At 41.2% G+C, this 57,671-nt stretch carries 42 protein-coding genes and 4 pseudogenes (1 of these 46 running past the window's edge); 17 read left to right on the forward strand and 29 right to left on the reverse strand.

Going from position 1 to position 57,671, the window contains the following annotated elements:
• Positions 1-278: 278 nt before the first annotated feature.
• Together V7K48_RS08745 and V7K48_RS08750 are read right to left on the reverse strand one after the other, a co-directional pair.
• Positions 279-1,070, reverse strand: coding sequence for a ferritin-like domain-containing protein (locus V7K48_RS08745; RefSeq protein ID WP_335071498.1), 792 nt, complete (start codon positions 1,068-1,070; stop codon positions 279-281).
• A gap of 19 nt (positions 1,071-1,089) precedes the next feature.
• On the reverse strand, positions 1,090-1,812 hold the full coding sequence (locus V7K48_RS08750; protein ID WP_335071501.1) for a ferritin-like domain-containing protein: 723 nt from the start codon (positions 1,810-1,812) through the stop codon (positions 1,090-1,092).
• An 870-nt stretch (positions 1,813-2,682) separates the two neighbouring features.
• Between V7K48_RS08750 and V7K48_RS08755 the strand changes: the two genes are divergently transcribed.
• On the forward strand, positions 2,683-2,811 hold the full coding sequence (locus tag V7K48_RS08755) for a hypothetical protein (protein WP_335071503.1): 129 nt from the start codon (positions 2,683-2,685) through the stop codon (positions 2,809-2,811).
• A gap of 215 nt (positions 2,812-3,026) precedes the next feature.
• Here the strand turns inward: V7K48_RS08755 and V7K48_RS08760 are convergent, their stop codons facing one another.
• Positions 3,027-4,427, reverse strand: a complete 1,401-nt coding sequence (locus V7K48_RS08760) for an amidohydrolase (RefSeq protein ID WP_335071505.1) — start codon at positions 4,425-4,427, stop codon at positions 3,027-3,029.
• A gap of 81 nt (positions 4,428-4,508) precedes the next feature.
• Between V7K48_RS08760 and V7K48_RS08765 the strand changes: the two genes are divergently transcribed.
• The gene (locus V7K48_RS08765; RefSeq protein WP_335071507.1) at positions 4,509-5,273 is read left to right on the forward strand and encodes a cysteine hydrolase family protein; all 765 of its coding nucleotides are present in this window, start codon (positions 4,509-4,511) and stop codon (positions 5,271-5,273) included.
• A 283-nt stretch (positions 5,274-5,556) separates the two neighbouring features.
• Positions 5,557-6,012, forward strand: a complete 456-nt coding sequence (locus tag V7K48_RS08770; RefSeq protein WP_335071509.1) for a cupin domain-containing protein — start codon at positions 5,557-5,559, stop codon at positions 6,010-6,012.
• Positions 6,013-6,594: 582 nt separating this feature from the next.
• Here the strand turns inward: V7K48_RS08770 and V7K48_RS08775 are convergent.
• The 7 genes and pseudogenes from V7K48_RS08775 to V7K48_RS08805 all read right to left on the reverse strand — a co-directional run.
• A pseudogene (locus tag V7K48_RS08775) lies at positions 6,595-8,439 on the reverse strand (NACHT domain-containing protein); the annotation flags it as partial.
• A 79-nt stretch (positions 8,440-8,518) separates the two neighbouring features.
• Positions 8,519-8,905 (reverse strand): endonuclease domain-containing protein, encoded by a 387-nt coding sequence (locus tag V7K48_RS08780; RefSeq protein ID WP_335071511.1) that lies wholly within the window; start codon positions 8,903-8,905, stop codon positions 8,519-8,521.
• 179 nt (positions 8,906-9,084) lie between these two features.
• The gene (locus V7K48_RS08785) at positions 9,085-9,561 is read right to left on the reverse strand and encodes a hypothetical protein (RefSeq protein WP_335071596.1); all 477 of its coding nucleotides are present in this window, start codon (positions 9,559-9,561) and stop codon (positions 9,085-9,087) included.
• 327 nt (positions 9,562-9,888) lie between these two features.
• Positions 9,889-10,962, reverse strand: coding sequence for a 2-aminoethylphosphonate aminotransferase (locus tag V7K48_RS08790; protein WP_335071513.1), 1,074 nt, complete (start codon positions 10,960-10,962; stop codon positions 9,889-9,891).
• 75 nt (positions 10,963-11,037) lie between these two features.
• Entirely contained in the window at positions 11,038-12,204 is a 1,167-nt protein-coding gene (aepY, locus tag V7K48_RS08795; RefSeq protein WP_335071515.1) for a phosphonopyruvate decarboxylase, read from the reverse strand.
• Positions 12,205-12,422: 218 nt separating this feature from the next.
• Positions 12,423-14,078, reverse strand: a complete 1,656-nt coding sequence (gene aepX / locus V7K48_RS08800; protein ID WP_335071517.1) for a phosphoenolpyruvate mutase — start codon at positions 14,076-14,078, stop codon at positions 12,423-12,425.
• A gap of 465 nt (positions 14,079-14,543) precedes the next feature.
• Positions 14,544-15,299, reverse strand: coding sequence for a phosphocholine cytidylyltransferase family protein (locus V7K48_RS08805; RefSeq protein ID WP_335071519.1), 756 nt, complete (start codon positions 15,297-15,299; stop codon positions 14,544-14,546).
• A 106-nt stretch (positions 15,300-15,405) separates the two neighbouring features.
• Here V7K48_RS08805 and V7K48_RS08810 point away from each other — a divergent pair, with 106 nt between their 5' ends.
• Positions 15,406-15,750 (forward strand): hypothetical protein, encoded by a 345-nt coding sequence (locus V7K48_RS08810; RefSeq protein WP_335071522.1) that lies wholly within the window; start codon positions 15,406-15,408, stop codon positions 15,748-15,750.
• A gap of 26 nt (positions 15,751-15,776) precedes the next feature.
• Here the strand turns inward: V7K48_RS08810 and V7K48_RS08815 are convergent, their stop codons facing one another.
• The 4 genes and pseudogenes from V7K48_RS08815 to V7K48_RS08830 form a co-directional block, all read right to left on the reverse strand.
• Positions 15,777-16,490: a 2OG-Fe(II) oxygenase gene (locus V7K48_RS08815; RefSeq protein WP_335071525.1), complete on the reverse strand. Its 714-nt coding sequence runs from the start codon at positions 16,488-16,490 to the stop codon at positions 15,777-15,779.
• A 150-nt stretch (positions 16,491-16,640) separates the two neighbouring features.
• Positions 16,641-16,845 (reverse strand): annotated as a pseudogene (locus tag V7K48_RS08820) (hypothetical protein); the annotation flags it as partial.
• Between the two features lie 91 nt (positions 16,846-16,936).
• Positions 16,937-17,797, reverse strand: coding sequence for an alpha/beta fold hydrolase (locus V7K48_RS08825; protein ID WP_335071528.1), 861 nt, complete (start codon positions 17,795-17,797; stop codon positions 16,937-16,939).
• A gap of 106 nt (positions 17,798-17,903) precedes the next feature.
• A complete protein-coding gene (locus tag V7K48_RS08830; RefSeq protein WP_335071598.1) occupies positions 17,904-18,290 on the reverse strand; it encodes a helix-turn-helix domain-containing protein in 387 nt (128 codons plus the stop codon).
• Between the two features lie 253 nt (positions 18,291-18,543).
• On the opposite strand from V7K48_RS08830, the gene V7K48_RS08835 reads away from it, so the two are divergent.
• Positions 18,544-19,875 carry a hypothetical protein gene (locus tag V7K48_RS08835; protein ID WP_335071530.1) on the forward strand — a complete coding sequence of 444 codons (1,332 nt, stop codon included), beginning with the start codon at positions 18,544-18,546 and terminating at the stop codon, positions 19,873-19,875.
• Here the strand turns inward: V7K48_RS08835 and V7K48_RS08840 are convergent.
• A pseudogene (locus V7K48_RS08840) lies at positions 19,849-20,130 on the reverse strand (DUF433 domain-containing protein). The gene V7K48_RS08835 and the pseudogene V7K48_RS08840 overlap by 27 nt on opposite strands.
• Positions 20,131-20,188: 58 nt before the next feature.
• Between V7K48_RS08840 and V7K48_RS08845 the strand changes: the two are divergent.
• Together V7K48_RS08845 and V7K48_RS08850 are read left to right on the forward strand one after the other, a co-directional pair.
• Positions 20,189-21,892: an RluA family pseudouridine synthase gene (locus V7K48_RS08845; protein WP_335071532.1), complete on the forward strand. Its 1,704-nt coding sequence runs from the start codon at positions 20,189-20,191 to the stop codon at positions 21,890-21,892.
• A gap of 290 nt (positions 21,893-22,182) precedes the next feature.
• Positions 22,183-22,695 carry a hypothetical protein gene (locus V7K48_RS08850; RefSeq protein WP_335071534.1) on the forward strand — a complete coding sequence of 171 codons (513 nt, stop codon included), beginning with the start codon at positions 22,183-22,185 and terminating at the stop codon, positions 22,693-22,695.
• Between the two features lie 154 nt (positions 22,696-22,849).
• Here the strand turns inward: V7K48_RS08850 and V7K48_RS08855 are convergent, their stop codons facing one another.
• Complete coding sequence (locus V7K48_RS08855) at positions 22,850-25,954, reverse strand: TIM-barrel domain-containing protein (protein ID WP_335071536.1); 3,105 nt, start codon at positions 25,952-25,954, stop codon at positions 22,850-22,852.
• Positions 25,955-26,270: 316 nt separating this feature from the next.
• On the opposite strand from V7K48_RS08855, the gene V7K48_RS08860 reads away from it, so the two are divergent.
• From V7K48_RS08860 to V7K48_RS08880, 5 genes are all read left to right on the forward strand, one after another.
• On the forward strand, positions 26,271-26,606 hold the full coding sequence (locus V7K48_RS08860; protein WP_335071538.1) for a hypothetical protein: 336 nt from the start codon (positions 26,271-26,273) through the stop codon (positions 26,604-26,606).
• Between the two features lie 64 nt (positions 26,607-26,670).
• Positions 26,671-28,017, forward strand: coding sequence for a DUF58 domain-containing protein (locus V7K48_RS08865; protein WP_335071540.1), 1,347 nt, complete (start codon positions 26,671-26,673; stop codon positions 28,015-28,017).
• Between the two features lie 647 nt (positions 28,018-28,664).
• Complete coding sequence (locus tag V7K48_RS08870) at positions 28,665-31,289, forward strand: PD-(D/E)XK nuclease family protein (protein WP_335071542.1); 2,625 nt, start codon at positions 28,665-28,667, stop codon at positions 31,287-31,289.
• The gene (locus V7K48_RS08875; RefSeq protein ID WP_335071544.1) at positions 31,286-34,564 is read left to right on the forward strand and encodes a UvrD-helicase domain-containing protein; all 3,279 of its coding nucleotides are present in this window, start codon (positions 31,286-31,288) and stop codon (positions 34,562-34,564) included. The genes V7K48_RS08870 and V7K48_RS08875 overlap by 4 nt, the downstream gene beginning before the upstream one ends.
• A gap of 18 nt (positions 34,565-34,582) precedes the next feature.
• Positions 34,583-34,948: a hypothetical protein gene (locus tag V7K48_RS08880; RefSeq protein WP_335071546.1), complete on the forward strand. Its 366-nt coding sequence runs from the start codon at positions 34,583-34,585 to the stop codon at positions 34,946-34,948.
• On the opposite strand, the gene V7K48_RS08885 is transcribed toward V7K48_RS08880, so the two are convergent.
• From V7K48_RS08885 to V7K48_RS08895, 3 genes are all read right to left on the reverse strand, one after another.
• Positions 34,869-36,038, reverse strand: coding sequence for a glycosyltransferase family 9 protein (locus V7K48_RS08885; protein ID WP_335071548.1), 1,170 nt, complete (start codon positions 36,036-36,038; stop codon positions 34,869-34,871). The genes V7K48_RS08880 and V7K48_RS08885 overlap by 80 nt on opposite strands.
• 80 nt (positions 36,039-36,118) lie before the next feature.
• Entirely contained in the window at positions 36,119-37,081 is a 963-nt protein-coding gene (locus V7K48_RS08890) for a glycosyltransferase family 9 protein (RefSeq protein ID WP_335071550.1), read from the reverse strand.
• A gap of 26 nt (positions 37,082-37,107) precedes the next feature.
• Positions 37,108-37,551 (reverse strand): hypothetical protein, encoded by a 444-nt coding sequence (locus V7K48_RS08895; RefSeq protein ID WP_335071604.1) that lies wholly within the window; start codon positions 37,549-37,551, stop codon positions 37,108-37,110.
• Here V7K48_RS08895 and V7K48_RS08900 point away from each other — a divergent pair.
• A pseudogene (locus V7K48_RS08900) lies at positions 37,529-37,642 on the forward strand (transposase); the annotation flags it as partial. The gene V7K48_RS08895 and the pseudogene V7K48_RS08900 overlap by 23 nt on opposite strands.
• A 23-nt stretch (positions 37,643-37,665) precedes the next feature.
• On the opposite strand, the gene V7K48_RS08905 reads toward V7K48_RS08900, so the two are convergent.
• The 8 genes from V7K48_RS08905 to V7K48_RS08940 form a co-directional block, all read right to left on the reverse strand.
• Positions 37,666-38,961 carry a glycosyltransferase family 4 protein gene (locus V7K48_RS08905; RefSeq protein ID WP_335071552.1) on the reverse strand — a complete coding sequence of 432 codons (1,296 nt, stop codon included), beginning with the start codon at positions 38,959-38,961 and terminating at the stop codon, positions 37,666-37,668.
• A complete protein-coding gene (locus tag V7K48_RS08910; protein ID WP_335071554.1) occupies positions 38,951-39,211 on the reverse strand; it encodes a hypothetical protein in 261 nt (86 codons plus the stop codon). Before V7K48_RS08910 ends, V7K48_RS08905 begins: the two co-directional genes overlap by 11 nt.
• A 165-nt stretch (positions 39,212-39,376) precedes the next feature.
• On the reverse strand, positions 39,377-40,633 hold the full coding sequence (locus V7K48_RS08915; protein ID WP_335071555.1) for a glycosyltransferase: 1,257 nt from the start codon (positions 40,631-40,633) through the stop codon (positions 39,377-39,379).
• A gap of 22 nt (positions 40,634-40,655) precedes the next feature.
• Positions 40,656-41,450: a thioesterase domain-containing protein gene (locus V7K48_RS08920; protein WP_335071557.1), complete on the reverse strand. Its 795-nt coding sequence runs from the start codon at positions 41,448-41,450 to the stop codon at positions 40,656-40,658.
• Between the two features lie 83 nt (positions 41,451-41,533).
• Positions 41,534-43,363, reverse strand: a complete 1,830-nt coding sequence (locus tag V7K48_RS08925) for a condensation domain-containing protein (protein ID WP_335071559.1) — start codon at positions 43,361-43,363, stop codon at positions 41,534-41,536.
• The gene (locus V7K48_RS08930) at positions 43,360-45,294 is read right to left on the reverse strand and encodes a non-ribosomal peptide synthetase (RefSeq protein ID WP_335071561.1); all 1,935 of its coding nucleotides are present in this window, start codon (positions 45,292-45,294) and stop codon (positions 43,360-43,362) included. The genes V7K48_RS08925 and V7K48_RS08930 overlap by 4 nt, the downstream gene beginning before the upstream one ends.
• 41 nt (positions 45,295-45,335) lie before the next feature.
• Positions 45,336-46,325, reverse strand: a complete 990-nt coding sequence (locus tag V7K48_RS08935; RefSeq protein ID WP_335071562.1) for an aspartate/glutamate racemase family protein — start codon at positions 46,323-46,325, stop codon at positions 45,336-45,338.
• Positions 46,294-47,148: a hypothetical protein gene (locus V7K48_RS08940; protein ID WP_335071564.1), complete on the reverse strand. Its 855-nt coding sequence runs from the start codon at positions 47,146-47,148 to the stop codon at positions 46,294-46,296. The genes V7K48_RS08935 and V7K48_RS08940 overlap by 32 nt, the downstream gene beginning before the upstream one ends.
• Before the next feature lie 547 nt (positions 47,149-47,695).
• Between V7K48_RS08940 and V7K48_RS08945 the strand changes: the two genes are divergently transcribed.
• The 3 genes from V7K48_RS08945 (at position 47,696) to V7K48_RS08955 (ending at position 54,334) form a co-directional block, all read left to right on the forward strand.
• Positions 47,696-48,619 carry a pentapeptide repeat-containing protein gene (locus tag V7K48_RS08945; RefSeq protein WP_300418668.1) on the forward strand — a complete coding sequence of 308 codons (924 nt, stop codon included), beginning with the start codon at positions 47,696-47,698 and terminating at the stop codon, positions 48,617-48,619.
• A 302-nt stretch (positions 48,620-48,921) separates the two neighbouring features.
• A complete protein-coding gene (locus V7K48_RS08950) occupies positions 48,922-50,106 on the forward strand; it encodes an AAA-like domain-containing protein (RefSeq protein WP_335071567.1) in 1,185 nt (394 codons plus the stop codon).
• A gap of 76 nt (positions 50,107-50,182) precedes the next feature.
• Complete coding sequence (locus tag V7K48_RS08955; RefSeq protein ID WP_335071569.1) at positions 50,183-54,334, forward strand: two-partner secretion domain-containing protein; 4,152 nt, start codon at positions 50,183-50,185, stop codon at positions 54,332-54,334.
• A 243-nt stretch (positions 54,335-54,577) separates the two neighbouring features.
• Here V7K48_RS08955 and V7K48_RS08960 read toward each other — a convergent pair whose 3' ends face one another.
• Complete coding sequence (locus tag V7K48_RS08960; protein WP_335071570.1) at positions 54,578-55,363, reverse strand: hypothetical protein; 786 nt, start codon at positions 55,361-55,363, stop codon at positions 54,578-54,580.
• Between the two features lie 51 nt (positions 55,364-55,414).
• On the reverse strand, positions 55,415-55,876 hold the full coding sequence (locus tag V7K48_RS08965; protein ID WP_335071572.1) for an SET domain-containing protein: 462 nt from the start codon (positions 55,874-55,876) through the stop codon (positions 55,415-55,417).
• Positions 55,877-56,764: 888 nt separating this feature from the next.
• On the opposite strand from V7K48_RS08965, the gene V7K48_RS08970 reads away from it, so the two are divergent.
• Positions 56,765-57,671: the beginning of a CHAT domain-containing protein gene (locus V7K48_RS08970; RefSeq protein ID WP_335071574.1), read on the forward strand. The gene runs 1,625 nt beyond the window's last position; the window shows 907 of its 2,532 coding nt (coding positions 1-907); the start codon lies at positions 56,765-56,767; its stop codon lies beyond the right edge, outside the window.

Below are 57,671 nucleotides of genomic sequence, written 5' to 3' on the forward strand. Positions count from 1 at the left end.
AAACGCTCTAAATTGGTTTAATCATTGTGGTCTATTTTTTGAGCCTATTCGATAGTTATTTTTGTGGTTTTTTTGATCGCAAACTGCTGTAAGTGCAAATCCCTTTAAAACCTCGTTTCCAGCCTCTGGCTGGAAATGCAAATCAATTGCGGCTCTGCCGCTAGTCTTGAGGCAAAGCCTCACATTAGGCATTCCCAGTCGGAGGCTGGGAACGAGACAATGTATGAAGGGTCTATCTAGACAGGCTTTTACGTTAAGTTGACACGTAAATACTGAATTTACTTCTCAGTTAATATAGGACCCACTAGCGCTAAGACTTCATCCTTTGTAGCAAAGCCATCGAAAGCTTCACTAGCGAACGGAATTGGACTACCAAGACGATTTTCATTGTAGATTACTTCATTTACATTTCTAATCCACGGTCGTACGTTTACATTGTAAAAAGTCTGTCGCAGGTATCGTATTCCAGCAGCATGTCGTGCTTCTACTGTGTGGATTGCTAGGGCGGCGGCTAGCACCGTTTTGCCAGATGAACCGGCAGCAAGCAAGTTTTGTACCTGTCCCTTATAAGCTGCTACTCCTGTGTCTTCAACGAACTGTAGGGCAAGTAAAAAGTCTTCCGGTTTAGCAAATGGGTTGCGTTGAAGTATGGCATCGTAGTTGGGATTAGCTGGGATAGTAATTCCATTTGGATTACCTCCTAAAGATTTCAATACAGCTGATAGATCAGTAACGTGTTGAGCTTCATCCTTTCCATAAGAGATGAGGGCGTTTTTGGCTACCTTTGGCAGACTGTTCAATCCGCCACTTTGGGTTGCAGTAATTGCACGGCGATAAAAATCAGCTTCCAGTTTTTCCAACGTTAGGGCATATTCAACAACTTCTTTAGGCTTCAGCACTGTCCCGTGAGCATAGGCTGGTGTTGCTGGAATTAACAACAGAGACACAAAGGTGATTAGAGGCAGGATAAGAACTATACCCCAAACTCTTGCTACCAGACAGCGGAATAGTCCACTGAAAGTACTGAGGTTTGCAACTATTTGTGTCGCCAAATCTAAAAGGGTTTTCATCTTCGAGTAACTCCTTAAGTTAGGCGACGAGAGCGCCATTGATTGGGTTGTTCAATAAATTCAGAGAGCAAACAATCGCCACAATCTGTTTAGGCGTGTATAACTCGTCGTAAGCATTTCCCTTGACTGGATTTAGTGCAGGAATTAAGTTAGCATCATTCACTGCACGCTCTATATCTAACTCAGTGGTGGATCGCTTTAAAAGAGCACGTACACCTGCTGTATGACGTGCTTCTACAGACACAATAGAACCAGCGGCAAGCAAGTATGTGGGGTTTTTCAGGCTGGTTCCTGCACCATTGTAAGCATGAACACCCGTGTCTTCCAAGGACACTGCTGTATTCAAGATGGTGTTGCGGTCTTTGAGAACAGCATTTAATCCAGCTTGATTAAAGCTGAGGTCTTTCGTTTTAAATTTCGCATTTGCACCTAGCACCTGGCGGAGAAAAGTTACGTGCGAGGCTTCATGAGAGCCTATGGCTTGGAGATAGTCAAACTCTTTTTTGTCTTTAATTTTGCCAGATCTAAGAGCAAATAAATAGAATGCTGCTTCTAGCTCCTCCAATAAGAGAGCAAAGTTAAGGATGCCAACATCATTAGCATTAAATGTCAGAGTTTTGGTTGAACTAATAGTGTGTGCCGTTAGCTTTTTAGGTAATATTGTTAGGGCTGCTGCACCAAAACTACAAAGACCCCATTTTAATAAGGCACGTCGCGAGGTGGAAGATAACTTCCTATTCATGTTATTGTCTCCTAAAAAAGTCAGTCTTTATTTACCTACTCGTTAGTAGTTAAGGATAATTACACATATCTCTATTAATTACTGCGCCTATCTGTAGCAGAGCAGAAATGAACACCCAAGCGACATTTACGCCCAGTTTATTATTAGAAACACTGTTAACTTACGCTTTCTTGCTTTTTTTCTTTCTCAACAGAGCAGCTGTAGATAAAAAATTTGAAGCAATCAATGCTGACATTGCTGTCCCCTATACAAATCTGTTCATTACGTATAAATTAGTTCCAGCATTTAAGTCTAAATGGTTACTTACGTACCTCAGCATCGCGCTTGTGAAGCTCACTGTCCAGTCCAAAAAGTAATTATTTATTGCTCATTTATTGCTCATTTGTTGCTAAAATTCCCTAGCCGAGGGAGCAATTCCCCAAAGTTAGATCGGGGCTGAATTCTCAGTTAAATAGCTATATTCTCAATAAAAACAGCTATTTTGCTGCGATGCCTATGGCAGGCTACGCCTACACACTATTAAATAGGTGATTTATACCCCTAATTTTTAGCACCTCACAAAATCAGGACTCTCAAACACAAATAAATCTGTGAGATCCGCAGCAGTGAGCTTAATGGCAAGAAAAATTGTGTCTTGATGAGCTGAAGCCAAAACTTTAGGGGTTGCATAGATTAGGATTAGGAGCAAAATAGCAACAAATGCCACTATCGGACGAAAAAAACGACTAGCTCCAGTTCAAGATAGCGATCGCTTGATCGGAAAAAATGCCATATTTTGAACTGCTTTATGCTTTCTCTAGGGGAACCTACCTTCAGTTGGTATAGGTGCTGTAAGGGACTTCCAAATCAAAAAAAATCCAACCATCTTTTGTGGGGTGGACATCTTATGCCCAGTTGTTACTGGCGCTCGTGTCGCCCACCCCAGAAGATTGGATAATTTATTTGTTGGAGTTCTGTAAAGAAGGATTTAGCGATCGCAAGAGAATATCCAATAGTTAGAACACTCTCTTATCTCCAGAAAAGATTTAGTTATCTTAAATTTACATCAGATATCACGTAAATTAAGCCTCTCTCTGCTTCAGTGAGAGGTTTGGAGAGGGGTCTTAATTGATTTTCAGAGATGTCTACTTCATAGCTGGTCGTAGTCCATTGCAGTGCTTGTCCCTTTGCAATTTCTTGTTTAGCTCGTTTGGCAGCAGCAATAAGTTTTAGTTTTACAAACCCATGACTGTGCGATAATGTCCTTCAATTTGCGCCACAGTTTGAGACTTGCGTTTTCTCTCCCATTGACTGCGATTAAATAATTCTTGCCGCAATTCATCAACGTTAATTGTTGTCACTTTACCGTCAGCAACAACTTGCTTACCATTCACCCAAGCACTATCGACAACATTACTAGGACGCCCTAAAACTAGCAAACCGATGGGATCTGTGCGGGGTAACAATGATAAATTTGTAAGGTCATAAAGTACTAAATCTGCTTGTTTCCCTACTGTAAGCGAACCGAGTTTGTCTGCCAAATTCAGTCCTTTTGCGCCTCCCAAAGATGCCATTTCTACAGCTTGTCGAGGTATAATCCAGTGTTGGTAATCGGAGTATGTGACATTATGTAGGATAGAACCAATTTTGATTGCTTCAAGCAAATCTTGAGAGTCATTACTCGAAGCACCATCGCAACCAAAAGTCACATTTACTCCAGCTTGGCGATATTTTAAAATGGGGGCGATGCCACTGCCTAAACGCAGATTACTTAAGGGATTATGAACAACTGTAGATTGAGTTTCGGCCAAAATAGCGATATCAGCATCATTTAACCAGACACAATGGGCTAGAGTTGTCCGATCGCTCAAAAAACCGATTTTTTCTAAATGTTCCACAGCAGTACAACCGTACTTTTGTTGAGCGATTTTTTCCTGTGCCCTAGTTTCCAGTAAATGGGAGTGACGACAAAGATTATAGCGATCGCTTAACTCGATACATCCCGCAAATAAAGCATCAGTACATAATTGTATCCCTGTTGGTGCGACCAAAATACTTACACCCTCATCCGGGCGATGAAATTGTCGCACTGCCTCTTCGATGATTTCCAATGTTGCCACAGTTGAGCGAAAATAAGGCTCATGAGTTTGGGCTGATTCCCCGGATGGTATACCTGCGCTAAGGGATTCATCTTGAATTAAGGGGGCGATAAAGGTGCGAATTCCAACTTCTTTGTAAGCGCGAGTTGCAATGGCGATCGTTTCTAACTCAAGTCCGGGAATTAACACCAGATGATCTACCACACTCGTCCCGCCAGAAAGTAAGGTTTCCACCGCAGTACCCAAGGCGCTGAGATAAACCTGTTCGGGATCAAGAGGGGTAAAATCATACAGTTCTGCTAACCATAATTCTAAAGGGAAGACTGACATGATTCCTCGCTGCCACATCTCTGATGAGTGGGTGTGGGCGTTGAAAAAGCCAGGTAGCAGTAGCTTATTTTTGCCATCAATGGCAGTGCCGATTACCTGTAGATTCGGTGCAATCGCAGCGATCGCACCATCTACAACCTGTACATCTACCGTTGCATAATCATCACGGAAGGCAATCAATACATTCTGGATGGTGAAACTTACCATATTTAACCTTGATTAAGTAATCGTATTTTCAACTAAATTTCAAGTTACAAAATAGAAAATGGTCTTGGGTATTGCAATTTTATGAATTTACCATTACGGACATTGGGAGTTGCGCCAAATGCGTGGACAGTGAATGATGCGATCGCAGACATCACTCGTCCTCAAAAGACCCCACAACCCGTTATTTTATCAACAGAAACTAAAACCCTGCATTTAGACTTGGCAAAAGCTGCTATCCTCGTCATTGATATGCAAAACGACTTCTGTCACCCTGATGGCTGGTTAGCGCATATAGGCGTGGACGTAACTCCGGCGCGTCAGCCTATTGAACCTTTGAACAACTTACTTCCAGAACTGCGTGAGGCTGGTGTTCCAGTCATTTGGGTAAATTGGGGGAATCGTCCCGACTTGCTCAATATTAGTGCTGCTTCGCGTCACGTCTATAATCCCACAGGGGAGGGTGTGGGATTGGGCGATCCACTGCCAGGTAATGGTGCTAGAGTACTCATGGCAGGTAGTTGGGCAGCAGCAATAGTAGACGAACTAGAACAGATTCCGGAAGATATTCATGTGGATAAATACCGCATGAGTGGTTTTTGGGATACACCTTTAGATAGTATCTTGCGGAATCTGGGAAGGACTACATTATTTTTTGCTGGTGTTAATGCTGATCAATGTGTGCTAGCAACCTTATGTGATGCCAACTTCTTAGGATATGACTGCGTGTTAGTTAAAGACTGTACCGCTACTACTTCTCCTGAATATTGTTGGCTGGCGACATTGTACAATGTCAAACAATGCTTCGGTTTTGTCACTGACTCGCAAGCAATTTTAACAGCGCTGTAAAAGAGTGAGGAGTAATTTGATTTGAGATTTGAGATTGATTTCATGCATGAATGCTCTTTATTTGCTCAATAATTTGAGATTTTAGATTTGTTCTTGCGTTTAAATTCGCTTGATATCAAACCTTTTTAAATTTTGGATTTTGAATTACTTAATCCCAAATTCCAAAATTTAAAATCTCAAATCTCAAATTGGGTGATTTAGACATACAACTAACAACTCAATATTCAGGAATTGGATTTTAGGAATTTTCATACCCAACAATCACTTCCGAGGGAGTAAATAAATGTACGCTACTAGTTGTGCAATTCCGGTTATCAAATCTACCAAAGATTACCAAGTATATCGCCTTAGTCCCAACGACTCTAATCGATTAGCAATTATCTTCGATTCGACAAGTGCTAATACTTCCTTGACTTGCTGCATTGAGATTTTTGATGTTGGTGGACAAACACCGCCACATCGTCATCAGTGGGCGGTGGAAATGTTTTTCATCCTCAAAGGGGAAGCGATCGCTATGTGTGACGGCAAGACTACCACAATCAAAACTGGAGATAGTTTATTGGTGCCTCCCACTGGGACTCATTTGATTAAAAATACTGGTTCTACTCGCTTGTACACGTTGACTGTTATGGTTCCTAATGAAAACTTTTCAGAATTGATTCGCAGTGGTATTCCGACGGAGTTAGATGCTGAAGATATGGCAGTACTGGGGAGATTAGATGCTTTGATACCCTGTTAAAGATATTTGAAACCTCACTTCTAAATTAGGACTTACGCACTGTACAAAAGAGTCATGTTGTGTATACAAGGTAAATACGTCGTTTCAGGTTTTCGTTAATCATTCTTTGATGGTAAATAGACCCACGCTGTAGGGGCACAGCATTGCTCATTGGTGTCAACTTAACGTGAAAGTCTAGTCTGATAAGAAGAGTGAAAATTTTTCGATGTACCACCTAGATTTTAGATCCCCCCTAACCCCCCTTAAAAAGGGGGGAACTAGAATCGAGTGCCCCCTTTTTAAGGGGGTTGGGGGATTTAAAACGAGGAAAAAGAGAGTGTTTGGGCTTAAGTTGACACCAATGAGCATTGCTGTGCCCCTACGACAGATGTGTATTTTTCAAGTCACCCATAATTTGGTCTTTCCTGTCAATGCGTAATTCCTAATTTATTTTTTGGAGTTCCCTAAATTCCAAGTCTGATAGCCGAAGCCCACGCTTAGTGGACTAAATGATTTTCACTTTTTTATCTTTACATGGTTTAGAACCTGATGGCTAATCTCCCGAAGCTCATGTAGGGCTTAGTTTCTAGCCAACGAAGCCCACTATCTAGTCCGCAACAATTGCACGAAAGTATTACTCACCGTATTGTCTTTGGTGTCGGCGGCGTATTGAATCAACTCTTCCCGCAGTTCTTTGGCTGCATCTATCTCAAGTAAGGTTGCTAGCAAGAAATAAACGCCACGAAAACGCGGATCGCCCATTCTATCAACTAATAGTCCTTCGGCGGCATCACTTTCGCCCAGAAAGTTTTGCACTAAAAAGAAATCCATAATTTTATCGTGGCGGAAGTACCATTCTTTCTTGGCTTCGCCTTTTTCATCTTGCCACTGACGGCTGACTACCATCTTGTATTTTTCATCTGACAAAGACATCGCAACTTGGTGAAATTCATCGGCGGGTAAGGCTTGTTTGTCTTCGAGTCGCATTTGGTAGACGGCGGCGGAAAATTTCTTTAAGGGAAATTCTTGATTCCATTCTTTCAGGTATTCTGCCGCCATTAAATTGTATTGCTGTTCTTGCAGGCGAAACAAGTTTGGATATTTACCTTGTGATAACATCAGCGCTACCACAGTTAAATCCATTGGATTGGAAAGAGTTCGTTGGGCAGCGTTTAACTCTTCTTTGGCTTGCTGGTTATTCAGGACTTCTGTTAAATAGTTGGTGCAGGCTTTGGCGTAATCATCGCCTTGAACTTTGGCATCTTTGGGGAGTCGCGGCTGACGGGATATCAAAAACTCTTGAATTTGTTGTTGTTCAAGGGGTTGCAAGTAGTATGTTTTTGCTGTTGAGGGCGGTATCCATTCTAGGGGCTGAGTAGTCATTATAATGTTGCCCCGGAAATAGCTTTCGACAAACTGGCAGATTTTTGCCCGTGTATCGGCGGTGACTTCGTTGAGTCCGTCGATGCAGATGTCAATTGCACCACTGTAAATCAGGTTTTTTAGGAAGTCGGCATCTTTGGCTTGGCCGTGTAGCTTATCTTGAATTGCCTCAATTACGCCTTTATGACATTTCTGCGCGGGTAGATAAACGACAATGCGCTGGGAGTTTTTCAAAAGATGACGGAGAAACATCGACTTGCCTAAGCCGGAATCTCCTTCTAAGATAATTTGTCCTTGAATACTGGGTAATGCTTTGGTAATTGGCAGGATGTCTCCTGAAGTGGGAACTTTGATTTGAGATTCTGGGAAGTATGTTTGGTCATTAAAATTATCTAAGCCGGCATCGGCTAATAGGGAAGGTTTGAATGGTTCAAATAATTTGCGCCGGAAGGGGGGAAACCAGGTGAGAAGAAAACCGACATAGCCGACGCCGAAAATGCGGCGTACCCAAGGGTTCCAGAAGAAGATGGCTTGGACTTGGGGAAATTTGGGGTAGGCAAAGATGAGGATAAGCCAAAAGGCAGCATGAATAAGGATGGTGTTTCTGGCTTTGAAAAACCACTGCCAACCCTCAAGGTTATTTATCTGTGACTGCACTGCAAAAGCTTTAGTAGGGTAGGAAGTTTTGAGGTTGTTGTAGTGGTGCTGTAGCAAACTAATATCTTGCCATTGCCAATGAACTTTTTTGTTCTCGGCAACTATTGAAATCTGTTCTGCTAAATCTTCTCTTAATCTATCCAGCCCCTCACTAGGTTTCCAGGCTTTGAGAAAACACCTCCAGCGTTTTCTTGCCTTCATCGTAGGTAAGTTTCTCAGGAATTGTTTTTGTTTGAGGTCTGCCCAGCCATGTGAGCAGTCTTTTTACCTCATTATTGCCGCCACTGAGGAAATAAGCCAAAATTCAAACTCTCCCCTCTCTGACCCAAATATTCCCTGGTTTGGCTCATAGATATAATTCAGAACTATAACAACTTCTTCCAACTTGAGTTGTTTTATCTTCCCCAACCCCCCTTCTTAAGGGGGGTTGGGGGGATCAAAAGCCTGTGGCACAACCCTAAAAGACTTATGTGTACACCGTAGCTTTTTAAACGGTGCTAGTGGGGATCAGACGCTGTATCTGCTCACACACACTATCAAAGTGATTTAAAACTTGACTATTTGTAAACCTAATTATCTTCAAATCATAGCCTTCCAAAATGTTTGTTCTCTCCAGATCATAATCTTGGCCTTCATCTGTAAAATGGCTATCCCCATCAACTTCAATCACTGTTTTTAAAGTAGGACAGTAGAAATCAACTATGAAATGATTAATCGGTCGTTGTCTTAAAACCCGAAATGGAAAATTTCTCAAATATTTATACCACAGCTTTTTTTCTGCTGGGGTCATATTTTTACGAAGTTCTTTCGCTCTTTCTACAAGCTTTGGATTGTAAGGTAAATGGTGATTGCTGCTATTGAGTTTATTTGTCATATTTTCTAGTATTTATACTCCTTACCCAATACTGCGTAGGTTAAGGTGCATAGTCATTCGAGATCCCCCCTAACCCCCCTTAAAAAAGGGGGGAACTAGATCAAAGTCCCCCTTTTTAAGGGGGATTTAGGGGGATCTAAAAGGTTTTACTACATCACTAAAGGCTTTTAAAAAATCCTTTAAGAATCGACAGCAGCTTTAGCAGGTTTACTTTTTATAGCTTTAAACCGTTCACCTAATTGTTCAGCAAGAGTTTTTAACCCTGGAGTTTTCTTAGCAGCTGTCTTTACGTAATCATAAACTGTCAAACTGCTGCCCATTGCTTCACTGCCAACTGCCATTAAGGTATCATCTACTTGTTCTGTCAGTTGTCGTAATCCAATCAAAAGTTCGGTAAGCGTCGCTGCTAATTGATAATCTCGTACAAACTCATCTACATCAAAGCTGGCTGGTAAAATGTCTCGGTTAGACTGGGCAGCAATCAGGCTAGTGTTGACAAAAGATAGTCTTTTATCGCCCATCTTAAATAAGCTGCGTCGTTCTTCTGCACTCAGGGTTACGAGAAAAGGCATCTTTGCTTGGATTGTCACAAAGGCTGCTTTAATTTCTTGGATATCTGCTGGGGAAAGGGAAGCGGTGATGTTTTGGTAAGCCATTGGATATTTACCGTAGTGAATCTGTTTGTTATGATTCCCACTGGTAAATGCGATCGCACATCTCAACGTCAACCTGACTTTTCACGGTATTTAACGCGATTAGGACTTACGCACAAGCAACGGAAAATCGAACCACAGAGGACGCAGAGGACACGGAGGAATTTGAGTTTGAGAGGTTTTTTGGTAAGTCATAGCGATGTACAACTTATTATTCTTGAAACCCCACTTCCATTCCTCTCCCCGAAAGGTTGAGAGGCTTTGATTGTTGCTCCCCTTCCCTTGCTCTTAAAGGGCTGGGGGTTAGGTTTCTGAAGTGAAATAGTTAGTTTACCGAATAATTTCTTTAACAACACTAATAAAGCGTTCCATATCAGTGTGGGTAATAGCTCCCATTGTCGATACTCGGAAGATAGATTGAGCGAAATTTCCCTGTCCAGAATAAATGATATAATCTTGTGCTTTCAGTTGGTCGTGAAATTCCTCATAGCTGAAACCGTCTGGCAAATAGTAGGCATTCAAGACAACGGATGAACTGCCAAGAGGAAGTAGGGGTTTAATTCCGATTGAGGCTAACCCGTCTCTAACTAGGCTGGCAAGTTGGTTGTAATGGCTGTGTCTGGCACGCCAACCCCCTGCTTCTGCCATTTCTTGCAAAGCTTCTGTTAAAGCATAAAATGTCTGTACTGATTGCGTAAAAGGTGTGCCACCTCGGTCTTGCTGCTGGCAATAGGTTCCTAAATCTAAATATAAGGTGCGGGGGATTGTGTCTACTGAGGGCAGTGCATCCCGTCGCAGGATGACAAAGGAGGTTCCAGGGACACCATGCAGACATTTATTGGCTGTCGCAGCGCAAGCGGTGATTCCCCAATCTGCAAAATTCAGTTCCTCGGCACCAAAGCTGCTGACTCCATCCACTAAAAGTTTGATGCGGCGTTCTTGACAAATTGGGGCAAGTTCCAGCAAATTATTTAGGCGACCGGTAGTAGTTTCGTGATGGACGACTGCAAGGTGGGTGATGTCGGTGTTTTCATCCAGGAGTTTGACTAAACCGTTGATATCTATTTCGGCATTCCAGGGATGGGAAAGTGTGATGTAATTAATGCCGTGGATTTTGGCGATTTTGGATAGTCGTTCACCATATACACCGTTTTCAATTACTAGTAATTTCCCATCTTTGGGTACTAGACTGCTGATCATCGCTTCCATCGCTGCGGTACCAGAACCCGTGAGGAGAACTGCTACCCAGCGAGCGCCTCCAAGATCATAAACTTGAAGTAATTGTTCGCGGATTCTGCTTTGAAGTTGGGAAAATTCTACTTCACGATGACACAAATCGGGACGCAACAGGGCGTTTCTGACGCGATCGCTCAAATTGACGGGGCCGGGATTTAATAAAATCATTACAAAGAGACGCAATTCATCGCGTCTGTACAGGAGTTAGTAGTAGAGACGCGATTCATCGCGTCTGTTAGGATTTTATTGCCAGTTGGAACCGATATATTTCATGAAGCGTTGCAAAACTGCTTCTGGGGTGAGGTTGGGTCGGGGTAGCTTTTCTAAAGTTCCGGGACGGATTTTCAGATGAGCGAATTTAGGTCTAGTGTTGCTATCTGCGGTAAATAAGGTATCTAAAAGGGTGGGGTCGTCTCCAGCTAATGTAACGCCGTAACCACACGCTTCGGCAATCTTGGCAAAGGAGATACCCGCAGAAACAGTGGCTTGTGCGCCTGTGGAATCGTGGACTTCATTATCTAAGAGAATATGGATCAAGTTAGCACCGCCATAAGTGCCGATGGTCGCAAAATTACCCATTCGCATCAGTGCTGCCCCATCGCCATCAATCACTACTACCTTCAGGTCTGGACGTGCTAAGGATAGTCCCAATCCCATTGAGGAAGCGCAACCCATCGACCCGACCATATAAAGATGATTGGCGCTGTCTTTACTGGCGAAGAGTTCGCGTCCCGTATATCCAGTGGTGGCAATTACTACAGTGTTTTCGGCATCAGTATGTTCCACAATCCGAGCCAATGCTTCGCTGCGAGAAACGCGTTGTTTTTTGTGATCCCGAAAAAAGCTTTGTTGAATATGAGCGCTACTACTATTTTCTCGTTCAGGGATAGAAGAACGGGTGAGTGCATGGGGTGCAATTGCTCCTTTACGCATAATTAGAGCATAAGGACAGCGTTCTTGTTGCATGTAGGCTGTGGCTTTTTGCAGAACGGGTTCTATGTTTGCTGCGTCTGTGGGGAAAAATTCCCAAGGTAGAGTTATCGTTTCCAATAATTTATCTGTGATTTGCCCCATTAATTGATGTTGTGGTTCATCTTGCAACAAGCGATCGCCTCGCAAGGTACAAATCAGCAGCAGTGGAATCCGAAAGATATAATTTAGGGAGGTTAGCGGGTTAACTGCATTTCCCAAACCAGAGTTTTGCATCATCACCACTCCTGGTTTACCAGCAATTGCTGCTCCCGATGCGATCGCTACAGCATCTCCCTCATTGGCTGAGGAGATATATCTAAGTTCAACGTCATTGATCACGTAGTTAATAAAAGGCGTCAGAAAAGAACAGGGTACGCCAGTGTACCACTCAAAGCCAAGATTACGCGCAGCTTCTACAAATTCCTCTGCCTGAATCATAATTAAAAATTTACAGCAATTTTCAGGTATTTAGACAATTGAGATGGGGAGCAGAGAGTTGGGAGTTGGGAGGAAAGATTATTACTTCGACCTTTGAACTCGGAACTTTAACTTCACAATACAAAACGTCAAGCTTAGAACTCCTAACTTTTGTAGAGACGCGATTAATCGCGTCTCTACTTCTAACTTTTGTACAGACGCGATTAATCGCGTCTCCCCTATTGCTTTAATTGAAAAGCAAGGTCAAGATCATCTAAAGAATTAACATCTAACCAGTTACCACGAATATAAAGCACCTTGATCGGTTTGCCTTGCTCGATTAAATAATTGCATAATTCTGGCAAACCCAAACTGTTGAATTCTGGTCGTTTTTGCAACTCATTGAGTGCTTCACTCACCCACTCTCTACCTTGACTCCGCAGGCGCAGCATCCCAATCCAGCGGCCGCTAGATTTCCCCAATTGCGTTTGTGTTGTTTTAGAAATGTCCAACAAGTTGACATCCTGTCCAAAGAGAGAAAGATCATCTGGAATTGAGCAATAGGCGTAGTCAGGTGAACCACTAACAGACTTGCTGTTGGCCACAGAATCAACCACAGCCACAATTTCTCCGGGACATTCTAATAAATCCCGCAGGATGTAGCTTCTAAATAGTAAATCGCCGTAAAGCACCAGCATTTCGTCGCTGAAGCTGGTTTGAGCGCAGGTTAAAGATGCTAATTCTCCCGTTGTTTCATAATCTGGGTTGCGGATGACTTTAGTCCCCGGAACATTGATAGTTTCTGCTTTGTAACCTGCGACAACGGTAATATCGTTGATGGCAAGTTTTTTGAATTTGTCCACCAACAACCTAAGTAAGGGTTTACCTCCAAGGGGTAACATTACTTTTGGTTTATCTTGCGTCAATCCTGCTAATTCTTGGCCTCTACTAGCAGCCAGAACGATCGCTTGGGTATCGTGGCGTCCGTTGTTGAAGTAGCGTTTTTCAGCTTCTATGAGTTCATCCGCCCCCTGTAGCCGGAAAATTTCCTTCACAGGCGCAATCTCATCTTCAATGTTAATTAAAGTTTCGCTGGCTTTCACTTCGTAGGCGATCGCTTGCATACTAGCAACAGCAGCTCGAATCAGATGATTTGCCCAGATGACCAAATTCACTTCAGCTTTACGAAAGACATCGGTGGGGGTGCTGTAATATTTGGTTGGTATTATAACTAACGGGGAACGACCCGCCCACTCTTTAGCAAAGGCTAGCACTTGGTCAGGACGCGATGATTTACTGTGAATCAGGATGGCGTTGGCTCCGGCTGCGTGGTAAGCTTCAGCTCGGCGCAGTGCCTCCGAAAGATCCCATCCGGCAATCAAAGCTTCGAGGCGGGCGACGATGCAAAAATCTGGGTCTGTCTGACTATCTTTGCCTGCCTTAATTTTGCCGCAGAATTCATCAATATCAGCTAAAGCTTGGCGACTCCCATTGATGAAACTGTTAGTTTTGGGAAAAAGCTTATCTTCAATACAGACTCCAGCAATACCTCGCTGTTCTAACTTCTTAACTAAGCGACGCATATTATTAAAGTTACCATAACCTGTATCCCCATCTAACAAAATGGGGATGCTGGTGACATCAGACATGAACTCCAGCATTTCCACAACTTGAGTCCAACTGGCTTCATTATTATCTCGAACGCCATATTGAGCAGAGAGGGCGAGTCCACTGCCCCAAATTCCTTTAAATCCAGCCTCTTCCACAATGCGGGCGCTAATCCCATTGTGAGCTTCCATAATGAAGTCGAGTTGAGGCGATTCTAGTAATACCCGCAGTTGGGCACACTTACTTAATTGTGCAGCGGTTTCAGTGGGTGCAAGTATTTGATGCATCTATTCTGCTTTTTTCAAACTATATAATATAGCGGTTCTCAATTGCATGGAATACAGACCTAACAAGAACAGCCCCTTCCCTACAAGGGAAGCTACCGTGTATACACAAGTCTCAAGTAGTTGATAAATCTCGGTTTTACCCCACCCTAACCCTCCCCTTATAAAGGGGAGCCACTGCGTTGGGCGGCTTTGCCGACTTAAAGCAAGTGCGTGAGGGAATAAGATTTCTTATTTCCCCCCTTTATAAGGGGGGATTATAAGATTTCTTATTTCCCCCCAATATATCGGGGGGATTAAGGGGGGTAATTCGACTTGTGTATACACGGTAGGCAAGGGAAGGGGGGTAAGATTCAAAGCCTTTCTCCTTTTAGGAGAGAGGTTTGGAGAGAGGTCAGACTGTAATGCATCCATAGACGCGTAGCGGCTTCCCGCAGGGTACGATAACCCCTGTAAATGAAGATATTTTCAGACATTTTCTGCGACTTCTATCTGAGGTAAAATATCGTTTTGGGCACGTTGAATATCTTGTGGAAAATCGATTTCCAGCCAAGGTAAACCAGTGATGTCTTCGTAGCCAAATGTTTCTGGAGTTTCTAACAGCAGATCCCGAATTACTTCTTCATAAGGTTGATCATGTCGTCCGTCTGCAACATATTGTTCTATGCGAGTAGCAATCCGGTGAGTAGCAGCACTCCCAAAACGAAAGAATCCCACTGACTCGCCAATCAAATCATAAGCCAAACCAAGAACTACTTGTTTGCGAAACTCCACTAAATAATTATCTCTGACGCAAAGCTTCACGGGTTCATCTCCCGGTTCAAAATCCTGATCTAGCAAGAAGCAGTTGGGGATATTTGTCTTTACTAGTCGTTCGATGATGCGGCGATCGCATAACACATCTGCATCCATTAATAATATGTCATCGCCAGCAACTAGCTGTTGACGTAAAGTCCAAAGGCTGATTACACTACCTTTAGTGTAGTCAGGATTATAAACTGTACTGACCCAATTTTCGGCTCCCAATGCTTTGATTTCCTCCTGAATTCTTTGTGCTTGGTAACCCACAGCAATCACTACTTCGTCAATCTGGTAATGACGGAGATAGTTCAAATGGCGCTCTAATAGAGATTTGCCGTTAAATTTTAGTAAGCATTTGGGTTGGATTTGCCCGTCTTTACCTAAGCGTCGTCCAACGCCAGCAGCTAATATAATTGCCTTCATTGTCAAGTCACCAACAAAGCTAAGATACCAGGAAATCTAGAAATTTTCCCGTATTTTATAATGACTGTTTTTGGCTCAAGACAATATTTGTTAATTAATTCTTAACATGGAAGAAAGATTAACTCTGTATCGCCCCACTGGACCAAAAGAGCTAGAACTGGTTAAACAAAGCGACTACACCAAATGGCCGCCAAGACTACCGGAACAGCCAATTTTTTACCCCGTTACAAACGAGCAGTATGCCCAGGAAATTGCGACTAAATGGAATATTAGGGACAGTGGCGTGGGTTATGTTACACGGTTTGAGGTTAAGAAAGTTTTCATGGATAAGTATGAAGTTCATCAAGTTGGGGCTTCATATCATACAGAATGGTGGATTCCAGCCGAAGAACTGGAAGAGTTAAACAGCAACATTGTGGGTAAAATCGAGGTGATTGGAGAATATAGGTAGAAGGCTGAAGGCAGGTACTAGTTATCTTAACTGCGAAACACCTGGCGAAAACCAAAATAAGCGATCGCATCTTTCATATTCGAGACAAAACGTCTTAGCATACCCATGTGAGTGTCGGTGACGTACTCCAAAGTTAAGACAATGCGCTGCTCATTTTCACCCAAAGGAGTAACTCTGTGGTAAAGCTTGTCACCATTGAATAACATTAGACTACCAGGAGTTAAGGAGAGCGATCGCGTTTGGGTCTCCTGTTCAGGAATATCCTTGTAGAGTTGATATTCCAGCTTACTGGATGAATTATCAACCAAACTAAGCAATACTGTATAGCGTTTCCCGCGATAGTAAGAGGTATCGTAATGATACTGGATGTGATCTCCAGGCTCAGTGTAGTAGTACAACGCGTAAGTATGGGGATCAGTATCAGGACAGGGAAGGAGTTTTTCTGCCGTAATTTTGTCGAGGAACTCGAAAAAGGCCCTGAGTTGATAAAACTCTCCGAAAATTGGAGCAAGGCTGTCTAAGCTATAGCGGCTGATACTACCGCCCTTTTTATGATTGGGAATATAGTTGCGGTTGATAGCAGGTTGTAAAGATGGCAACAGCGCCAAGAACTGCTCGATGATGGAGTTAGGGAGAAAGTTCTCCACCACCAACAATTCATTCTGAGCTTGAAACTCAGCTTGAAGTTTTTGGTAATCAACAGCTGCTATAGCGTTGTAAATTTCAGTTTGAAGCTCCATTGATAATTTGATACTAATACAGGATTGCAAAAGTAAACATAGCATTCTTTAAAGATATAGGACTCCTATTTGATTGCGTGAAAAAACTCCGTACAACTCGAAAGGGCTGATTCCCTACTCCCTACTCCCTGGCAAATCTGACTTTTCCCGTTAAGTCTCTTTTGCAAGCTTCCAACCCTCTCTAAGAGACGCTACGCGAACACAAAGATCATGCAATTTTAACCAGCCTCGCCATAAAACTTGGATGCCAATGGATGTTTTGCTTCGATGTTCGAGGTAGCCGCCTTTCTGGAGCAACAGCTTCAACAGTCCAACTAACTGTTAACACTTTGGGCAGTTTGGGAGATTTAGCTTGCCCCAATGTTTGTGCAACGTGATAACCAAATGACTGGGCTAATTGATTATTTTCTAACTTTCCTTATTTTCATGTGTCTGGTGAACGAGCGCTATTGCTTATATACCAAGAAACCAGCGATCGCATCTCGGAGAGCTTCCGGCTCGTCAACCCGAATCGAATGACTGCTGTTTTCAAAGATTCTCAGGTCGGCATTGGGGATTTTACTAGCTATTTCTTCAGAGAATTCCGGCGGACAAATCCAGTCATGTCGTCCTACAATTACTAAGGTGGGTGATGTAATTTTATGTAACTCCTCCAGCACGCTGTAAGAGCGCAGAAAACCACCAAAGGCAACATTGATAGCATCAGGAGAGAGAATCATTGGGTTCGATGCTGGCTGAAGTGAGTTGGGATCGTAGGTGAATGAGTACAGGGGCATCATCACCTGGAAGAACTCGCGCAGTTGTTCCTCGTTCTCAAATGTGCCGTCCCAGAGTCGTTGGGCGATCGCCTTTTGTTCTTCAGTTCCCCGCTCTGCGAGAATCTCTTGTGCTCGCGTTAGAAAGCGGGAATCCGCTACGGTAGAGATGAGAACTAGATGAGAGACATTTTGGGGATAGCGAATCGCGTAGGAAAGAGCAACCATGCCGCCGTAGGAACTGCCAAGCACTACAATTTTGTCCAAGCCCAGATATTGGCGTAGCGCCTCCATGTCTTCAACATTATTGTCCAAGGTATAGGTTTCCTTTACTCCCCGCGCTGAACGTCCTTGTCCTCGATGGTCAAAATAGACGAGTTGCAGCTTGTGGCTGAGTAAAGAGAAGGTCGGTTTGTCAAGTGTGTGATCAGCACCGGGACCACCGTGAATGATCAAAGCGACTGGCTGCGATCGCAATCGCGCTCCATCCACCACTAATCCCGCGCCTACAACATCAAAGTAAATCTCTGTATCACGTATCTTTGCTCGCATCGGTTAATCCTCTTTTTTCAGTTGTGGTTTTCTTGACAAAGATGAATGAAAGTCATTTTCGCTCCTGATTCAACCATGTGAGTTCACTAGTACAGCACGGCGGAAATTAAATACCGATTAAACAGCCAAAGCCTTGTTTTTGTACGGCAAGTTCTGTTCCCATCCAATGGCTGATAGGTCGTCCATAATCGACAGGTTCTGAACACGCCAAGGCAAATAAATCGACTACTTGCTCCATACTATATTTTGTTGGTGTACCACTACGTTCTGAGTCTTGCAATCTCTCAATTACTGATAAAGAGCGATCGCTTAAATCTAACCATCGATTACGCCATCTTTGCACCATGTATCGACTGATGTTGAGTGAGCGTTCAATTTCACGATTATTCTTGCCTTTGTCTGCCAGTAATATTATTTTGGCTCTCAGTGCTATTTGCTGTGGTACGACAAAGCTACAACTCTTGGAGAGGCTGCGCCTTAAGCGTTGGCGCAGCCTCTCGTAGAGAAGCTATACCGCAGGCTTTACGACTGCGCTTAGTACAAGTCAGTGACCGTCGCAGGCATCTGTTAGCGCAGCCTCTTCGACTATGCGTAGCGTCACTTTTCAAGACAGGCACTGCCCCTTTCTCTTCATTCTCTCTGTTTAGCGGAGGTATTGTTTTTTAGACAAGTTTTTTAATACACGGAATGACTAAAGTATGGTTACACTACCGACATAGTAATCACTGTTGGTGAAATATCGAACGATGTATAAAAATGTTAAAAAATTTACTGCTATTTTTCTGCTGGTTTTTCTGTTGATTGTTTCTATCAACTTTGCAGTAATTGCTCAAGATAGTTCAGATGTCCCTTCTGTGAATTTTGCATCGCCTCAGGTATGTTCAGTGCCTCCTAATCTCAGAACTCAACAAGTCATTACCGATAATGGTCGGAACCAAGTTACAATGGGCGATCGCATCCTGGTGAAAGTTGAAAATTTATCACAGGAGACCAGCAAGGCAACGACTAATGGCAATTCATTTGATCCTCGACAATTAGTGTTATACCTGAATGGCTATGAACTAGAGAATATCCGCGGAGAACCAGTCATAGTCATGGTTACGGATAAAAATAAAAGAAAAATTGTTGATGATAATTGGTTAGCCTTTCGACTTGAACGTGCCGGCTCGTCTCAAGCTGCATGGAATACGCTTCTTGGTAAAGCAAGCAAATACAGTATTAACGTGATTGCAGGAGTAGGCTGTCCCAAGAAACTGGCGATTCCGGTGAGCAATCAATTATCACCTCCTCAATTCCAAATAGTTCTGTTATCGTGGCGATTTTGGCTGTGCCTGCTTCTAGTTCTGGCTATTGTATTAATATTTATTAGGTATTGCCGAAATACCCTCCGTAGCCCTGGAATAGAAGGGGTTTACTCTCAAGAAGAGGTGATCGGTGGTGAAGAACTGTTGATTACAAAAAAGGCTGATCTTGAGAAAGATAATCGGAAAAACAAAATTGCTCAATTTTTTCTTGGCAGAAAAAAATTAAATAGAAACCCGTTCAGTCTATCGATATCTCAACTTGCTTTTTGGACATTTCTAATTTTTAGTTCTTACCTAATTATCTACGGCATAACAGGAGATTATACCAATGTTTTGACCAAACAATCACTAATATTATTGGGAATCAATTCTATAACTGTGTTTGGTACTTCGTTAATTGATGGACAGGGTGATGAGAAAAAGAGAAAAGGTAGTCAACGCGTTTCTGAAGGTTTTTTCTACGATATATTATCGGATATTAATGGAGTCAACTTTCATCGGTTCCAAACATTTATTTGGACAGTTGCGATCGGACTATTCTTTGTTTGGGAGGTGATTAAAAATCTGGCAATGCCGGAATTTGATGAAACACTTCTTACCCTACAAGGAATCAGTGCCGCAACATATCTTGGACTTAGAGGGCAAGAGCAGCATGGTATGACAAAAGATCCGGAATCTTCATCTAAAGAAGACAATTTATCTGAACCACCGCTTCCACCAAAACAAGACAATCCATCGGAGAGCGATTCATCGATTCCTGCTGCTAAATCCTAGAGAGAAATTCGTGATTAGACGTTGAATCTTTGGCTGCATTGGCGTACCCACCCAATCTAGGCGATTTGCGGCAAAAGTAAGGCAAGCTTTGATATCTTCGGAGGTGAGTTCAGAAAAGTCTTCCTAAATCTCTGCTTCTGTCATGCTGCTAGCAAGATATTCCAAAATGTCATACACCGTAATTCCCATTCCTCGAATGCAGGGTTTACCACTGCGTTTGCCAAGTTCGATTGTGATGAGTTGATGGTAGTTCATGAGTCAGTGGAGATTGTTACCTTACGTCAATAATAGTGAGAGAACAGGTCTATATTTTATGGAGATTATGCATTCGCTTTCAAATTTCATCGACTGCGATTTTGCGATCAGCGGCTCATCTTGTAGCTATTGGTACGAAGGGCGTTATCCTCAAAGTGGCGTGGGCATAGCCCGTCGTAGACATCACCTGAAATTACCCCGTACTTCAATGTCCGAAGCGATCGCTCACGGACTAATGCAACGGCTTGCCAACAATGACTGTTATTCTCGTGAAGGCAAGATGTATGGAATACTATTGGTTGAACTGCCTAATGGCGAACAACGGGTACTCAAAGCCTTCTCTGGTCTTTTGAATGGTTGCACTGTTGTTGAGGGCTGGGTGCCGCCAATTCCAGGAAGAGACGAGGTTGCTTTAGAGGAAGCCCGCACTTTGGCCCAGTTGGACGCGATTAAGCAAGAAATTCTTACCTTGAAGCAACTGACCGAACGCCAGCAGTACCAAACCCTGTTTGATGAGTTTGAGCAGCAATTGCAAGCAATGAGCGATCGCCATCGCCATTGCAAACATCAGCGACAGGAAAAACGTCAGCAAATCTACAATTTACTTACTCCAGAAGCCCTGACTATTGCCCTTGAACAACTCGACGAAGAGAGTCGTCAACAGGGAATTGAGCGACGACAACTTAAACGCCAGCAAAATGCAGTGTTACAGCCCCTTCAACAGTTAATTGCAGCGACGGATGCGCGAATTAGCGAACTCAAACAACAGCGTAAAACACTGTCGCGTCAATTACAAGCTCAGATGCACGCTACCTACAGCCTGACCAATTTTTCCGGGCGATCGCGATCATTGCAACAATTGATGCCAGGAGGCTTCCCCACTGGCACAGGAGACTGTTGTGCCCCAAAGCTGCTCCATTATGCGGCAACACATAATCTCAAACCATTGGCAATGGCAGAATTTTGGTGGGGTGGGTCTTGTCTAAATCAGGATAAAATTCAGGGAGAGTTTTACGGAGCATGTGCCGAGCGATGTCAGCCATTAATGGGGTTTTTGCTCTCAGGCTTGAAACCTATTTCAATCCCTAATAGGAATATACACACAACTAGCCCAATTTCCCCTACCAAAGGAGAGATCCCGATTATTTATGAAGATGAATGGCTGATTGCTGTAAACAAACCTGCTGGGCTACTTTCGGTACCTGGTCGTTATCGCGATCGCCAAGATAGTGTCTTGAGTCGCTTACGTCATCTGTTACCGGATGGCATGGCACTTGCATCTGTGCATCGCCTAGATCAGGAAACATCTGGGATTTTGTTGTTGGCACGCGATCGTCAAACCCATCGGCAACTTAGCCAGCAGTTTCAGCAACGCCAGGTTCACAAGGTTTATGAAGCCATCCTTTGCGGTGCTGTGAGAGTTGAGCAAGGTGTGATTGACCTGCCACTGTGGGGAGATCCTGAAAATCGCCCTGAGCAAAAAGTTGATTGGCAGCACGGTAAACCCAGCTTAACACACTTCCAGGTGATGGCGAGACAAGGAGACTACACCCGCGTAGAATTTACGCCGCTAACAGGACGCACTCATCAGTTGAGAGTTCATGCAGCTGATGTGCGAGGACTTGGGGTAACTATTTTAGGCGATCGCCTTTATGGATGCTGTGCTGTTACCAGTCGGTTACATTTGCACGCTAGAGAACTTCGCTTCGAGCATCCGCAGTTAAAAAAAAGCCTACATTTACAAGCAATTACGCCCTTTTGACAATATTAAAATAACCAGCAACTGCTCTCTTAATTCACAAAGGATAAAGTAACTAGTTTTAAACTAAATAGACATCTCCGGAAAAGATTTAGTTACCTTAAATTTACATCCAAATATCACGGAAATTAAGCCTCTCTCCGCTTTCAGGAAAAAATATATTTGCAACTTCAATTCAAGTATAAATACATAAAAAATTCACCTAAAAAACGCTGTTAGTTCACGTCCATAATCAAAAATACCAACGGTCATGGTATTTAATAAATTATGTACTTCTAAGCGAATGTTTTAGAATGAAAACTCGTAATGCTTTAGTCACGTTAACGATTTGTCTACTGTTGGTACTCACAACTACTTTCTTTGTGAATATCCACAAAGTCTCAGCTGAACCCATAAGCGATTGTCATAAACTTGTGACAGGCACGTATCTGACGCCATTATCTGATGATCGGGGTCAGTTTTATGGGATTACAACGTTCACTCAAGATGGCAACTTTGTGAGCAGTGCCTCAACCCAAACTGGTAATCCCTCTTTTCAACCCTTTAGTAATGTGCAGGGCAGTTGGGAGTGTACTTCAGATAGAGAGATTACTGCCATAGGACTCGACTTCAATTACCCAACAGCGACATTACCAGGCTCAATTACCAGAACCGATTTTCGTGCGACATTTGATCCGAAAGCTGGGATAGTGCAAGCAACAGCAAAACTGAGGTCGTTCTCACTAAACGCAAATCCGCTTAGTGATGATGCTCCAGTAACAGCAACGTTAACTTTCACGGGGCAGCGTGTTAAAGCTGGACAATAAAGTGAAGGCGACTAGTACCGCAAGGCGGAAGTCAAAAATCAAAAGTCAAAAGTGTGTTGAAACCTATGCTAGCAATTGACTTGAAAAAGCGATTTAGGGCGATCGCGAGCGAATACAATGTTCATTTGCCTTCCTAATATATGCTTCATTGTTGTCAAAAACTTCCAAGACTTTGCCCTGCGTACCCTGATTCACTAGTTCTAAATTTGTTAACTCCAGATTGCCAAGTCACAGTTCCTGTCCCATTTTCAGGACGACGGAGGCATTTCCACTCAAAAGCAGTGTTTGAGGGGAGGCCAGATATAACAGTTGTCCAAACAGGTGCTGTGGGTCCTGCCTCGCTACGTTTGTCAATAATGTACTGATAAAAGACGTTGGGGTCAAGCTTAATTGCTTTGGCAGGATTTCCTTCACCTAAGGCGGGTAGATTCCCGGTGATGTATGTACTTTCGCCAGGACTGGTAAAGCCGCGATGGGCTACGGCGGGGCTACGCCCATCGCAGACAAAATGTACAGAAGTGGTTGCAGTTACAGGAGTAAGATCAAACGTGAAGGTTTTGGTAGTATTCACGTTTAGTGAGCTTGATTTAGCCAAAATCAAATTGTTGCCGACATTAAACCAACCATTTTCGGCTTTATCGAAAGCATTTTGGGAAGTCAGTTGCGGTAAAGCTGCACGATCTAGTGTCACCTTTGTTGCCTTTGCTCTGTCAACCACTAAGCGGATGATGTTCTGACGTGTTGTCACTGCTCCAGAAAATGTAGAACCATTCACATTGGTAGCAGCAGCAATTGTGACCTTAACTGTGTCAGCACCGATTTGCTGCTGTTTGAGTTCAGTTAAGCGATAGTGATAAATTGGACGCTCGTTCGAGTCATAGTCTAATGTTTCACCGTCATCTTCATAAAGAGTAAAGCCGGATGGTGCACGATCGGCATACACTCGTAGAATTAACTGATCACTATTCCTGTTATTCTTTCGTCGTCCATAAGCATCTTTTGTATCGGCATCTACATACATTTGCGGCAAAATGGCTCCAGCCTTGGCAAAAACAGGTAAACGGAACAGCCCATTGCGATACACTGGAACATTCTTCACTGTTTGTCCTCCGCTCTTAATCCATTCGTTGGTATGGTAATTAATCCATCTTCCTGCGGGTAAGTAGATGTCACGTTCATATTCTCCATAACGAGCCACTGCTCCCACAAGTAAATCGCGACCAATAAGTTTTTGGTTAGCCATTTGCCGAACATTAGGATCGTTTTGATAGTAGAAGGGCAATGGTGCAATCACAGGCTCTGCAAACAAGTGAGCACGATAAGCCAAACTGTAGTAGTAGGGAATGAGTTCGTAACGTTGGCGAATATTGGCTAGGTTACTTTGAATCTTGCCAATGCGGTCAGGTGAAGTTTCATATGTTATGTCAGCTTCAAGGAACTGATTATGTGTGTGGGGTCGCACAGGTACGTCAAACCAAGCTGCGTTGGCAAACCACTGGGTATAAGTTTCGTCTTCATAACCCCGATAAGACCCTTGCTTGTCGTTACCGGGCAGTGCCGATCGCTCAAAACCACCAATATCAGCGCCATAATAGTCAATCCCAGAGAATGACATGTGCATTTGAGCATTAAAGTGGGTAGTCAGAGATTGCAGGTTTGAACCTATATCGCCTGACCACATAGCAGTACCATAGCGTTGAGTTCCAGCTGCACCTGAACGAGTCATAATAAAAGGACGGGGATTTGTTATCCCTAAATTATCGGTTTGCCCTTTTTTAGCAATGTATCCTTGCCAAATAGAGCGACTCCACAATAAGTTATAAAGATTGCTAATATCAGCGTGCTGGATTTTGCGTCCTGAAACTGTAGTTTCTACACCTTCATAACAAGCACTGGAGTTAAATTGTTCTGGTTCACCTAAATCAGTCCAATGAAAATTAATACCCAATTTCACTAAATTGGGAAAACGCCGTTGCTCGTGAATCCAACTCCCTGCTTTTGAATCAGACCAGTCAATCATTGAACCTGTACCCCAGAAATTCTTTGCACTAAGTTCAGTTGGATTTGATTGCTGATTAAAATCACAGGTATTGCCAGCGCTACGCCGATATGCCAATAAATTTGCTGGGATCTCTCGATAGGTATTGGTAGATTTAGCAAGATACGATTCTTCAATGACTGCTAATCGAATGTCATCAGACGCATACTGACGAATTTTAGACGCAGGGTTGGGGAAAAAATAGCGATCGTCTGCAACTAAGGGGTCTTGGTTTTCGTCCCAATTCAACCGACCCATCGCACTGCCTGTAGACTCATCAACGGATGTCTGCGTGTTGTCAGGAATAATTCCACCAAACCAGTTCAAATCAAGCACGAAGCCATCGATTGGGAAATTATTGCTTCGCAAGCCGCTCAAAATCGTATCAATCTGCTTCCAATTGTCATAACCATACTCTGAAACCCACAAACCAAAGGTTTTACGAGGTGGAACTGGTGGGCGACCTACTAATTCTAGAAATTCTTTGCGTAAGTCCAGCAAATTAGCTCCTGTCATAATGTAGAAGCGAAGCTGGTCACCGGACGTCCGCACTTGCCACGGAGATTTGGTGAAATTCCACTCTTGTCTATAAACGTTGTCTAGGAACAGGGCGTAGTTGAGATTGTTCTTACCAACAGCATAGTAAACCGGAATTTGTACGTTACCGACCTTACCACCGCCAAAATCCTCAAGGGCATTGCCAAATTCTCCGCCTGTTCTTTCTTTAAGGGTAAGCCAATCACCATCAGCAGATCCAAGTCTCTTGAAGTTTTGCCCAAGACCATAAATATTCTCGATCTGCCCCTGCTCTATATTTAAGCCTTTCACGGGTTGATTGAGATCGACAGGACAGATTTTAGTTAATTCAACATTCTGCCTCGTCTTGTCGTATGCAGTGATGCAAAGAGTATTGGAAGCAATTTTTAATCGGATATTTTTGGTTTCAATGACACTGCTACCAGATGGTGGGGAAGGCGAAGACGGGCCTGAATAATCAGTCTTCAACACCATTGGTGAGGTATAGAGGGGTTGATTACGATTGCTCCCGTTACTGATCGCCGAAACCTCAAAATAGACTAAATCATCGTCTAGAACTTCAACAATAAGGGAAGCTGAACGATTACTGAATTTAGTTCGATAAACACTTGCCTGTGCGATCGAGGGGATTATGCAATAACAGGTAGCTAGAGCAATATAAGCTCCAAACAAACAAAAACGCATAATTTTTATTATAAACAGAGATAGTGAATACTTTTAGATAGCGTAGCGTGTGACTTCTGTGATCCATAATCTCATATCTTGCACTTGACTTTTCCTGTTAAGTTTCTCAAGATCGCTGCTTATGATACCGCAGTTGCAACTCTTCAGTCTTTCCATACCGATTTAGTTACGGTAAACCGAGAAGTACAGTTTAATTTTCGTGATACCGTAGAACCTATTTATCACCAGTCAGTAGAAGAGAAACACCGATGACACCATGTTTTGGAGGTAGTGCGATCGCCTCATTCAAATAATTTTCAATGGACATAGGCAAACCTTGAGCGATCATCTCTATTTATTTATAGGTGGATTTTGTGAAGGCGACAGCACAACTGATTGCGACATAATTGTGATAATTTTATTAGGCGATACCGTATCACTTTCCTACGGAACGCTCCGCGAACGTGGAAGCAAGCTACGCGGAGTGTGTGGTAGAGAAGGCTGGCTACGCCTACGTATAAAGTACCCGCCAAGGGCGATGCCTTTGACAACCCCTCCGATGTACGGAGTAGTAATAAATAATTTAGGATTGCTATTAAGCTTTTTAATTCCCAAATGCCATGCAAAACCGCAATTTGACAGCTACCGACATTGCCCTAGACTTGCTCTTTAACCGCTTTGCCCATAATGACGTAGGTTAAGCTGATCGTCATTCTCCTAAATTCTCACTCTCAAAAATGGTTCCTTCCAGACGAGTTTATTTATTGTTAGTTTTGGGTATAGTGATGTCTACGATGGGCGTAGCAGCAGCCCCGATCCTATCCCTTTTTCTCAGTATTAGAGCAACGATCGCCATCACTTTGTTATTTGATGCTATCATTCTAGGATTGATGGCTATAGATGGTTTACGGGTGCGGCGTTCTCGCGTGCAAATTACCCGCGAATTACCGTCACGATTATCGATTGGGCGAGATAATCCAGTGATCTTAAAAGTAACATCGCCAAATGCTAACGCCCTAATTGAAATCTGCGATTACTACCCAACAGGGTTTGGCGTATCTGCACCCGCACTCCAGGCTATTGTTGAGAGTAACAGCACCCAGGAATTGACGTATACTGTCAACCCAACACAGCGCGGAGAGTTTCCTTGGGGAAATATTCAAGTCCGACAGCTGGGACTTTGGGGATTAGCTTGGGATGATTGGCAAATTCCCCAAAGTCTGCCAGTGAAAGTTTATCCTGATTTAGTGGGGTTGCGATCGCTCACAATTCGGCTGACACTGCAATCATCAGGATCAATGCGCCAATCTCGCCAAACTGGTATTGGTACAGAGTTTGCCGAACTGCGGAACTATCGCACTGGTGACGATTTGCGGTTTATTGATTGGAAAGCTACCGCCCGTCGGGTTGGAGCCTATGGTAATGCAATGCCACTGGTGAGGGTTCTGGAACCAGAACAGGAACAAACATTACTTATATTGCTTGATCGTGGACGGTTGATGACAGCAAAAGTGCAAAGTTTGCAGCGGTTTGACTGGGGTTTGAATGCAACTTTGTCCTTAGCTTTGGCGGGGTTACACCGAGGCGATCGCGTAGGTATTGGTGTATTTGACCGCCAGATACATACGTGGATTCCCCCAGAACGCGGTCAACATCATTTGAATCAGCTAATTGATCGCCTGACTCCAATTCAACCAGTATTATTTGAATCTGATTATTTGGGAGCGGTGACAAATGTTTTGCAGCGTCAAACTCGCAGGGCGCTGGTGGTGGTGATTACCGACTTAGTTGATATTACCGCCTCTACAGAACTCCTCGCTGCCCTCTCCAAGCTAGCACCCCGCTATCTGCCATTTTGCGTGACTCTGCGAGATTCGCAAGTTGATCGTCTGGCACACACCTTCACAGATGATGTTACAGATGCTTATGCCCGTGCAGTGGCACTCGATTCATTAATGCAACGACAAGTAGCATTTGCCCAGTTGAAACAAAAAGGTGTATTGGTATTAGATGCGCCAGCAAATCAAATTGCCGATCAGTTAGTTGAGCGATATCTGCAACTTAAAGCGCGGAATCAACTTTAGTAGCGTTGCATTGATAAATTGAATGCGAGGTGCTGAAAATAGCAAAATACGGTATTGCTGAATCAAGGGATGATTCTTGTGGGGTGGGCATCTTTGTAAAAATATAAAAAAGTTGTACAATTTAAGCGCCTACAAGCATTATTATATCGTTAGCTACTCAGAAATTTTGAAAAAAGAAAGTTGTACAATTTCATCATACTAACATCTAAAAACAAATAAAAAAGTTGTACAACTTTTGGAAAGCTTAATAGGCAAAGGTTTTAACCTATTTTTGTAAGGGATGAGGCTTATGATCGTACTTTCTTTATTTATGAACCCTTTGCCCTTTTCTACTCCTTGGTAAAATAGCTCGTCGTTACAATGCTCTAGGACAATTAGGATATTCGAGACGATATGTAGTACTCTTTCTTTAGCTTGCGTCCATTCCTCTGTGACCCTGATCATAAAAAATAATCTCAGGCATAGCGATCGCAAGCAAGATTGTTCCTATTATTGATGTGTTATGAGGTTTTTGGTTGCGATCGCATCTCGTAATTCAGTATGAGATGTATAGACAGTTATGAGTACTGAGGTTATAACTCAAGGAAGATGGACTTTCATGATAGGGAAGCCAAAACTAAACCTCAAAAATTGGCAACCACAATTAAATGAAGCGACTTGTTGACTTCAGCCTACCTCATAACTATTTAATCCAGCACTTAGCTAAATATCCCTCTCTTAAGGTAATTACCCCAACTTCACTTGCAGAACGAGCATTAAAAGTACCACACCAAAGCTTAGAAACTTTGGGAAAACAAAGTCTGCTAAAAGCAGGTATTCGAGTTGCACCAATACTAATCGCATCACGCTTGCTGCATACAGCAGTAGGTACAGTTATTCAAACATCTGATGTTGAAGGAACTACACGCGCTCTGTCTTCTGCGGTCAAAGCTATATTGCGTGCCGGAATCAATCCAGAATCACTTGCTGCTGTTAATAATAATCGTACTCAAAAACTAGCTCTTTTAGCTCAAACATACGTAAGTTTGCTCAAAGAAAGGGGCATGATAGATCCTGCTGAAGTTCTGTGGCAGGCTAGTGATTTTATTACCAAACGTCAACCAGTTTTAATTTATGGTTACTTTCATCCATGCACTGACCAACTTAACTTTTTAAATGCGATCGCAGATGATGACAGTGTGATGGTATTGCCTTGTCCAGAGTCTAGCACCTTTGTAGATACTCAAAAAGCTGTGGAATGGTTACAGCAGAAAGGCTGGGAAGTACAAGTCTTGGAAGAAAGTACTCTTTCACTAGGCGAGCAACTGCAAGATTGTTTCCTTAATGCAACAATAGTTCCTCCTGATGTCAAAGCCTACATTTATCCACACCTTGAATCAGAGGTACGCGGCACGTTAGCCCAGGTAAAAAATCTTCTCAGCCAAGGAACGCCAGCAAATGAAATTGTACTTGTAGCTAGGGATGATAGACTCTATGGCCCGTCAGTGTTAGATGTAGCTTACGAGTACAAATTACCAGTACGCGCTCTTTATGGAGTACCGTTGAACGCCACTAGGCTGGGAGCTTGGGTGCAGTTACTATTGGAAGTTATCCAAGAAAAATTTTCCTTTGAGTTAACTGCCAGATTGCTTAGGCATCCCTTGTGTTCTTTTTTGTCTGCCCAAGTTTGGCAAGAAGCTCGTAAACATCATCCATCTGACCTTTTGGCATGGCAAAGTTTGGGCATTAACCTTTCCCTGCTCGATTGGCAGTACGAAGATACTCGCGCTAATTGGGTAGAACGGATGCAAGATGTATTGAATAAGTTTAACTTGCGTCAAGGTGCAGGAGGTTGGGCTAGGGAGATTGTTGCTTATTATGAATTTCAGGAAGTGCTGGTGGACTTGTCAAAACCAGAAGAGGAGGTCATCACTTTCGGAGAATTTGCTGCGGATGTGATGGGCAGTTTAGCACTGGTGACTGTGCCTGCTCAACCTGGTAGAGGAGGTGTGGAATTACATACACCCCTTTCCTTATTTGGAGCAAAATTTCAGCACGTTTTTATCTTAGGTGCAGTTGAAGGAATTTTACCAGCGCTAGTACAAGATGATCCAATATTAGATTTCTATGAACGTAAACTACTACGCCAACAGGGGTTTGAGTTTGAGGATGCGGCACAAGCAGCGCGAAGAGAAGTAATTTCATTCTATGCTTTACTACAAACTCCTACCCAAAGCTTGACTTTTTCTTACCCGCAGATGATTGGTAAGGAAGCCACTTTACCCAGCCCTTACTTGTCCCGATTGAGATTGGAAGTTGTGCAACCTCCACCTTTACCTGTTGCCAGCTTAGAAGAGGCACGACAAATTTATCTTCGACGTGAGATTTTAGCAGACGATGATGTTTTACCACAGGCATTTCATGCTTGGAATGTGGAAAAACGAAGAGAAGGAGCAGACACTTATGATGAGTACGATGGAGTAATTGGTCTGCCATTAGACCCGGATAGACGAGTATTTAGTGCATCTCAACTAACTGCTTTGGGCCAATGTCCCTTTAAATGGTTTGCTAATAAAGTTTTAAAATTGGCAGAGTTGGAAGAAGCTGAAGAAGAATTAAGTTCAGGATTAAGAGGTTCTCTCTATCACCGTAGCTTGGAACTAGCTTTATTAAATACTTCAAATCTAAACAGAATTACAGAGAATTTACAATCAGCTTTTGTACAAGCAGAACAAGATTTACAGTTACCTGTCTTGTCAGCCTGGGAAGCTCGAAGAATAGAACATTTAAAAGTTTTAGAGCGTGCTTGTGTGCAACCTGATTTTCGTCAATCAGAGGCAGAGTTTTTCCATGTAGAGAAAGAGTTTAGTGGAGAATGGCATGGCTTAAATATTAAAGGTGTAATTGATAGAATAGACCGCACTCCCCAAGGTTTAGTTTTATTAGATTACAAAACCAGTTCTCAAGTACCAAAGGGGATTAAAGATGAATCTGGTAAAGCTAATGTAGATATTCAACTACCTCTATATATTCACTTCGCTAGTACAACTTTATTTCCTGGGGAAACAGTACATGAAGCTTATTATTATTCTCTAACCAAGGGCAAAAAGCTTCCTAAGAAACAACCAAGCCAAGAAACACTAGAAGTGATCGCCCAAAAAATAAAAACTTACTTGCAAACAGGATATTACCCTGTTTCACCGGATGTTGATCAAAATGCCTGCCAGTATTGCCCTTATGACTTAGTTTGTCGTAAGGGTTCCCGCCAAAGCCGTAAAGGAATTAACCTATGAGTTTGACTGAACAACAACAAAGAGCAGCCTATGCCAATAGTAGTGTTGCAGTTATAGCAGGTGCGGGGACTGGTAAAACCTATATGCTTGCTAAACGCTACTTGTATCATCTGCAGGTGCGTGAGTTTTCACCTTTAGAGATTGTTGCAGTTACATATACAGAAAAAGCGGCTGCGGAGTTGCGATCGCGCATTCGTCTTTTGGTCAGTCAGGAATTACCAGAACGTTCTAACTTATTGGCAGAACTTGAGGCGACTCAAATTAGTACTATCCACGCTTTAGCAATGCGAATCTGTCGGGAACATCCCCAAGCTGCGGATGTGCCACCTGATTTTACAGTTTTAGATAAACTGGAGGGAATTCTTTGGGTAAGCCAGTGGTTAGATGAAGCATTGGATTCTTTGCCAGTAGAGCTTTACGAAAAAATTCCTTATTCTTTGATGTCCCAAAGTTTGCAGGCATTGCTTAAAGACCCAATTGCTGCTGAGAAAGCTCTAGCACAGGGTACTGAAAAATGGCAGCAATTGGCACAGGAGTTACAAGCAAAAGCTCTGAGTGAGTTGTTGCAGCATCTCACTTGGCAACAAGTTCGCATGACTCTACAAACTTATGTGGGACAAGCAAGCGATCGCTTGGAAGTAGAAACCCGTCAACCAGCTTTGCAAGCAATGAATGCTGTAGAGTCGGGAGAAAATATTATAGAATCGCTATTGGTGATAGTTGGACTCAAACTTAATTTTGGTAGTAAAAAGAAATGGCCGGAAGGAGCCTTGGAAATTGTTAAAAAAACTATCGATGCACTACGAGAATTAGTCCAAAAAGCTCTTAAAGATGGTTTAGTAACTCTAAAATTTGGTGTGCCTGATGAGCAGTTAAAGACTATGCTACCAGCACTGCAAGAAGCGTTTAGTTTAGTACAAAAACATATTAATCAAGAGAAACACCGTTCTCGTGTTTTGGACTTTGCAGATTTGGAAGTTGGCGCACTGGGAGCTTTACAAGATGAGCAAGTACAGTTTTATTATGCTCAACGGTGGCAGGCTTTTTTAGTCGATGAATTTCAGGATACTAACCCTGTTCAGTCGGAGATACTACAATTACTTACGCAAAATACTTTACTGACTATAGTCGGGGATGCTAAACAATCAATTTATGGGTTTCGCCGTGCTGATGTTGAAGTATTTCATAGTTGGCGCGATCGCATTACCAGTTGTGGTGGAAATGAAGAGATTTTAACTACTAGCTTCCGCACTCATAAATTACTAGTGGATGATATTAACAATATATTTGCTCCATTGCTAGGTAATATACACCAAAATTTAGATGCTGATCGCGCAGACTGCCCTAATTCTTACCCACCAGTACAAGTTTATACAGTACAAGCCGAGTCAGACATCAATAAATCTCAGCGTTTAAGAGTAGAAGCTTGTCATATAGCGGAACTACTCAGACAAATGCTAGATGACCAAACCCCGGTTTACGATAAAAAAACTCAGATGCTGCGTCCAATGCTGCCTGGAGATATTGCAATATTGTCTCGCACATGGGAACCGTTGGAAGTTTATGGCGAAGCTTTGGAAAGTGTGGGAATTCCTGTCGCTTTGGCTGGCGGTGGTAATTTACTGGCCACAAGAGAGGCTAAAGATGGTTGGGCATTGTTGCGTTTTTTGGCTGATCCCAGTGACGATTTAGCTTTAGTGGCAGTGCTGCGTAGTCCGTTTTTTGCAGTTAGTGATAAAGTTCTGTTTACTTTCATTCAAAGACAAGAGGAAAATAAGATCACAGAAAAAGACGAAGAATCGAAAACTAACTGGTGGCAAAAACTCAAATCATCTGATATTGCTGAATTACAGCGACCAATACAAGTATTGGGTCAACTGTTGCGCGATCGCAATTTAGAACCCCCAACTCGCCTTCTGCAACTAGCAAATCATCTAACTGCTTACACTGCTGTCATTACTAACTTACCGGGTGCAGCACGGCGAGAAGTTGACTGGCGAGGTTTTGTAGAATTAGTACAGCAGTTAGAACATGGCAGCAGTGATGTGTTTGCCGCAGTCCGTCGTCTTAAGCGGTTAGCAGCAGCAGAAATAAAAATACCCCGTTTACCTTTATCAGCTAATGATGCAGTGGCTTTAATGACTATCCATGCAGCGAAAGGTTTGGAATGGTCAGTAGTAGTTATTCCTGATTTAGCTCGTTCCCAACCCCATACCAGCGAAACAGTTTACTTTGACCCTGCACATGGTGTTGCTTTGAAGCTAGAGGATGAGCAAGGTGAAACGCAAAAGCCTGTGCTTTACGTTTGTTTAGAGCATTTGCGGAAACAGAGGGAAGAAGCAGAGAGTTTACGGGTACTGTATGTAGCTTTAACCCGTGCGCGAGATCAACTGATTTTGACTGCAACCGATGAATCTGGTGGTAGCCTATCTAAGCTGGCAACTGGTTTAGTTGCTGCGGGAATTAGTATAAATACTATTCCTTTTAATCCAGAATTAGCACAACCTCCAGTTCCACCAGAACCACCTTTACCACCAGAACCCCATAGTTTATTAATTAATTCTGTAGGCTCAGGTTTATTTGAATTGCCTGTCACTGCTTTAAGTGAATATGCTCAATGTCCTAAAAAATTTGCATATCGGTTTATACAAGGTCATCCAGGAATTGGCTCAGGCGTTGGAAGGGCAAGGCGAGTCGGAACTTTGGCACACTTGGCTTTGGAACGGGATATCCGCGACTTAGAAACATTAGCAGGATTTGACGTTAGTTTGGCAAAAGAATATGTTGATGAGGCTTTGCAGCTAGCACAGCGATTTGATCGGGTGGCAGATTTTGCCTTGTTTCAAAAAGGGCAGTGGGAGTTGCCTGTAAATTTGAATATTGGGCGCTTGACCTTTAACGGTATTGTTGATTTATTAGGAGAAGACTGGGTTCTAGATTTCAAAACTGACCAAGAAATAGACCCACAACATCACCGATTTCAGCTTTGGGCTTATGCACAAGCAACAGGAAGCACTAATGCCCATATAGCTTACCTGCGGCATGATTATTTGCACTCATTTAGCATTGAGGAATTGCAAAACACTGGTCAAGAGGCAGAAATTTTAGTTCAACAGATTTTGGATGGAAATTTCCTGGCTAATTCTTCCCACGCTAATTGCGGCTTTTGTGCCTATCAGGAAATTTGTGACGAACGTTATCAAGAAACTGGTGAGACAGCAGATACAGAAAGCCAAGATAAGGAAGACAGCGAGGATGAAAATTCTTCTTCATGATCAAAGTTATCGTCTGAGGTGAAGACACAGCTTGAACAACCAAATATTGCTGAATATGAATTAATATCCACAAAAATTAGCAGCTACTTTCCCCAAGTGGCAGAAATGTACTATTGGCTAATTATAGTTCCATGTGATGCCTGCGGTGGGCAATGCGATCGCACTCAAAAAATCAACTTTCAAGAAATTGCCGAATTTAGTAATAATAGATACATCAATGTCAACTTAGAATTAAGTCGAGAGTTACTAGAGTTGACACAACGGCAGCGTTCTAAACGACCAGTTCAGGTCGCGCCTGCTCATTTCACCCCGTCTTTGCAGTTCGTTTTTTCATTATTTTGCGTAAGTCCTGTTTCTTTAGCAGGCACTGGAGATAATCGATAACTTGCTCAGAAGACAGATGGCTCATACAGGGGTGGTCTGGCACAAGACAGGACTTATTGCTAAAACTATGCTCCTGACACAAGGTACATTTGAAGGTTGAAAGCGCTAGATGTACGTGAGGTTGTCTTGGTTTCCACAAATGTATTGGACTGGCTCCATCGCCGTCAACATCATTACCAAACAGAGCAATTGTATGGCATCCCACCGCAGATGCAATATGCAATGGCCCTGCATCCACTGAGATGAAGGCTTTGGTTTGAAGAAATGCACCTGCCAATTCTAACAGAGATGTCTGACCTCTGAGATCAATCAAAGCAGTAGTTTGTAACAACTCGTCCTCTATAGAACCTGCATTGTACAGCGTTTTCTGTATTTTTGGCGCACTGCCCACTAAACCGACACTCAGTCCTTGTGCCGCACACCACTGGATAACTTGCTGCCAAGCATGAATCGGCCAGAGTTTAGCTGGTCGGGTGGCTGTCACATGAATTAGCACATCGGGTACAGGAAAATTAGGTTGTTGACTGGGCAGTTCTAGCTTGAAAAAGTCGGTTTCAACATAGGCTAAACGACAGAAGATTTCCCCAATGTAGTTGCTCTGAATCACGCCTTGATGCCTTTCGACCAATTTAGAATTATTCCAATCTTGATCCTGGAGCAGACGTTGAATTGAATTCGCATTTTCACCTCCATCAAGCTTTTTCTGAAAGTCTCGTGTCAGGGCTGCTCCTGTCACATACAGGGGACGTAGGGCAGTTGTCATCACTAGGTTGATGGGGCTGAATTCATCACAATTAATCGCTAAATCGTAAGAGCCTGCAACTTGTTGCCGTTGATGCACTACTTGCGCTAACTGCGTTAAGATATCATCGCGATCACTATACAGAGAAAAGCGCCAATCAATGTAGGGACAATAGAGTTCAAAATCTTGGGTTACGTCACTGCCAAAAAAATCCAACGTGCAATCTGGATATTTTTCTTTCAGACCTCGCAGCAAGGGGGTAGTTACTACATAATTGCCAACCTTGCTGGAGCCGAATACGGCAAGATGGGGATGGGGGCGTAAGGATTGATCGACAAAAACCTGCATATTAGGGATTTCTTATAAATTTTTCAAGTTATTTTTAAATGATGCCTGACAACAACTTTCCCAATATTCTCTTAGTTTTATCAATTTGTGATTAGTTTACTGGGTCGATTAAAAGAGTTAAGTTGTTCAAGAATAAATTCCAAGCAGTCTTCAAGGACTTCCTTGTTTTTCTCACCAATAATAACTAGATTCTGATTTTGAGGATAAGACCATCGACGCAGATGGGCAATGCTAAATCCTTCCTGTTTCTCTTCTTCTAAAGAAGCTTTTCTCACAGCATCCCATAAAACCAGTGTTGGTTTCTGAAATGCAGTGGCAATATGAGAAGGGCCAGTATCAAATCCTACATATAAATCACTTGCCCAAATCAGAGCCATTGCTTGTCTAATAGTTGTTTTTGGTGTAAAGATAGAAAACGTCTTTTGCTCAAAGTCATTATTGCCAATATGTAAAAAACTTACTTGATTTTTCAAATAATCGACTAATTCTAGCCAATTATCTAAGTGCCAAGGTGAGTCTTTAGTACTCGATGAAGTTCCATAAGGACAGATACAAACAACGGGACGTTTGAGGTGAGCAAGGGTCTTTAATCCCCACTGCATTTCTTCCTGAGATAAAAATAAAGAACCCCTTAATTGACGAGGGCGCAGTCCATGAGCAAAACAGATATTTTCTATGATATGACGGCTTTGGCAAAAATTATCTGACTCAATGGTTAGTTCTACCATGATGTTCGAGTCTATCTCATCGGCATTGATAATTTTCTCAATATATGGGTTATTCTCCCAGATTGAATAGCCTTTTTCTTGAGCCTTTTCATTGTAGTTCAAAGGAGCAGTCAATAATTTTATAAGTCGCCCTTTGTTTAAGGACAATGCTTCAACTAATGGCGTATAACAGATACAACTTCCTATTCCGAGATAACTAGGTATTGCCAAGTCACAATTATACTTTTCAGTATAATATTTTGATGCAACTAATGCTTCTGAATCTCGAAATCGTGGATAGAAGATAGATTGACTTGTGCTGTTGTTATTGAACATATTTGGTTATTTTGTATTTAAGGTGTTCAATTTTTAGTAAAAAGGCAGTTTTTGATTTTGCGATCGCAACAATTGAGCATACTCTGTTTAGCGCATTCAGCCACCCAGCGACTAGGAGCCACAATCGTTAAGTTGGAGTGTTGATATACCCAATTCTTTAACTTCCACTCTAGAGATGTGGCATCTTGTTCAATCACAGGTAACGCATTCGGATAAGGACATTTTCCACAACCAGTTTGCCATTTTGAACAGTCGTAACTGTAGGCACAGTGTCCCGTGAAACTCCACATATCATGTAACATACAGACGCCAGGTTTATCTCTCGTCAATGAGGGAAGCATGAGATAGGAAAAATAATCATCATGAATTGTGTGAAAGTTAAGTAAAGAAGCATTTTGATAACAGGCTTGATGTTTAAGAGCAGCAATTGAGGGATTGGCAACGAAAGAGGGAATTAATAATAAACTCAAGTTAATTAAAAGAGTTGGGTATGGCTTTCGTAACTTTAGTAATTTTAGATTACGCAGTTTATTAAACTGGCACTTTTCTGTTAATTCTCCAGAAAAGTGCCTGAAGAACCAGAATTACTTTTCTCTAACTCCTGAAAAAGTGGGCGAACCGGGAGTTATTAATCGTGTATATAAATCTAAGTATCGTTTGGTATGTAGTTCTAAAGAATATTCTTGCACAGCAATCTTCCTACCATTTTGACTTAATTGAGTGCGTAAACATTCATCTGACAATAGCTGAACAATTCCGTGACAAAAATCATCAGGATCTTCAGGAGTAGCTAAGTAACCCGTAATCAGATGACGAACAGATTCGGGAACTCCACCAATATTAAAACTAACCGTTGGAGTTCCACAAGCCATACTTTCGAGGGCTACTAAACCAAAATTCTCAGCACGAGTTGGAAACAGAAACAAATCAGCTGCTGAATAGGCAATCGCTTTAATCCAATCGCTGTTGATATAGCCTAGATGCTGTGTGGGTATTTCTACAGCTTCTGAAATTGCTTTAGCAGTTTTACCAAAAGTAAGTAGTAGAGTTTTCGCTTTCAGAGATTTGGGCAAACGAGAAAGTGCTTTCAAAAGCAGCTCGCTACCTTTGCGAGGATTACTTAATGTTTCTGCTCCAAATATCAAGACTTTCTTGTCAAGAGGAATACCTAGAGCACCTCGACAATTTTTTACATCAAGGGGCTGATAAACTTCTAGATCAAGTCCATTAGGAATATGATAGATAGGAAAATCTTTGAGCATACTTTGCTCAACTTGTTTTTTCATCCAAAGGCTATGACATACAATTGTTAATTTAGAGTGACTATAAGCCCATTTTTTCAGTTTCCACTGTAAGGAAGTTGTATCTCGCTCAATTGGAGGTAGAGCATCAGGGTAAGGACATTTTCCACATCCTGTCTGCCATCGCTGACAATCATAACTATAAGCACAATGTCCAGTAAAACTCCACATATCATGAAGTGTCCAAATACAAGGTTTATCTTTTGTTAGCAAAGGGAGAGCTAAATAAGAGAAAAAATCTCCATTAATATTATGTAAATGCAGCAGGGATGAACGCCGAAAAACATCTTTATTTTTAAGGAAAAAAGCCGAAAAATTAGCAGCATCTTCCAATTCTAATTCCTTAAAAAGTTTACTAGATAACTTCTCGAAAAAATATCTCTTTTGAGAGAACGGTAGATAGCCATTTAGATTTTTCTCTGGACTATACTTCTCCAAATATCTATAGAGAACTGTTGATTCAACCCCTAATTTTTTCAAGGCTTGATGCAGGCGATCTGTAGATATAAAAGCACCACCAGTCCCTGCTGAATTATGAAGATGTAATACACTAATTAAATTATGTGAATTATGATTCATTCTTCCGACTTCTTTGATGACTAAAAATCATGTATTCTGTGAAATCTGGTAAGCTTGCCCACAAATTGCGATCGCTCAAAACAGTATTGAGTTCGGAACTACCAATGACAACTTTCTCTGATTGTTTCCAATGGGACATCAAACCTGCATATATAATATCGGGGTTGGCAGCTACTAAGATGCTTGCTAAGTTATGTAATTTATCGCCGGAAGCTCCTACTTTGAGTTTTGCTGGCAACATGGCATCCATAGCCGTAAAACCTCGATCCCAAGTCTGCTACACCAATTTTGTGGGGTTAAAAAACGAACCGCAGAGGCGCAGAGAGCGCAGAGAAAAAGAAAAGAGAATGAGTATAAAAATGAGTTTACCCGACAAAGTTAATATGATGAAGTGCTAGTTTGGTTACTTCTACCCCTATAGGTTAAGAATTTGCTGGTACAACTGAATGTACCGTTGGGCTTGCACCTCTAACGAGTACTCTTCAACCGCAACCTTGCGGCAATTTTGATTCATACGATCGCGTAAATTAACGTCTTCTAATAGTTGGACAATCCCATTACAGAAATCATCAGTATCTTCAGGTTTTGCTAAATAGCCAGTGATACCAGGACGGACATAATCTGGAACACCGCCAACATTGAAAGCAACTGTCGGCGTACAACAAGCTGCTGCCTCCAGACCGACTAACCCGCAAACATCAGCACGGGTTGGAAACAGAAATAAATCGGCGGCAGAATAGGCAACCGCTTTCAGGCGATCGCTGCTGATATAGCCAAGGTGCAGTACTTCTATTTCTGCGAGATTTGAGATTGCCTTCGCTTGATCTCCAAAAGTCAGCAACACGATTTCAGCTTTGAGTGATTTAGGTATGCGAGAAAGGGCTTTGAGCAATAGATCGCTACCTTTACGCCGATTGGTCAAGTCTTGTGCTCCAAATATGAGAACTTTTTTATGCTGGGGAATTCCCAGTTCAGATTGACACTGCTGTTGATCGAGTGGTTGATAGGCTACTGTATCAATTCCATAAGGAATGTAATGAATAGGGAAACAATTGAGCATACTCTGTTTAGCGCATTCAGCCACCCAGCGACTAGGAGCCACAATCGTTAAGTTGGAGTGTTGATATGCCCAATTCTTTAACTTCCACTCTAGAGATGTGGCATCTCGTTCAATCGCAGGTAACGCATTCGGATAAGGACATTTTCCACAACCAGTTTGCCATTTTGAACAGTCGTAACTGTAAGCACAGTGTCCCGTGAAACTCCACATATCATGTAGCGTACAGACACCAGGTTTATCTCTCGTCAATGAGGGAAGCATGAGATAGGAAAAATAATCATCATGAATTGTGTGAAAGTTGAGTAAAGAAGCATTCTGATAACAGGCTTGATGTTTAAGAGCAGCAATTGAGGGATTGGCAAAGAAATTCAAGCCAACTCGTGTTGCAATTGAGTTCGCTAAATCGACAAACTGATTGTTTCTTTGGACAATCTCTACCGTATTTTTCAAATCTTTAGCTTTTTCCCGAAACACTCCCTCAATCTCATCTTTATAGGCAAAGAAAGATTGAATACCGGCTCTGGATAAACCTTGATGCAAATTGTAGGCAGCAATAAATGCGCCACCTAAGCCAAAGCAGTTATTAATATGAAGTATATTGAGAGAATTCATTTTACTTTGTCTCCAGTGCCTATTAAAAAGTTCTCAATATCTCAGCTTGCTCAATGCAAAACTCTAGTTTTTTTGCAAGTTCCTGTACATGAGGATGATGAAACATTGACAAATGATCCCCGCCTACCCAGTGCAAATTTACTTTATCTGCTTGCATTTCCCAACCTAAAGTTGGATTATTCAAAGTAGCAGGAGCATCCTCTCTAGCTCTAATGAGAGTAACTGCACCTGGATATGCTTGAGAAAAATATTTTACTGAAGCTTGGTCATGGCTTTTATTAACTTCTAAAAGACGCTTCATTCTATCTAAACCAAAATTGGGAGGAAGACGGTTTGCTTCTTTTACTTGCTCAAAAATGTAAATGATTCGCTCATTTCCCTCCATTTGGCGTAGCTTTTCTATTGGAAACTCCACCCCAAATAACTCAAAGGACAAACCAATTAACAAATTTACATCATCTTGAGGTACTTGTCCTGAGCGAATGTAAGTGTCTATCAATCCCAAAAAGGCAGTTTTTTGACCTTGAGATCGCAACAATTGAGCCATCTCAAAAGCCACTAACCCACCAAAACACCAACCCATCAACAAATAAGGACCCTCCGGCTGAACCCCCCGTATAGCTTCTAGATACTGCACCGCCATCTCCTCTACCGTTTCTTGAGGCGTTTGTCCCTCCTCAAAACCCTTTGCATCCAGTCCGTAAAGCGGACGCTCAGTATCCATACAACTAATTAAATCCTTATAAGCCAAGAGATTAGCACCACCTGGATGGATTAAAAACAAAGGAGGTTTAGTACCTTGGGGCTGAATTTTCACAAGGACAGACCAAGAGTGAGAATCAGTTTTTTGATTAAGAATTTCTGCAAATTGCTCAACAGTTGCGCTTTGAAAAATACTACTTAGGCTTTGAGTATTCCCAATATACCCACGATCATTTCTAGTGAACGTTCTACGCAAATGCCTACCTTAGTTTCTGGTTTTACCCCCAGGGTTTGCAAGTGATGTGCCAGTTGATTAGCCTGCTGATTCAATTCCCGATAAGTTAGCTGTTGTCCTTCAAACTTAAGTGCTACAGCTTCGGGTGTCTTCTCCACCTGTGCTTCAAACAACTCATGCAAACACAAAAACTCAGATTCAATTCCCTGTATTTCTTTCCCTAGCAACTGCTCCCTTTCTGTAGCGCTGAGTATTGACAAATTGCCGATACACTGATTCGGAGATTCAACAATTCTTGCTAGCAAAGTCTGAAAATGTCCACTGATGCCCTGAATTATTTCCTTATCAAACAGAGAGGCGTTGTACTCTAGTTTCCCTTGCAGTTCTGAGTTTGTTTCCCACAAGTTTAAGGTTAAATCAAAGGTTGCTCCGGCTGTTGGTTTACTCAACTCCAGTTCTGTTGTGATGACTCCTGGAAGTTGCAATTTCTCCTGATTGATAGTTTCTAGAGTGAACATTACTTGCAAAAGGGGATTATTACCCGATTTGCGATCTATTTTCAGAGCTTCAATAACTTTAATAAGGGGAACCTCACTATGAGCATACGCTTCTAAAACAACCTTTTGTACTTCAGTTAACAGTTCTCGAAAGGTAGGATTATCAGGAATCTGAATACGTAAGCCAAGTGTATTGACAAAAGCACCAATAAGTGGGTTTATTTGCGCTGAGGTGCGATTAGCAATACCAGTTCCAATAACTAAATCCTCCTGATGGGTGTAGCGGGAAAGTAAGATGGCAAAAGCAGTCAGGAGGGTGGTAAAAAGGGTTGTCCCAGACTGTTGACTTAACTGCTTCAACTTGCCAGTTACCTCAGCACTCACAGACAACGGAACAATACCAGGTTGAAACGCTTGCTTTAGATTATCATTGCGATCGCTTAAATAGGGCAGTTCCAAAACAGGCACAACGTCTGCCAACTGTTGCTGCCAGTAGTTTAACTGTCGGTGAAAGTTCTCAAGAGTGGTCTGTTGATTTTGCCAATGAGCAAAATCAGCATATTCAATAGGGAGTTTTGGTAAAGAAGCTGTTTTTCCTGTTGAAACTTCTTGATACAGGGCTGATAATTCCCGCAAAAATATCTGGATTGACCAATCATCACAGATAATGTGGTGCAGATTGAACATCAACAAGTGAGTCTGAGGATAAAGACGGATTAAAGTCACTCGCCACATAGGAGACTGATTCAAATCAAAAGCACGGGTACGCTCTTGCAAAAGAAGTCGTTGTGCTTGAGAAATACGCTCAGTTTCTGATAAGTTCTGCAAGTCAATTACAGAAATGTCAAAGGTCAGGTGAGGTGTAATAACCTGTACTGGCGAACCATTCACCACCTTGAACCCAGTCCTAAGAATGGAATGACGCGCAATTAGATATTGGATTGCTCGCTCGAAGCTGGGAATATCCAGGTCTCCTTCTAAGCGAAACGCTCTCACCATGTTGTAGATATAATTTGACTCTTCTAGGTGATGGAGTAGCCAAAATTGTTGTTGAGTAAAGGATAAAGGTAAACCATCATTTTTTATAGTTGCATCAACGGGTTTAATGATTGATTGTGACTCAAGTGCTGATTGATTTAGGAATGCTAAAATTTCTGTTTTGTATGTTTTTATTTGATCCAGTATATCTGAAGTTAGGATACCTTTAGGTGCTTGATAGCGAAGGTTGTTGCCATCAGCACAGACTTTGATATTGAGGCGACCAAGTTCTAATAACAGTTCATCAAGTGTTTTCATAGCATCCCTTCTTCACAATCATCTGTGCTGTTATCAGGCACATTTTTTTGTACTAATGTTATCCGACAAGTGTTTTCAATACGTTTGGCTAGTTGAGCGATCGTTGGTAATTCAAATACAGTAATTAAAGGAATATTGATTGAGAAAATGTTAAATAATTGTGCAATAAGTTCATTAACAAGTAGGGAATGACCCCCTAATTCAAAAAAGTTATCATGAATCCCAATTTCTTCTATTCCAAGAATTTGAGTCCAGATGTCAACCAGTATCTCCTCAGTAAGAGTGTGAGGCAAAACTAAACTTTCTAACTGCGCTCTTTGCACCTGACTGAAAGCGGGTAAACCCAAACGGTCAACTTTGCCATTGGGCGTTAGGGGTAGCGCTTCTAAAGTCATAAAAGTTGAGGGAACCATGTAGTCTGGTAGGCTTTCTAAAAGCAGACTTCGTAGTTCTCGCAGTGAGAGTACTTGTTGGGGAACGAGCGGCACAATATACGCTCTTAAACCTAGATTCTCAGGTGATGCTACGACAGCAGCCTCTCGGATGAGGTTGGTATTGATCAATGCCATTTCGACTTCCGAAACGTCGATGCGGTAGCCTCTAACTTTCACCTGGAAGTCTTTTCTACCTAAGTGCAAAAGGCAGCCATCTGGCAACATACAGCCTAAGTCGCCCGTTTTATATAACAGCTTATTTTCTTCTTGGACATTTTTTAAAAGTACTGCTTCAGTCAAGTCTGGTCTTTGCCAATAACCACAAAAGAGATAACGACTTCTGACTACAATTTCACCAATCTGATTAAACTCAACTAGTTTACCTTCATCATCAATTAACAAAACCTCATGATCCTCAACTGCGTAGCCAGCTGGTACAGTACTGCCAATAATTTCCGTTTCCTGATCAACAAAGTACTGCCGAATTGGGCTAATTTCTGAACCTCCCAAATTGGCAACAAAAATACAGTTATCAGAGAAATGCTGCTTGTAAAGTTCTACATCTTTTTTGTAGACTGTCTCACTTCCTACCTGAATTAAGCGCAGTTTGGGGAACTTATCTTGTTGAGTTAAGGTGTTGACAAAATGGCGAAACATAGTCGCCACTGCAAAAAAGATAGTTATTTCTTGCTGGTTCAGCCAGCTACTTAAACCTATTAGCCCTTCTTGTTTAACGTCATATGGCAGAAGAGTTGCACCATTGAGCAACGAGCAGAAGATATCCCTTACAGCACCAGCAAAATTTGGGGAGTACAAAAGCGCTAGCCTGTCATTGGCACAAATATGACCGCTGTTGGTATAGTTCATCGTCAGATGCAGAATATAACGATGGTTTTGGATTACGCCTTTGGGCAGCCCTGTTGAGCCAGAGGTATAAATGATGTAGGCAAAATTATCTGGTTGCAGAGGTAAATCTAGATTTTCACAAGAAATGCTGGAATCTATCTCGTCAATATTGAGTATTTCTAATCCACTAATTTGCAATTTTTTAGCAAATGAGATATTTCTGCTATCTGTTAGTAATAAACCCGCTTGTGAATCTTCCAGAATATAGCTAATCCTTGCTTGTGGCAGCGAGGGATCTAGTGGTACATAAAACTTACCAACTTTCAATACACCCAGAATTGCAGCAATTATCGGAGCACCACTCTCAAATAATATTACAATCGGTTCTGCTTGGCGTTCGCCTTCGGCGCAGCGAAGCTGATCGCGCTTGATTAAGATAGCCCTGGCTATGCGATTAGCGAACTGATTCAGGGCATTATATGTAAACACATGCTCCCAAGTCTTAACAGCAATTTGCTCAGGATGCATATCTACTTGTTTTTGAAAGCGCTCAGGAACCGATAGTTCAATATCTTCCTTGTCGAACTTTATAAAAGGGTTATTTTGGTGGACATTACGTCTCTGAATTAACTGTTGCAAAGAATTACTCATCGTTGATTTTCATGATTAGGGCTATTTAATTTTTCCTGGTGTTAATGACTGACTGTCCTCAAATGCTGCAAGGATTTAAGTCTACTATTCAAAGTTAGTGTTACAGGATCAATAATTTCCACTTTTGATAAGAACCCCTTCACTTGCTTAGAAGAATTATTTTTCAACCATTCCAGCAAGTAGGGAATTTCGCTACATCCAGTGATGATACAGTCAACATTAGGCTGGAGCTGGAGTAGTTCAACGAAAAAATGTTCACCGACTTTACAAGCAAAATTGTAGTCAGAAGTTTTTACTCCTTGATAAATAGATTGCATTAATATTGATTGCAACTCATCGTTGGGTTCTAAGTAAACAATGCCCACTTTTTGAAGTGGTCGAGAGTAAACACACCCTAGTCGCGTTGCTGTAGTACATAGAATTAAAGGCTGACAAAAGTTTCGTTGTTGCAAGTGCTGTATTGTAGTGTCAATTAAAGAGATCCATTGTAGTCTGAAAAAAATCTTTGAATAATTAAGCAGGAGTTGCTGCATCACTTCAGGTAAGAAATAATGAGCGCCATTGCACAGAACGATCAACTCAACAGGTTCAACCCTAGAGCAAATATACTGCATTGCTTCTCGGATAGCGATCGCCAACATCATCGCTAAATCCGGCTCTTGAGATGCACCAATTTGAGTTTTTTGTTGAATGGCGGTAGTCCGATTAGGCAGTGAACAAGCTTGAAACAGAACAATTTCCCTACTGTTCTGGAACATCTGACAGGCTACCTCAAAAGCTCCCAAACCTGCTAGAGGCCCCATTCCGCCCAACAATAGTAAAGCAGGCGCTTGAGTCTGTTTTGGTCTAAGCACAATCACTTCATTGGGGTAACTTTGATCCTCAACAGGCTCTGAGCGTAGCTTTTTGTTTTGAGCGATCGTATACAGATGTTGTCGAAAATCTAAAGTACCAGTAATAGCTTGTTGAGCATTGTCAAAATAATGTTGATTTTGAGGTTTAAGACACGGATAGCAGATGTTTTGCTGCATTTATTTCTTGTCTCATCTCTATAGTTAGTGCTTCCATTACAGTACCTAACCGAGTCAGGTACTCCTTAAACAAAAGTTTTGCCTGTGTATAGTCAATTGGAGTATTAGTAGCTTTGCTATACTCATTCAAGGCTTTGACGACCACTTGAAAGTGAGCCACTTCCGTTTCGTCTGCAACATGAACACCGATATAGAACAGAGCTTTCTTTTTTTCTTCAGGGGAAAAGTGGTAATACTTCTCAATTAATTCTGAAAAAGCAAATAAGCCTCGCGTATACTCCCCGTGGTTGTAAATTTCTGAGAACATATTTGTGAATAACCCCTTGTAAATATCATTTACCACCATGTTGTGATATATCCATTTCTTAAAATCACCCGCTTGGGGTAAACAATATTCATCTAATTGCCAAGGGTAATTTCCTAAAAAGCTGTTAGCAAAATCTTCATAGAGTGCAGCGTGAGTTACACCCTCGTAGTCTAATCCCAAATCTTCGTGACTAGTTTCAGCATTGAAGGCGCTAGCTAATAATAATTGTTCCCGTTCTTGAGAATCTCTGGTTAAAGCAAGACGTTGTAAACGGCAAGATAGACCATATATACCTAACATTTTCAAGTGCGTAGCTTTCCAGGAATTAAAGAATGTAGCTAGCATTTTGCTTGACCAGGAATGGGTAGGTAACAGCTCAAAAAAGTTTTCACAATGTTGCAGTGCTTCGCTTGCTTCCAAGAAACTCTGACTCAAAGCCTGTTGCAACTTTTCGTCAGAAACCATGTTGATAATACTGCTAACCGTACTGATAATGTTAGATGTTGACGCGCTCATAAAAATAGATGTTAAAGGTTAAAGACTCCCTTTTTGCCAGAAAGATTGTATCAATCTCTTTCAAGCTAATATTGAGCGTATTTTTCAGGTTGTCAGCAATAAAATCCATTACAAAAATTCATACTTACAAAGGTTTAGAAATTCTCATATAAACGAATAAAAACCAAAAAAGTAAATATGAATTTTTTGGATAACTTTTGCAAATACCCTTGCTCTAGAAGTTTATTAAAGCATTTTCATTTGAAATCAAACAAGTACATAAATGTCATATATTTATCTCTGCTGTAAAATATTTTTAGTTAGTGCATCACAGATTAGTTTTTTGTCAATATATAAGTATCACAACTTTGAACATACAATGCCATAAATATTATTTTTATACATATAAATGAATAATTTTTCAATAGATAAAAATCATAACTTTAGTTAAAATTTATTAATTTTGATAACAAAAAAATTAAATATAAATTATTAATTAAATATTGCTATATTGAGAGAGAATTCATTGTAGGCGGTAGTTTATTGTTATTTAAACTAGCTCAAAACAATGATTGCCCAAGAAATTATCAAACGCTATGCAGCTAAGGAAAGAGATTTTCAACACCTGAATTTAAGCCAGATTTATTTGCAGGGTGTTGATTTTAGTGGTGTTGATTTTAGCTATGCTAACCTAAGTAGTGCCAATCTCAGTGAGGCTAACTTGAGTTGTGCCACCCTGGTTTGGACAGATTTAAATCGAGCGGACTTCCAAAAAGCCAATTTGCAAAACGCAAATCTATTAAATGTGAGTTTATTGTGGGCAAACTTGAGTCACGCTACTCTAATTAGAGCGAACTTAAGCGGTGCTCACTTAAATTATGCCAAGCTTGATTCTGTCTGCTTACGAGAGGCAAATTTAACAGATACTGATTTAGAAAATGCTTGTTTGACTCAAGCAGACTTAACTGGGGCAAATTTGTTTAAAGCAAGTCTTAAAGCCACAGATTGCACTGGCGCTAAGTTTGATGATGCCAATCTTCGCCAATCAAATTGGGAAGGGGCGATTTTATGTGCTGCTTCTTTACAACGAGTTGATTTGGAAGGAGCGCAATTACAGGATACTATTTTAAAGGGAGGTGACTTAACAGAATCAGATTTAATTAAAGCGGACTTGAGTAGTGCAGATTTGAGTGATGCAATTTTACGTCAAGCTGCCTTAGAGTTAGCCTGTTTATTTAATGCAGACTTGAGTCGTGCTGATTTAAAGTTAGCTTCTTTGTTTAACGCCAACTTAGAGGAGGCGGTTTTAAATGGGGCAAATTTGAGTGATAGTGATTTAAGACACGTAAATTTCACAAATACCCAATTAGAGTTGGTAAATTTTTCCGGTTCTCGCGTTAAGGGAGCGCTATTTACTGATGCTATTGGGTTAACCCTTCAACAAAAGCAATGGTTGAAGAAAAATGGAGCATTGAATATTTCTGATTTGTAGAAAGAATCTCACACATATGCCAAGAGAGGCGCAGAGAAGAAAAACAACAGAAATATTTAGTGTTCACAAACAATTTAAAATTGCTGTATTAAGAAATGGAGCTTGAAATACCTTTAGTTTTAAAGAGAGATGAGGAGCATAGAACAAATTATCAAATGCGCTGAAACATTAATTAATGATAAGACAGGAAAATCGCTATCATTTATTCAAAAAGCTGTTTTGTCAGCATCTCTATTGGAAACAAAAAAAATTATGCACAAATTGCTATAGAAAACAACTACTCAGAAAACTATATTAGGCAATTGGTTGCTCCTAAATTGTGGCAATTACTTTCTAATAGTCTTGGCGAGAAAGTTAATCGCACTAATTGTCGTGCTGTGCTAGAGCAACGACTAAATAATTCATCTTTGCAAACAATATCTCAGCCTACACATATGTGGCAAAAGATAAATTTAGAACCTCCAGATGGACAAGTCCCGCTTTCTTCTACCTTGTATATTGAGCGGGATTTAGAACAAGTCTGTTATCAAGCAATTCTTCAACCTCGTGCGTTTATCCACATCAAAGCGCCGCGAAAGATGGGGAAAACTTCTTTAATGACTAGAATCCTTGCTTATGGTAGTTCGCATGGTTATCATACTGTAAGGTTAAGTTTACATCGTGCTGAAACAGAAATTTTTAGCTCATTAGAAAAATTTTTACGCTGGTTTTGTGCAAATGTTACTCATCAGTTAGGAATAAAGTCGAAGCTAGAGGAATATTGGGACGAGGATATGGGTGATTTGATGAATTGTACTATCTATTTTCAAGGGTATGTTTTACAGGAAATCAATACTCCCTTAATCTTAGCGTTAGATGAAGTGAATAAGTTGTTTGAATATCCTCAATTGACTCGTGATTTCTTGGGACTATTGCGCTCATGGTATGAAGAAACGAGAGATATATCAATTTGGCAAAAATTACGATTGTTAATTGTTAAATCTACGGATATTTATATTAATTTAGATATTAATAAATCTCCTTTTAATGTAGGATTAGCAATTGATTTGCCTGCTTTTATAAGATTGCAGTTAGAGGATTTAGCCCAACGTCACGGACTCCAACTTACAGCATTGCAATTTGAACAATTAATGGCGCTTACAGGAGGATTTCCTTACTTGGTGCGGCTGGCATTTTATCATAGCGTTCAACATCAAATTCCTGTGGACGATATATTACAAGATGCCACGAATGATACTGGAATTTTTAGTGAGCATTTGCACAATCAGTTACACTCTCTTCTGCAAAGTCCTGATTTTGTTGATGCTTTTCAACAGGTTATCAAGTCAACTGTACCGATTACCTTAGAGCAAGAAGTAGCATTTAAGTTAAAAAGTTTAGGGCTGATATATCTAGAAAATAAAACTGCAACAGTTAGTTGTGGGTTATATAGAGAGTATTTTAATCATTACTTTATTAATAAAACAGCAATTTTAAATCATTCGTAATAAACAATAACATAAGATTACCGACTTATTTAAGAAGTTGGGGATCTGTAACTTTGAATAAAAAATAAGTTGACTTATGTTGAAAGTAGTAAATATTCCTAGACAGTACTCTTGGTATTTGAAAATATACATAATCTTATTTTTTAGTAATATATTTACTTATTTTTTTACCGATTTTCACCCAGCTAACGCTCAAATAATACCCGATAACACTTTAGGAACCGAAAAATCTACCATTACACCTCAAAATCTTCATGAATTAATTGGTGGAGGTGCAATTCGGGGTGAAAATCTTTTCCATAGTTTTCAAGAATTCAATGTAAATCAAGGACAGCAGGTTTATTTTACTAATCCGGCGGGCATTAGTAACATCTTCACTCGCGTTACCGGAAATCATATATCTAAGATTTTCGGCACATTAGGTATAGATGGTACCGCGAATTTATTTTTGATTAATCCTAATGGGATTATTTTTGGTAAAAATGCTCGGTTAGATATCGCAGGTTCTTTCGTCGCTAGTACTGCAAATGCAATTAGATTAGGAGAAAATGGGTTATTTAGTGCAACGGAACCGCAAAATAGTAATTTACTAACAATTCAGCCAACAGCTTTATTTTCTAATGCCTTGCACCAACCGCAAGCAGAGATTAGTGTAGAAGGAAATTTAACAATAGGTAGTAGACAAACTCTTACGTTACAAGGAGATATTGTTACTAACACAGGTTCTTTGACTGTACCAGGGGGAACGGTGCAGATTTTAGGAAATCAGGTGAGCTTATTAAATAATTCTACTATTAATACTGATGCTATTAATAATGGTAATGGTGGCACTGTAATTATTAAAGCAAATGATCTAACCCGTTTTGAGGGTAATATTAGTGCTCGTGGCGGTGACAATTCTGGGAACGGTGGTTTTGTAGAAGTATCAGGTGGCAGAGTGGAATTTGCTGGTACTGTGGATACTAGTGCTGCAAATGGTTTTGGTAGATTACTGCTTGACCCGAAAGATATTCTGATTCAAGCAGGGGGCACTGTTAGCGGTCAAAGTTTGAGCCAAGCGCTAGCACTTAATAATGTCAGTTTACAAGCTAATAATGATATTACTGTTGATGATGATATCACAGGCATTGGGGCAAATAATCTTAACTTAGAAGCGGGGCGATCGCTCGTCATTAATCCCAACCGCAGTATTATTCTCAATGGTGGTAATTTTAACGCCAAAATTAACGATGAAAATGCGATCGCAACCCTTAGAGATCCTGGAGTGGCGCAGTTTCTCATGAACCCAGGTTCCCAAATCCTCACCAATGGCGGGAATGCAACAATTACATCAGGAAAGTTTGGCCAAACCAGTCAAATTCATACTACCGATGCATCTATCATTTCTGCGAAAAGTAACGGGAATGGTGGCAACATTGCCCTAAACGCCATCAATAATATTACAACTGGTAATTTAATTAGTGGGTTTTTCAACATACCCAATATCATCGACTCCATAAATAGCGGTGACATCACTATCAACAGCACCGCAGGTGGAATTACTACTACTAATTATCTGTTAGCTAATGCCCAACAGCAAGCTGGAGACATTTCCTTGTCAGCCGCAGGTAATCTTAGCCTCAATGCCGCAGGAGACTTTCCTCGTTCGGGTAATATCGCTTCTATTGGAGACACACCAGGGAAAATTACATTTACTAGTGGTAATATCCTCTCTGGTAAAAATATTCGCATTGTCAATGCAAACTTAGGTGCTGATAGAGGCAATGATATCACCCTTACCGCCGGCTCAATCTTTCTGGACACTACATCTATTTTCGCCCTGGCTAGGGGTAAAGGTCGAGGAGGAAATATGATCCTCAATGCTACAGATGATGTAGTAATGCGGACAAGCGATATTGGTACAAATTCTGATGCGGCGTTGGCTGTAAATCTTCCTACTGGTGCTAGCGGCGATGCTGGGGATTTTACTCTCAATGCCCGTCGGTTGAGCATTAGCCAAGATCCAACAGCTTTTTTTCCTTTTAGAGCAACTTCCATAGGTACTGGTACTGACGCAAACACAACGGGTAATGCCGGGAATTTAACAATCAATGCTTCAGAATCCGTAGAAGTTATCGGTCGTCAACTCACAACCCCAATACTTACCCCTAGTCAATTGGTGAGCCAACTTCTACAAGGAACAGGAGTAGGTATAAGCACAAATGCTTTCGGGAGTGGCAACTCTGGTAAACTAACAGTTAATACTGAGCGCTTAGTGCTTCGAGATACAAGTGGAATTACCACGTTCCCAGTATCAGGTAATGGCGGAGATTTAACAATTAATGCTACAGAAATATTGTTGCAGAATTTTGCTGGGATTCAAACAGCAACAGCTGGTTCAGGGCAAGCCGGGAATTTGACAATTAATGCTGATAATGTAACGCTCACCAATAGGTCGATAATCGATGCAGCGGCGCTAGCTGGTACGGGCAATGCTGGCAACTTAACTTTATCAGTTAAACTACTAAATGTCCGTGATGGTTCCATCGTTTCCTCAGCAACTACAGGAGAGGGGAATGCAGCAACATTAAATCTCAACGCTACTGACAAAGTAGAAGTGGTAGGGACTTTTGCAGATAATAGCAGTCTTCCTAGTGCGATCGCAACGGCTTCTTTGAGTCCGATTGGTAATGCTGGGCCTTTAAATATTACGACTGGGGAGTTAATTGTCCACCAAGGGGGAGAGATTACCACTGGTACCGTTGGTAAAGGAAATGGCGCACCCATTACAATTAATACCCGCACGTTGCAATTAGATAACGGCAGAATTAACGCTTCTACAACTGGTGCAGGTAACGGAGGTGATATTACTATCAACGCCACCGAATCTGTAGAAGTTGCTGGGAGTGGATTTGCAGATTTGCAAGAAAAAATTATTAATCCAGCTTATGCGGGTACTCTCAGCCTTGATAACTTTGACCAGGGAATCGTTGCTGTGAGTGCAGGCCAAGGTAAAGCCGGAAATGTTGTAATTCAAACTCCGGATTTTCTTAGCCGCAATAGTGGAATAATTGCTACTACTGCCTTGAGTCAAGGACAGGGGGGGAATATTAACATCAATACCAGTAATACTTTCGAGTTAGATAACTCTTTTATTGGTACAGGAACATTAACCAATGCCGAATCTGGCAATGTTAACATAACAGCGCGTCAACTTACAGCCAAAGGGGGCGCACAGGTATTTACTACTACTTTTGGTTCTGGAAAAGCGGGGGATTTAACAGTTAATGCTTTAGAGTCCATTAATTTAATTGACCCCTCCCAGCAGGGTTTCGGCTCAGGCTTATTTGCTTCTTCGGCTCAAACTGCTTCAGGAAATGGGGGAGACATCAATATCAACATTCCCAATGGTGACTTAAATATTGGCGATCGCGCAACCATTTCCGTTAATGCTTTAGGGACAGGCAATGCTGGAGATATCAATATTGATGCCCGTTCAATTTTTCTTACTCAAGGTTCCATTACTGCTACCAGCGTTTCTGGACAAGGAGGTAACATCAACTTCAAGGTAGCCAATAACTTATTTTTACGAAATAATAGTCAAATTTCCACCCGTGCAGGAATAGAAAACAGTGGCGGTGGTAATGGTGGCAATATAGATATTAATAGTAGATTTATTGTTGCTGTCCCACAAGAAAACAGTGACATCACCGCCAATGCTTTTGCTGGAAATGGTGGGAATATCAGCATTACTAGCCAAGGTATTTTTGGCTTACAAGTTAGTGATAAACTCACCCCAAATAGTGACATCACCGCCAGTTCTCAATTAGGCATCAACGGCATCGTTAATATCAACACTCCAGATGTTGACCCTACCAGAGGATTAACTCAATTGCCTTCTGTGCCTACCGACCCTGCAAATCAAATTGTCGCAGGTTGTCCCAGTAACGAAGAGGCGAATTTTGTGATTAGTGGACGGGGAGGCTTACCAGAAGACCCCCGCCAAGTATTGCGTGGTCAGGTAGTTTTACAGGATATGCGAGTAAGTGCAGATTCCCCAAATAAACTTTCAGAGCAAATCAGCCATAGAAAAGTACCAGATATAAAAGGGCAACCACCATTACTAGAAGCTACTGGATGGATGATTAATCAACTAGGACAGGTGGAATTGGTGGCAAATACTACTACCCAAATACAATCTGATGGTGGGAGAAATAAAAGTGATTGTGGGAATTTATCAGAATTTTAGAACACCTATCATAGAAGTTGGGCTTGGCTGCATAATCTCAGCTTTCTGACAATGCGTAACTTCTATTATATCTGAGGTTTGAACTATCAAAGCTACTACTAAACCATCAACAGCTAAGTGTGACCTTAAGGCATTTATGAGACTTACGAACCTTATCACGAAAATCTTCCCACGTGGTTTTGTGAACGTGAAACCTCTGTATAATAATCTTACCATCTGTCGCATTATTTTTTCAAATTGGTATTAAATTCTGAAACTTTTAAGATCATCATAAATAGATTCCATAAAGTTAAGAGTGTCATTACAAGCTTGGAAAAATCCTTGATCTAATCGTTGATAATCTTGCTGATTATTCAGAGTTTTTTCAATTGTATGAACTGCCATGTTAGCGTGTTCTTGTTCTCCAGTATCGCTTAGATGAATTTTAAACCAATTCGTTGTTACCAGTTGTTCTGAAAACATCTGGCGACTACTTCGCTCAATCAGATCAATTTGATAAGCGCCTTCTACTTCAATACCAAGAGAATATCCTAATGAGAAAGGAATATCAGCAGTAAAACCCTTTAGTAGTGCATTAATAAATGTTTGTGCACTGACTGATTCTTCAATTTCTAAACCACAGCTATCAATAAATTCTTTTAATAAAACAAAATGTGAGCTAGGAGTTTTTTCTTCTTTAATCATAGCTTTAATATAATCGCGCCAGTTCTTATCTTTATGTACATGAAGCGCACGCGGTAACACTGTACAGCAAAAGCCACGACAAGAAGCATGATAGTAGTTACTAAAAAAAGTTTGCCATTCTGCTTGAGACATTTCACCACTAAGCAGTTTTAAATACATACGATTTATGAGTACTGGATGATTTAATATTGCAAAACGGTGTAACTCATCAACTGTTTCTTGTTTCGCAATTCTTTGTCTTGGTTTTAATCTGTGATTCAAAATTGCATGAATTTCTTGAAATACTTGTTGATTTATTTCTTCTTTAATTTGAAGATTGAACCCTAACATTTGCGAATTAGCCAAATTCAAAAAAACCATTAGTCTCACTTTAACAATAATTAACTTAGATTGTCTCTAAATGTTTAATTCTTTTAAGTAATCAGCAATAAAATTACCATACTTTTTGCTGATTTGAGTGGAACGAAACTTAAACCCCAAGGTTTTAATTCTACAGTTATAAGCGTTACAACAACATTCTGGAATAGCAATAGAAATGTATTCTGTTGTTTCATAATCCCATGTAATTTCACTTCCTTCATTTATATCTATCAAGGCGACAAAATTATATCCTCCAAATTCATTATTCTGAATTCCTGTGTTTGGATTACAAGAGTGATTGATTAGTCGTCCTGGTTCATCTAGTTCTATATGTAAATCAAAGTCTATTTGGAAGGAGTGATTAGTTCTTTCTGGTAAAGTCTGGACTCGGTGTCCAATCACCACCTTCTCACCTTTACAGAAATTCCGGTTGGCAAAGACTCCTCTTCCTTTATTTGTAATCTCTATTTTGACTTCGCTTAAATTTTTTACTTTCATGCTTACACCAACAATAAAATGGGAAATATTTCCTTATCCTTGAAAGCTGTTTGAGCAGTCAGTCAACGCAACTCAGCTTTTCTTCTCCCCATCTCCATGATGAACTCGGTTGAGGAGTTTTTTGGCTCCAGTGCGCTCTGGAAGCGAAGCGCATCTAACGTATTGGTGACTGGCATTAGTGATTGTCATTATTTGTAAGTACTGCTTCTTACAAGATATTATCCCACTTTTCGTCCAAGTAAAATACATAAAGATCATATTGTGATCGCAAAAATATTGATCTGTACACAATAAAATAGATTTGTCAATATAGTAATCTTAGATTAATCTTTAACAAAAATACAATGAGTTTTGAAAAATAAAACAACTATATTATTAACATTATTAATTGACTAATAACAAATTAGATGCATCAAAAAAGTATAAGAATGATATATTGACATAGGAAACCGAGTGCAATTCTTTTATGGTGTCTAATTTTAGAATGTTAATAGCATGATATTAACCTTCTTTTATCGGTTTGAGATAACCCAATTGCTGAAAGGCTTTCAGAGCTTTACTTTTCAATTTTTGGCTATAAATTTTAGTTAATGTTAGAAAACAAAGTCTCAAACCTTGGTTAAATCAAAGTTCCAGAATCTAAGTTCGATTCTGATTTTCTAAGAGTGGAAAACAAGATTAAGTACGGCTCAGTAGCGTTGTGGATGCTCCACCCCGCAAGCTCCAAGTGATGTCTACTAAGTTTTTACTAATACCTATTACATAGATGCTCTCTAGCATTATGTGTAAATATTAGCCAGATATATTTACTTAAGCAGACTGGATGTGATTAATCAACGCTAAAATTCCGAACAAACAGTTATAAATCGTAAATTATTATGACCATTTATGCTTATTCATCGTCACCTAATTTTAGCCCTACTAATCTTTTTCTTAATCACAACTGTTTTACCAGCCACTGCTGAGTATTCTCTTTCCCCAACTCAATCCCCAGTCACCCTACTCGAACAAGGAAAACAACTTTATGATGCCGGAAAGTTGGTAGAAGCTGCACAAATTTGGGAACAAGCAGCCCAGATATTTCAGCAAAGCAAACAGCAGCACTATGAAGTATTAAGTTACAACTATTTAGCGATCGCTTATCAAGACTTGGGCAAGTGGGAAGCAGCGCGATCGCTAATCATCCAAGCAGAGAATATCCTAAAAACAGTGGATGATTCCTTCGTTTACGCCCAAGTCCTCAACACCCAAGGAAGTTTACAATTTAACACTGGACAACCAGAATTAGCCTTAGAAACTTGGCAGCAAGCAGAGAAAATCTATCGTTCCCTCAAGGATGTTACAGGGATTGTGCTATCGCAGATTAACCAAGCCCAAGCATTGCAAACGTTGGGAGAGTATCGTCGCGCCCAAAAACAACTAGAACAAATCAATCAAGACCTTGCTGTTTTACCTGATAATCTCCTAAAAGCTAGGGGATTGCGGAGTTTGGGGGTAACTCTGCAAGTAGTGGGAGATTTAGAGCGATCGCAACAAGTATTATCGCAAAGTTTAGCGATCGCAAAGCAAGTAAATTCTACCGCAGATATTGGGGAAACCTTCTTAAGATTGGGGAATACCGCTAGAGCTAGGGAAGATTTTAAAGCCGCCTTAGAATTTTATCAACAAGCAAGTAGTAGTGGTGGCAAGCGTACTCAACTAGAAGCACTCCTTAACCAACTCAGCCTTTCAATAAAAACCGATCAAAATCCAGATGCACTAGTATTATTACCCCAAATTCAAGAACGTCTTGCTA

It is taken from the genome of Nostoc sp. (genome assembly GCF_036919615.1).
In the GTDB taxonomy this organism is placed as follows: domain Bacteria; phylum Cyanobacteriota; class Cyanobacteriia; order Cyanobacteriales; family Nostocaceae; genus Nostoc.

Coding starts and splice junctions, on each gene's coding strand:
- V7K48_RS08745 (WP_335071498.1), bottom strand. CDS start 1,070: ATGAAAACCCTTTTAGATTTGGCGACACAAATAGTTGCAAACCTCAGT.
- V7K48_RS08750 (WP_335071501.1), bottom strand. CDS start 1,812: ATGAATAGGAAGTTATCTTCCACCTCGCGACGTGCCTTATTAAAATGG.
- V7K48_RS08760 (WP_335071505.1), bottom strand. CDS start 4,427: ATGGTAAGTTTCACCATCCAGAATGTATTGATTGCCTTCCGTGATGAT.
- V7K48_RS08765 (WP_335071507.1), top strand. CDS start 4,509: ATGAATTTACCATTACGGACATTGGGAGTTGCGCCAAATGCGTGGACA.
- V7K48_RS08770 (WP_335071509.1), top strand. CDS start 5,557: ATGTACGCTACTAGTTGTGCAATTCCGGTTATCAAATCTACCAAAGAT.
- V7K48_RS08780 (WP_335071511.1), bottom strand. CDS start 8,905: ATGACAAATAAACTCAATAGCAGCAATCACCATTTACCTTACAATCCA.
- V7K48_RS08785 (WP_335071596.1), bottom strand. CDS start 9,561: ATGGCTTACCAAAACATCACCGCTTCCCTTTCCCCAGCAGATATCCAA.
- V7K48_RS08790 (WP_335071513.1), bottom strand. CDS start 10,962: ATGATTTTATTAAATCCCGGCCCCGTCAATTTGAGCGATCGCGTCAGA.
- aepY (WP_335071515.1), bottom strand. CDS start 12,204: ATGATTCAGGCAGAGGAATTTGTAGAAGCTGCGCGTAATCTTGGCTTT.
- aepX (WP_335071517.1), bottom strand. CDS start 14,078: ATGCATCAAATACTTGCACCCACTGAAACCGCTGCACAATTAAGTAAG.
- V7K48_RS08805 (WP_335071519.1), bottom strand. CDS start 15,299: ATGAAGGCAATTATATTAGCTGCTGGCGTTGGACGACGCTTAGGTAAA.
- V7K48_RS08810 (WP_335071522.1), top strand. CDS start 15,406: ATGGAAGAAAGATTAACTCTGTATCGCCCCACTGGACCAAAAGAGCTA.
- V7K48_RS08815 (WP_335071525.1), bottom strand. CDS start 16,490: ATGGAGCTTCAAACTGAAATTTACAACGCTATAGCAGCTGTTGATTAC.
- V7K48_RS08825 (WP_335071528.1), bottom strand. CDS start 17,797: ATGCGAGCAAAGATACGTGATACAGAGATTTACTTTGATGTTGTAGGC.
- V7K48_RS08835 (WP_335071530.1), top strand. CDS start 18,544: ATGTATAAAAATGTTAAAAAATTTACTGCTATTTTTCTGCTGGTTTTT.
- V7K48_RS08845 (WP_335071532.1), top strand. CDS start 20,189: ATGGAGATTATGCATTCGCTTTCAAATTTCATCGACTGCGATTTTGCG.
- V7K48_RS08850 (WP_335071534.1), top strand. CDS start 22,183: ATGAAAACTCGTAATGCTTTAGTCACGTTAACGATTTGTCTACTGTTG.
- V7K48_RS08855 (WP_335071536.1), bottom strand. CDS start 25,954: ATGCGTTTTTGTTTGTTTGGAGCTTATATTGCTCTAGCTACCTGTTAT.
- V7K48_RS08865 (WP_335071540.1), top strand. CDS start 26,671: ATGGTTCCTTCCAGACGAGTTTATTTATTGTTAGTTTTGGGTATAGTG.
- V7K48_RS08870 (WP_335071542.1), top strand. CDS start 28,665: ATGAAGCGACTTGTTGACTTCAGCCTACCTCATAACTATTTAATCCAG.
- V7K48_RS08875 (WP_335071544.1), top strand. CDS start 31,286: ATGAGTTTGACTGAACAACAACAAAGAGCAGCCTATGCCAATAGTAGT.
- V7K48_RS08885 (WP_335071548.1), bottom strand. CDS start 36,038: ATGCAGGTTTTTGTCGATCAATCCTTACGCCCCCATCCCCATCTTGCC.
- V7K48_RS08890 (WP_335071550.1), bottom strand. CDS start 37,081: ATGTTCAATAACAACAGCACAAGTCAATCTATCTTCTATCCACGATTT.
- V7K48_RS08905 (WP_335071552.1), bottom strand. CDS start 38,961: ATGAATCATAATTCACATAATTTAATTAGTGTATTACATCTTCATAAT.
- V7K48_RS08910 (WP_335071554.1), bottom strand. CDS start 39,211: ATGGATGCCATGTTGCCAGCAAAACTCAAAGTAGGAGCTTCCGGCGAT.
- V7K48_RS08915 (WP_335071555.1), bottom strand. CDS start 40,633: ATGAATTCTCTCAATATACTTCATATTAATAACTGCTTTGGCTTAGGT.
- V7K48_RS08925 (WP_335071559.1), bottom strand. CDS start 43,363: ATGAAAACACTTGATGAACTGTTATTAGAACTTGGTCGCCTCAATATC.
- V7K48_RS08930 (WP_335071561.1), bottom strand. CDS start 45,294: ATGAGTAATTCTTTGCAACAGTTAATTCAGAGACGTAATGTCCACCAA.
- V7K48_RS08935 (WP_335071562.1), bottom strand. CDS start 46,325: ATGCAGCAAAACATCTGCTATCCGTGTCTTAAACCTCAAAATCAACAT.
- V7K48_RS08940 (WP_335071564.1), bottom strand. CDS start 47,148: ATGAGCGCGTCAACATCTAACATTATCAGTACGGTTAGCAGTATTATC.
- V7K48_RS08945 (WP_300418668.1), top strand. CDS start 47,696: ATGATTGCCCAAGAAATTATCAAACGCTATGCAGCTAAGGAAAGAGAT.
- V7K48_RS08955 (WP_335071569.1), top strand. CDS start 50,183: ATGTTGAAAGTAGTAAATATTCCTAGACAGTACTCTTGGTATTTGAAA.
- V7K48_RS08965 (WP_335071572.1), bottom strand. CDS start 55,876: ATGAAAGTAAAAAATTTAAGCGAAGTCAAAATAGAGATTACAAATAAA.